Raw genomic sequence first — 54,473 nt, forward strand, 5'->3', positions numbered from 1 at the left:
AGCCAGGGAGCGGCGGTCTTCGACCAGTCCGGCGCAGGAACCGTCGAGGGGCTTGCGGACATCGAATGGTTCGTCCCCGACGCTGCCCAGGCAGCCGAGGACGTCCCCGCGGCGTACCCGAACGGCTGCCAGCAGACCGAACTCGACTCAACCCCGATCACATGTGAATACGGCGACCTCGACTCCGAGACCGTCATCGTCGTCGTCGGTGATTCGAAGGTCCTGCAGTACGAGAGCCCGTTGACCCGGATCGCCGAGGACGAGGGCTGGCACGTCATCTCGTTCACCATGTCCGCCTGCGCCTTCAGCACGGGAATGCAGGCACGCAGCGGTGCGCCGTACACCAACTGTGCCGACTGGAACGACCAGGTGCTCGATGAGGTACTCGACCTCAAGCCCGACCTGCTGCTCAACTCGCAGCGGAGCAATGCCGCGCTGACGGACCCGACCGACCCCGACAGTGGCGACAGCGACGCCATGGTGGACGCAGTCGCCGAGCGCTGGCAACAGCTCGCCGACGTCGGCATCCCCGTGGCCACGATCGTTGACAACCCCACCCCCGACCTCACCGTCTATGAGTGCGTTGCTGACAACCCGGACGACCTGGCCAAGTGCACCTTCGACCGCGACGAAGGCACACGGACCAGCGCCGCCCCGGTGCAACGTGCCGCCGCCGAACGGGTCGACAACGTCACCCTGATCGACCTCAACGACTACATCTGCCCCGACGAACAGTGCGTGCCCGTGATCGGCAACGTGCTCGTCTACCGCCAGACCTCCCACCTGACCGACACCTACGCCCGCACCCTGGAGCCCGAGCTCCGCAAGCAACTGGTTCCCCTGCTCGAGGCGGCTGGCTGACCGGACGGCCGAGTCAGCCCTCAGCCGCGCCGTACTTCCAGCACCCGGAACCCCTTGGCGCTGGCCAGCCGCTCGGTGGGCCACCCCTGCTCGACCAGCCAGCGCTGCAGTGAGTCGGCGCCGAGGTTCTTCCCCACCACCATCACCATCCGCCCTCCGGGGGCAAGCCGGGGCAGCCAGGTGAGCAGCAGCTCGTGCAGCGCCTCCTTGCCGATCCTGATCGGTGGGTTGGACCAGATCTCGTCGAAGACCATGTCGGTGGGCACCTGCTCCGGCCGGCATGCCACGAAGCGCCCGGAGACCCCGAGCGCGCGGGCATTCTCGTTGGCCAGCATGATCGCCCGGTCGTTGACCTCGACCCCGGTGACCGACGAGAGCGGCACCGCCACCGCGATGGCCAGCCCGATCGGACCATAGCCACAACCAAGGTCCAGGAACCGCCCCTGGACCGGCGGTTCCAGTTCGCGGAGCAGCACCGCGGTGGCGTGGTCCAGGTGCCCCCTGCTGAAGACGCCGGCGCCGCTGGCCAACGTCAACTCGTGGTGCCACACGCGGCAGGTGAACTCCTCACGCTCGAACGGCGCCGTCGGGTCGGCAGAGAAGTAGTGGTCGGTCATGGTGCCTCCCTCTTGTTCCGGGCCCGCTCGGCCTGGCGGATCAGTTCGATGCCGTCGGGGTAGCCGACCTCCTCCAGGGTCAGCCCGTGGGCCGGGACCACGCCGACGCGGGGGTCGCGCTCGAGCGCAGCGAGGATCTCGCCGGCCCACGCCGCTGGCTGGCGCCCGTCGCCGATCGCCAGCAGGCACCCGGTCAGGGCGCGGACCATGTTGTGGCAGAACGCATCGGCCCGCACGGTGAGCTCGGCCAGGCCGTCGTCCGTACGCCGCCACTCCAGGTCCAGCAAGGTGCGGATCGTCGTCGCTCCGTCACGTGCCTTGCAGAAGGAGGCGAAGTCGTGGAAGCCCACCAGGTGCTGCGCGGCCAGGTTCATCGCGTCCACGTCGAGTTCACGTGGCCAGGCGAGCACGTGGCCGCGCGTGAGCGGATCCACCAGTTCGGCCCGGTCGGCGACCCGGTAGGCATAGCGGCGCCAGACGGCGGAGAAGCGGGCATCGAACCCTTCGGGCGCCGCGCTGGTACGACGTACCCGGATGTCGGCGGGCAGGATCCCGTTCAGGCGCCGGGCCAGCGCTTCGAGTGGCGGTCGTCCGGACCTGCCTGCGGCGGCTTCAAAGACGTCGTCGGCAAGGTCGAGATGGAGCACCTGGCCACGTGCATGGACCCCGGTGTCGGTCCTCCCCGCACAGGTGACCTGCACCTCGGGCACCCGCAGCACGGTCGCCAGCGCAGCCTCGAACTCGCCCTGCACGGTCCGCAGCGCGGGCTGGCGTGCCCAGCCCTTGAAGTCGGTGCCGTCGTAGGCAAGGTCGATCCGGATCCGCACGCCCTGCATCCTGTCACGCTTGCGCACCGCACGAGTAACGCCCCGTCCGCGGCGGTCTGCACCCCGCCAGCGAGGTGGAAACCAACCACAGCGGAGCACATGCGGCGCAGGTCAGTGGTGATCGTGGCTCTCGCTGTCGGGCATTTCGCCTGCTCGGTCTCCCGGCTCGACCACGACGAACTGGCCCATCATTCCCTGGTCCTCGTGCCGCAGCAGGTGGCAGTGGAACATGTAGGGCACGTCCGGATCGGCATGGTCGGTGAACCGGAGCAGGAGTTCGGCCTCAATCCCCTGCGGCAGCCAGATGGTGTCCTTCCAGCCGCGCAGGTGGGGAGGCGGTTCGCGGCCGTCGTACGACCTCACCTGGAACTGAACGTCGTGGACGTGGAAGTTGTGCGGGTTTCCGTCCCGGTTGCGGACCCGCCACAGCTCGGTGGTGTCCAACTCGACAGCGTGGTCGATCCGGGCCATGTCCATCTCGCGGCCGTTGATCCTGGTCCCGGAGAGGTCGAACTGCCGGGTCGTCGCGATGTCGTCGTCGGCCAGGTCGGGCGCCGCGGCCATGGTCTCGGGGAGCTCCGGGCTCTCCGCCAGTTCCTCGGCGGCTCGCAGCTCCATGATGTCGAGCCGGTCCTTCTCCCCGGCCAACCGCCCTGCCTTGCTGACCAGTTGCTCACTGCGCAGCACCACGTCATCGCCCGGTTGCATCTCGACCACGATCTCGGCGCGTTCTCCCGGCGAGACCTCGAGATTGGTCATCGTTGCCGACGTTGGCAGCAGTCCCCCGTCGGTGCCGACCAGGTGGAAGGGTCGACCATCGGAGAGGACGAAGTTGTAGATCCGCGCGTTCGAGCCGTTCAGCACCCGCAACCGGACCCGTTCGGTGGTCACCTCCAGATAGGGGCCGGGGGTGCCGTTGACCAGGACGTGGTCACCGAGGATCCCGGTGCTGCGGAAGATGCCGTGGGAGAGTTCCAGGTCGGACCCGTCGAACAACTTGTCCTGGACAATCACCGGGACGTCGTCCACGCCGTACTCGCTGGGCAGGTCCACCTCGTTCTCGTCGTCGATGATGAACATCCCGGCGACCCCGCGATAGACGTGCTCGGCGGTCCTGCCGTGCGGATGCGGGTGATACCAGAGGGTCGCGGCCGGTTGGTTGATCTCCCAGCTGGGCGACCAGGTCTCCCCGTCACCGACCATCTGGTGCGGGCCACCGTCCATGGCTGCCGGCAAGTGCATGCCGTGCCAGTGCAAGGTCGAGGACTCCCCCAGCCGGTTGGTCACGTTGATTCGGACCTGCTCGCCCCTGGTAGCGCGGACCGTGGGTCCCAGGTAGTCACCGTTCACGCCCCAGGTCGGAGTCGGTGCCTCGCGGCCCAGGTCGCTCGTTCCGCGTTGCATGGTCAGGTCGAAGGTGCGTACGCCGTCCGCGTCCACCGTCGAGTCGGCCAGCGGCGGGATCGCCAGCGGGCGGTCGAAGTCGACCTCGCCGACGGTGTCGATCGGAGCCGTGATCATCACCCAGCCGAACCATGCCGTGGCAGCCACGAGCAGGGCGACGGTGCCACCGACAACGAGGACGAGGATGCGCTTGGTCCGTTTCACGGGTCCTATCCCAGCGGGTCACGGCCATGGGCTCAACGGGTCCGCGCCGATCTCAGGGTCGGTTCAGGGTGATCCACCAGCCGTTCTCACGCGCGTCCCCGCCCGAAGCCTGTGGATGAGCGGCGCGTAGTGTCGGCAGTCGATGTCACCCTGTCTCCTCCACCCCGAGTCCACGGGGTACGACGACCGAAGGAGACGCCCATGAACACGCACCCGGTCGGCGCGGATGCGCCGATCCTGGCCAAGATCCGCAAACTGCTCGCCAAGGCCGAGGACCAGGCAGCCACCCGCCAAGAGGCAGAGACCTACACCGCCAAGGCCGCGCAACTGATTGCCGACTACGGCATCGATGCGGCCCTGCTCGCCGCGGCCGTGCCCGGTGCCGACGTCGTGGGTGACCGGATCGTCGTCCTGGAGCGGCCCTTCGGCAAGGACAAGGCAGAACTCCTGGCCGACGTGGCCACCCGGTTGCGGTGCCGCGCCGTGCTGCGCACCGAACGCACCAGCGAAGGCAAGGTGTACGCCGTCCACCTCTTCGGCCATGAGTCCGACCTGGTCCGCACCGACCTGCTCTTCACCAGCCTGCTCCTGCAGGCCACCGGCCTGCTGGCGCGCACCCCGGTGCCGCCCGGGGAGCACAAGGCGGCCTTCCGTCGTTCCTGGCTGGCCGGGTTCCGGGTCGCGATCGTACGCCGGTTGGCCGCCACCGAAGCAGACGCAACCCGTTCTGCCGACGCAGGCAGCGCGCCGGGGGCCCGCTCGGCGACCCTGGTGCTGGCGGACCGGTCGCGGGCCGTCACCGAGGCCATGCACGACGCCTATCCCCGCCTGGGCACCGCCAGGCAACGCTCGCTCTCCGGATCCGGCATGCCGGGTGGGTACGCCGCCGGGCAACGCGCCGACCTCGGCGAGACCCGCCTCTCCGGCCAACGCCGGGCACTGGGCCGGGCGAGAGCCCGGGCCTGAGGCCCCACGGCCGGCCCGGAGCAGCACGAGGGCCCGCCACCCCAACAGGGTGACGGGCCCTCGCATGGCCTGCAATCAGATCACTCGGACTTGGCGTCGCCTTCCTCGGCGGCCTCATCCGCAGCGGCCTCGACCTCGGTGGTCTCCTCCGCAGCAGCCTCGACCTCTTCGGCCGGGGCCTCGGTGGTCTCGGGGGCCTCCTCGGCCTCGGCCACCTCTGCCTCGACAGGCGCAGCGGCCTTCTCGGTCTTCTTGGTGGACGGCGCCTTCGGGCTGTAGGCCTCGGTCACCAGCTCGATGACCGCCATCGGGGCGTTGTCGCCCTTGCGGGGGTTCAGCTTGGTGATCCGCGTGTAGCCACCCGGACGCTCGGCGAAGCCCGGTGCGATCTCGGTGAAGAGGATGTGCACGACCGACTTGTCGGTGATGCTCTTGAGCACCTCGCGACGGTTGTGCAAGTCGCCCTTCTTCGCCTTGGTGATCAGCTTCTCCGCGAACGGGCGAAGCGTGCGGGCCTTGGCCTCCGTGGTGGTGATCGCACCGTGCTCGAAGAGCGCGGTGGCCAGGTTGCGCAGGATCAACCGCTGGTGCGCGGGGCTGCCGCCGAGGCGGGTGCCCTTCTTGGGAGTAGGCATTGTTCTCTCTCAGTTCTCCCCGGCCGTATCAGGTACCGGAGTAGATGGGTGGTTGTTGCCTGGGCAGGCGGGTCAGTACTGCTCGTCCTCGACGTAGGTGTCGTCGTCGTCCTCGGAGTAGTTCGCCACGGCGGTTGCCGGGTCGAAGCCGGGCGCGCTGTCCTTGAGGGACAGGCCCATCTCGACCAGCTTGGCCTTGACCTCGTCGATCGACTTCGAACCGAAGTTGCGGATGTCGAGCAGGTCCTGCTCCGAGCGACCGATGAGCTCACCCACGGTGTGGATGCCCTCGCGCTTGAGGCAGTTGTAGGACCGGACGGTCAGCTGCAGGTCCTCGACCGGGAGGGCGAGGTCGGCAGCAAGCTGCTCGTCGACCGGCGACGGGCCGATGTCGATGCCCTCGGCCTCGACGTTCAGCTCGCGGGCCAGGCCGAAGAGCTCGACCAGGGTGTGACCGGCCGAGGCGATGGCGTCGCGGGGACGGATCGACGGCTTGGTCTCCACGTCGATGACCAGCTTGTCGAAGTCCGTGCGCTGTTCGACACGGGTGGCCTCGACCTTGTAGGTCACCTTGAGGACGGGCGAGTAGATCGAGTCGACCGGCATCCGGCCGATCTCGTTGTCCGCACCCTTGTTCTGCACCGCGCTGACGTAGCCGCGACCGCGCTCGACGACGAGCTCCATGTCGATCTTGCCCTTCTCGGACAAGGTGGCGATCTTCAGCTCGGGGTTGTGCACCTCGACACCGGCCGGGGCCTGGATGTCGGCAGCCGTGACGTCACCGGCACCGGCCTTGTGCAGGTACATGGTGACCGGCTCGTCGTGCTCCGAGGAAACGACGAGGCCCTTGAGGTTCAGGATCACCTCGGTGACGTCCTCCTTGACGCCCTCGATGGTCGAGAACTCGTGGAGGACGCCGTCCACCTTGATGCTGGTCACCGATGCCCCCGGGATCGAGGAGAGCAGGGTGCGACGCAGCGAGTTGCCGAGCGTGTAGCCGAAGCCGGGCTCCAGCGGCTCGATCACGAAGCGCGAGCGGAACTCGTCGACAGTCTCTTCCGACAGGGACGGGCGCTGAGCGATAAGCACTGATTCTTTCCTTTCCGGGCCCGCCCACCATTTGACGGGCCCGAACTGCAGTGGCGAAAGGGAGGGATTACTTCTTCGAGTAGAACTCGACGATCAACTGCTCCTGGACCGGAACGTCGATCTGTGCCCGAACCGGAAGCTGGTGGACCAGAATCCGCATGCGGTTCGGCAGTGCCTCGAGCCACGCCGGGACGACGCGCTCGCCGTGGGTCTCGCGAGCCACGATGAAGGGGGTCATCTCGAGCGACTTCTCGCGCACGTCGATCACGTCGTGGGCGCTGACCTGGAAGGACGGGATGTTGACCTTCTTGCCATTCACCTTGAAGTGACCGTGCACCACGAGCTGGCGCGCGTGGCGACGCGTGCGGGCGAAGCCGGCGCGGTAGACCACGTTGTCGAGACGGCACTCGAGCAGCTGGAGCAGGTTGTCACCGGTCTTGCCGGCGCGGCGCGAGGCCTCCACGTAGTAGTTGTGGAACTGCTTCTCCAGGATGCCGTAGGAGATGCGCGCCTTCTGCTTCTCGCGCAGCTGGAGCAGGTACTCGCTCTCCTTGATGCGGCCGCGGCCGTGCTGGCCGGGCGGGTAGGGGCGACGCTCGAAAGCCTGGTCGCCACCAACGAGGTCGACACCGAGACGGCGCGACTTCTTGGTCATGGGGCCGGTGTAACGGGCCATTTCTCAAAGTCTCCTAGTTCTCGATGCTGGATTCAGACGCGGCGGCGCTTGGGCGGCCGGCAGCCGTTGTGCGGGGCGGGCGTGACGTCCTGGATGGTGCCGACCTCGAGGCCGATCGCACCCAGGGAACGGATCGCCGTCTCGCGGCCCGAGCCCGGGCCCTTGACGAAGACGTCGATCTTCTTCATGCCGTGCTCCATCGCGCGACGGCCAGCGGCCTCGGCAGCCATCTGGGCAGCGAACGGAGTGGACTTGCGGGAACCCTTGAAGCCGACGGTGCCGGCAGAGGCCCACGAGATCACCGCACCGGTCGGGTCGGTGATCGTGACGATGGTGTTGTTGAACGTGCTCTTGATGTGGGCCTCGCCCTGGGCGACGTTCTTCTTCTCCTTGCGGCGCACCTTCTTGGCGCCGGCCGCGCTGCGGCTCTTGGGAGGCATTCAGTTTCTCCTGATTTCCTGGAAGCTCTGTGTGTTCGAGATGGGAAGCATCAGTGCCGTGCCGATGGGCGACGGATCACTTCTTCTTCTTGCCGGCAACCGTGCGCTTCGGACCCTTGCGGGTGCGGGCGTTGGTCTTGGTGCGCTGGCCGCGGACCGGAAGGCCCATGCGGTGACGGCGACCCTGATAGCTGCCGATCTCGATCTTGCGGCGGATGTCTGCCTGGACCTCGCGACGGAGGTCACCCTCGATCTTGAAGTTGGCTTCGATCTCGTCGCGGAGCTTGACCAGCTCCTCGTCGCCCAGCTCGTGGACGCGAAGGTTGGGGTTGACCCCCGTTGCGGCCAGCAGCTGCTGGGCGCGGGTACGGCCGATGCCGTAGATGTAGGTGAGTGCGATCTCGATGCGCTTGTCGCGCGGGAGGTCCACACCAACGAGGCGTGCCATGGAAGGCCCTTTCTGTGAGGGATTGCCCCCTCGGTCGTTCACAGAGGTTTCGGTCGTGTCGCGCCCTGGCCCGTGGCCAGGCTCCAGCCTTCTGCTCCGGAGGTGATTCGGCCCTTGCGCCCCGAGGGACACTGCGGCCTAAGCGATCACGTTGTCGTTGTATTCAGTTGTGCTGTTCGTACGGCGGATGCTTGTTGCGCACCTGCCCGGCCTGCGGGCCCTGACTGTCTTGAACTTGTCAGGACCTGCGGGACTCGCCTACGCGGGGCCTCGTTCCTCGGCACCGCTTCGGCTCACTCCTCAGCCCTGACGTTGCTTGTGGCGGGGGTTCTCGCAGATGACCATGACGCGGCCGTGGCGACGAATCACCTTGCACTTGTCACACATCTTGCCCACGCTCGGCTTGACCTTCACGAGGATGGTCCTTTCGGTTCTGGTTTCGGCTGTTACTTGTAGCGGTAGACGATCCGACCCCGGGTGAGGTCGTACGGCGAGAGCTCCACCACGACCCGGTCCTCGGGGAGGATCCGGATGTAGTGCTGGCGCATCTTGCCGCTGATGTGCGCGAGCACCTTGTGTCCGTTGCTCAGCTCCACCCGGAACATCGCGTTGGGAAGGGCCTCCGTAATGGTGCCCTCGAGTTCGATCACGCCCTCTTTCTTCGGCATGTCCTCCACAATCTGTCGTCGCGTACACGTCTACCTTTGGTGCACCGGTCCCGCCTGGTTCCTGACCAGGTGGTGCCGGGTGGCCCGCGAACCTCCTCCCCGCAGGGAGGTGGACCTCGTGAGGTTGCCCGTGGTACCTCATTTCCCACAGCGCACGGCGACACCCCCGGAGAGGTGATCTGCCGCGTGCTTCGGGCAGCCGCGAGGCACCACGAAACGAACCCACGTTGGGCCGACACGTCAGTCTAGTCGCAACCCGGGGGAACCCCTAATCGCTCCACCAGGCCACCTGCCGGAGCCAGGCTCAGGAGAGCGCCCCGGCGAGCAACTCCAGCGTCTGCTCCCGGCCCGGGCTGCGGTCCGGAGCCGTGCCGTCGAAGGCACCGGCGACCGGGCTGATCATCACCTCGTCCACGTCGTACGTCGCAGCGAGGCGGCGTACCTCCTCGGCGGCGCTCGCCGGGTCCCCGATCACCCAGTTGCGCCGCAAGGAGGCGACCAGGGCAGGCGCCAGCATCGCGACCCGCTGCTCCGCCTCCTCAACGAGCAACTGGTGCCCCAGCGGCTGCCCGGTGCGCAGGGTGCTCATCATGTGCAGGTTGGGGGCGGCGAGCCGCTCCGCCTCCGCTGCATCCTCGGCGACCGCCGCGTTGAGGGTGAGGAAGGTGCGGGGCTCGGCCAGCAGCGCCGAGGGCCGGAAGTTCGTCCGGTACAACTCCAGCGCCTCGGCAAGCCCCTGGCCGGCGAAGTGGTGGGCAAAGACATAGGGCAGGCCCAGTTCGGCGGCAAGCCTGGCGGAGTAGTCCGAGGATCCGAGCAACCACACGTCCGCGGTCGAGGTGGCCCGTGGCGTGGCCCTCAGTTCGTGGGTCCGTCCGGCCACCGAGAGGCCGACGCCGCCCTTGTCCATCATCGCGACGATGTTCTCGACGTACTCCGGGAACCTCGCCACCGCGTCGTCACCCACCCCGCCGGCGCCGTGGCGCAGGGCATAACTGGTGACCGGGTCGGTGCCCGGTGCGCGACCGATGCCCAGGTCGATCCGGCCGGGGAAGGCGGCCTCGAGGAGGGCGAACTGCTCGGCCACCACCAGCGGCGCGTGGTTGGGCAGCATCACCCCACCGGAGCCGACCCGGATCCGCTCGGTGGCCGCGGCCAGCATCCCGATCAGGACCGGCGGATTGGTCGCCGCCACGGCCGGCATGTTGTGGTGCTCGGCGATCCAGTAGCGCCGGAAGCCGGAACGGTCCGCCAGGCGCGCCAGCCGGCGGGAGGCGGCGATCGCGTCACTGGTCGTCTGGTCGGTGCGCACCGGCACCAGGTCAAGCACGGAGAGGGCGGGAGTGTGGCTCACACCCGGACAACTCCGTGCATGCACCACCTATTCCTCAGTGGCGCGTGGTGGCACTGCGACGGACCAGCCAGAACGCAGCGGCGAGGAGCAGCGCGCAGAGCACCCACACCATGGTCATGTTCCCCATCCACTGCAGGACGCCCTGGTCGTAGAGGCCGTCGATGCCCTCGTCGGTCACCAGTCGCCGCGCCGCATGCAGGTCCACCGACGACGCCGTCGCCGAGAACGACCAGCGCGCCGGGGCCAGCCAGGCCAACTGCTCCAGGACCGCCCGACCCGCCACCGGGACCAGCGCTCCGCAGAGCACCAGTTGCACCATCACCAGTCCGACCAGTGCTGGCATCGTCTGCTCGTTGGAGGTGACCACGGCCGAGACGGCCAGGCCCATCACGGCCATCGTGAAGCACAGGGCGCCGACCGCCAGGGCAACCTCGAACCGGCCCATGCCCAGGGACCCGCCGTCGTCCGGACCCGGCAGGCCGACCGTGGCCAGCCAGGTGACCAGGAGCCCCTGGCCGAAGCAGGCGGTGCCCAGCACGGCCACCTTGGAGAGCAGGTACATGCCCGGCGAGAGGCCGACGGCGTACTCGCGCTGGAAGATGGGCCGCTCCCCCACCAGTTCGCGGATCGTCACCGCCGTGCCCATCAGGGACGCGGCCATCACCAGGATGGTGAGCCGGGTCAGCGCCTCCTGGGAGTCCAGGCCACCGTTCGCGTTGGCCGTCTCGGCCAGGCTCAGGCCGGCATCCCCCGGTACGACGCGACTCAGCCCGCCCAGCACCAGCGGCAGCATGACCAGCATCGCCAACAGGAGCTTGTCGGAGAAGGTGACCGCCAGGTTGCGGCGGACCAGGGTCCAGAACTGGCGGCTCATCGACTGCAGCGGCGGCTGGCTCACCGGCGCGTTCATCGCGGGCAACCGACCGGTCTCCACCGTCTGCGGCGGCGCCGGGATCCGCGACCACAGGTCGTGGTCGTCGAGCATGTCGAAGACCTCGGGATAGTTCCGGCAGCCGAAGTACTCCAGCACTCCGCTGGGCGGTCCGAAGTAGGCGCGGCGTCCACCCGGAGCGAGCACCAGCACGTTGTCGCACACGTCCAGGGCGAGCACGGAGTGGGTCACCACCATCACCACGCGACCCTCGTCGGCCAGCCCGCGGAGCAGGTGCATCACGTCGCGGTCGAGGCCGGGATCCAAGCCCGACGTGGGCTCGTCCAGGAAGAGCAGCGGCGGGGCGGTGAGCAGCTCGGTCGCGATGGAGACGCGCTTGCGCTGGCCTCCCGAGAGCTGGGTGCCGATCCGGTTGTCGATCTGGCGCTCGAGCTGCATCTGGCCGACCACCTGCTGCACGCGCTGGCCGCGCTCTGCGGGTTCGGTGTCGGGTGGCAGCCGCAACATGGCGGCGTACGAGAGGCCCTGGCGCACGGTGAGCTGGGGATGCTGGATGTCGGACTGGGGCACCAGGCCGATCTGGAAGCGCAACTGCTCGTAGTGGCTGTAGAGGTCGGTGCCCTGCCAGATCACCTGCCCGTGGGTGGCCGGGCTGCTCCCGGTGAGGGCGCCGAGCAGGGTCGACTTTCCTGCGCCCGAGGGGCCGATCACAGCCGTGAGCGAGGAGGGCCCGAGCTCGAAGGACATGTTCTCCAGCAGCCGCTTGCCGCCCTTGGCCACCGTGGTCAGGTTCTCGGCGAAGAGGGTCAGGTCGGTCCGCGTCGCCTTCGAGGCCAGGTTGGTGCCGGTCCAGGAGAAGGTCTGGTTGCCGAAGATGACCTCGTCGCCGGGCGAGAGCGGAATGCTGCCGGAGAGTCGGCGACCGTTGACGAAGGTGCCGTTGAACGAGTCGAGGTCGCGCAGGATCGGCAGCGCATTGCCCATGGTGATGGTGGCGTGCTGGCGCGAGACGAGCGGGTCGTCCAGGATCACCTCACACGTGCGCGAGCGGCCGATGGTGAGGATGCCGTTGCCGTCGAGGTCCTCGGGCATCACGGTGTGGCCGTGGGCCAGGTGTCCGGGTGGTGGTTGGGGCATCGAGCCCTGCCCGGCCGGGTACCACGCCTGGGGCGGTGGCATCTGGCTGAGGTACGCCGGATCCGGCATTCCGGTCCCCTGCGGGACGGGCGCCTGGCTGACTGGTCCGTGGTTCACCGGTCCCTGGGAAACCGGTCCCTGGCTGACCGGCCCGGTGGGCGCAGCAGGCCCGGTGGGCGCAGCCGCACCGGGCTGCGGTGGCGGCATCGACTGGTACGGCGCCGCCGGCTCGGCGACGGGAGCAGACGTCCCCGTCGCGGATGGAGCGACCACCAGGACATCGACGACCGGCCCCTCGACCCCGCCCAGCACGATGCGCACCGGAGCGCCGATGGGCAACAGTTCCTGGCCGATCCGGCGCTCGGAGACAAAGGTCCCGTTGGTCGAGTCGAGGTCGACCAGCATCCAGCCCTGCCGGGTCCGGCGGAACTCGGCATGGCGTCGCGAGACGTCGGGGTGCGGCAGCGAGATCGGCGCCTGCGCATCCCGGCCGACCATGACCACCGGATCCGCGAAGTCACGACTGCTCCCCGCCACGCTCACCCGCAGGATCAACTGGCTCGCATCGTCATGGCTTGGCTGGGACATCGGCTCCTCGCCGGGTCAGTGGGCGGTCGGGACCGGGACTGGCACCCGGGTCCAGGCCACCACGTTAGTGGAAGGTCAGGCGCCGCCGAACGGCACGCCCAGTTCCGTGAGGCGTGTCTCGCCGCCATCGAGCGCGGTCAACACCCAGGGGCCGTCGGGCGTCAGCGTGAAGGTGTGTTCGTAGTGCGCGGCCCAGCTGGTGTCGGTGGTGACGATGGTCCAGTCATCGTCGAGGACTGCAGTCCGCTTGGTGCCCAGCGTCACCATCGGCTCGACGGCGAGGGCCATCCCGCGCACCAATCGTGGTCCACGACCAGCGCGGCCGACGTTGGGCACGTTCGGCGGCTGGTGCATCTCCGTGCCGATGCCGTGGCCGGTGAAGTCCTCGAGGATCCCGTAGTCCCCCTGGCTGCGCACGTAGCTCTCCACCGCATGGGAGATGTCGCCGACGCGGCCGCCGAGCCGGGCTGCGGCGAATCCGCGCCACATCGACTCCTCGGTCACCCGCATCAGTTCCTGTACGTCGTCAGGTACGTCGCCCACGGCCACGGTGATCGCGGCGTCGCCGTGCCATCCGTCGACGATCGCGCCGCAGTCGATGGAGATGATGTCTCCCTCTGCCAGGACCCGCTCGCCGGGTACGCCGTGCACCACCTCGTCATTGACCGAGGCGCAGATCGATCCGGGGAACGGCGGGTCGCCGTACCCCTTAAACGACGGGATCCCGCCGCCGCTGCGGATGTTGTCCTCCGCGATGGCGTCGAGCTCTGCGGTGCTGATCCCGGCGCGGACCGACGTACGGAGCAACTCCAGGGTCTCGCCGACCAGCAGCCCGGCGACCCGCATCAGGCCGATCTGCTCGGGAGTCTTGACCTGGATCCCGCGGCTGCCGAACACTGCTCAGCCGGGCAGGTTCTCGAGCGCGTCGAAGATCCGGTGCGTGACGGCGTCGATCTCGCCCATGCCGTCGACGCTGATCACCAGGCCACGCTCTCCGTAGACCTCGATCAGCGGGGCGGTCTCCTTGGCGTAGACCTCCTGGCGGTGCCGGATCACGTCCTCGGTGTCGTCGGCGCGTCCCTCGGTCTCGGCGCGCGACAACAGGCGGGCGACGAGTTCGTCCTGGTCGGCGGTGAGGACGACCGCGGCGTCGAGCTGCTGCTCGGCGTCGGCGAGCATCGAGTCGAGCTCCTGGACCTGCGCCAGGGTGCGCGGATAGCCGTCGAGCAGGAAGCCTGGTTCGGCGTCCGGCTGGGCCAGGCGGTCGCGGACCATCGAGTTGGTGACCTCGTCGGGGACGTACTCCCCTGCGTCCATGTAGCGCTGTGCCTCCACGCCGAGCGGCGTCTTGCCAGCGACGTTGGCGCGGAAGATGTCACCGGTGGAGATGGCCGGGATGCCGAAGTGGTTGGCAATCACCTTTGCCTGGGTGCCCTTGCCGGCACCCGGGGGGCCCATCAGGACGATACGCATTCCTTTGGAGTTCGAGGTCATCAGCGGAGGAATCCTTCATAGTTGCGCTGCTGGAGCTGGCTCTCGATCTGCTTCACCGTGTCGAGGCCGACGCCCACCATGATCAGGATGGAGGTTCCGCCGAACGGGAAGTTCTGGCTGGCGTTGATCATTGCGAAGGCGACCAACGGGACCAGAGAGATCAGACCGAGGTAGATCGAGCCCGGGAAGGTGAGCCGGGACAGGACGTAGGACAGGTAGTCCTCGGTCGGCTTGCCCGCCCGGATCCCGGGGATGAAGCCGCCGTACTTCTTCATGTTGTCCGCCACTTCGTTGGTGTCGAAGGTGATCGAGACGTAGAAGTACGTGAAGAAGATGATGAGCATGAAGTAGAGGGCCATGTAGACCGGGTGCGACCCGTCCACGAAGTATTCGTTGACCCAGTTGATCCACGCCGGCTGCGGGTCCCGGTTCTGGTTGAACTGGACCGCCATCGCCGGCAGGTACATCAACGAGCTGGCGAAGATGACCGGGATGATGCCAGCCTGGTTGACCTTCAACGGAATGTACGTCGAGGAGCCACCGAACATCTTGCGCCCGACCATCCGGCGCGCGTACTGCACCGGGACCCGGCGCTGGGCCTGCTCGATGAAGACGACACCGGCGACCAGCGCCAGCCCGACGATCATCACGATGATGAAGGTGAGCCAGCCCTCGGTGCGCTGCACCGCCCAGAGCTGGCCGGGGAAGGTGGCGATGACCTGGACGAAGATCAGGATCGACATGCCGTTGCCGACGCCGCGGTCGGTGATCAGCTCGCCGAGCCACATGATGACCACGGTGCCCGCGGTCATGGTCAGCACCATCACCATGAAGGTGCTCAGCGCCTGCTCGTCGTGGAGCAGCGGGAGGTCACAGCCCTGGAGCAGCTGGCGGGAACGGGCCAGGGCGACGATGCCGGTGGCCTGCAGGATGGCCAGCGCCAGGGTGAGGTAGCGGGTGTACTGGGTGATCTTGGTCTGTCCGGCCTGGCCCTCCTTCTTCAGCGCTTCGAGTCGCGGGATGACCACGACGAGCAGCTGCAGGATGATGGCGGCCGTGATGTAGGGCATGATCCCCAGCGCGAACACGGTCAGCTGGAGCAGCGCACCACCCGAGAACAGGTTGATCAGGTTGTAGACGCTGTTGTCCTCGACCTGGGCGATGCAGGTCTGGACGTTGGCGGTGTGGACCCCGGGGGCCGGGAACTGGGACCCGAGCCTGAAGATGACGATGATCCCCAGGACGAAGAGCAACTTCTTCCGCAGGTCCGGTGTCCGGAAAGCGTTGGCGAACGCGCCTAGCACGTGATCCTCTTTCTCAAGCTGTGGAATCCCGCGGGCACGACGGGCCGGGCGAGAACTCGGGGAAGCCTAACAGGACGATCCTTGCGGTCGACGTCCACAGACAGCATGAGGGGCCCCGGAACGAATCCGGGCCCCTCATGCTGGTACGTCGTCAAGCCAGGTGATCTGGTCAGAGCACCGTGACGGTGCCGCCGGCGGCCTCGATCTTCTGCTGCGCGGAGGCAGAGAAGGCGTCGGCGCTGACCTGGACGGCCACGCTGATCTCGCCCTGGCCGAGGACCTTGACGGGCTTGCCGTCGCGGACCGCACCCTTGGCCACGAGGTCCTCGACGGTGATGGTGCCACCGTCAGGGAAGAGGCCATTGATCCGGTCCAGGTTCACGACCTGGAACTCGACCTTGAACGGGTTCTTGAAGCCCTTGAGCTTCGGCAGCCGCATGTGCAGCGGCATCTGGCCACCCTCGAAGGCGACGGGCACCTGGTAGCGGGCCTTGGTGCCCTTGGTGCCGCGACCAGCGGTCTTGCCCTTGGAGCCCTCACCACGACCGACACGGGTCTTGGCGGTCTTGGAGCCGGGCGCAGGACGCAGGTGATGGAGCTTGAGCGTCATGTCAGTTCACTTCCTCAACCGTCACCAGGTGACGGACGGTGTGGACCATTCCCCGGATCTCGGGGCGGTCCTCCTTGACGACCACGTCGCCGATCCGCTTGAGGCCCAGCGAGCGCAGGGTCTCGCGCTGGTTGGCCTTGCAGCCGATCGTGGACTTCTTCTGCTCGACCTTGAGCTGTGCCATTACTGGGCCACCTCCGCCCGGGCCTTCAGCAGGGCGGCCGGGGCCACCTGCTCGACGGTCAGGCCGCGACGGGCAGCAACTGCCTCCGGCTCCTCCAGCATCTGCAGCGCCTCGACGGTCGCGTGCACGATGTTGATCTGGTTGGAGGAACCGAGCGACTTGCTGAGCACGTCCTGGATGCCGGCGCACTCGAGCACCGCGCGCACCGGACCACCGGCGATGACACCGGTACCGGGAGCGGCGGGACGGAGCATCACGACTCCGGCAGCCTTCTCGCCCTGGACCGGGTGCGGGATGGTGCCCTGGACGCGAGGCACGCGGAAGAAGTGCTTCTTCGCCTCCTCGACGCCCTTGGCGATCGCAGCCGGGACTTCCTTGGCCTTGCCGTAGCCGACGCCGACCATGCCGTCGCCGTCGCCGACGATGACCAGGGCGGTGAAGCTGAAGCGCCGACCACCCTTGACCACCTTGGCGACACGGTTGATCGCAACGACGCGCTCGACGTACGCGGTCTTGTCAGCCTGCTGGCCGCCACGACCGTCGCGTCCACGGCGGTCTCCGCCGCCCTGGCGCTCACCACCGGCGCGCTGGCCGCGCTGGGGTCCGCTCATGAGAACTACCTCTTCTCTTTCTTGCTTGTCTTTGCGATCAGAACGTCAGGCCGCCCTCGCGGGCGCCATCGGCAAGGGCCGCGATCCGGCCGTGGTACTTGTTGCCGGCGCGGTCGAAGACCACGCCCTCGACGCCAGCTGCCTTGGCGCGCTCGGCGACGAGCTCGCCGACCTTCTTCGCCTTGGCAGTCTTGTCGCCATCGAAACCGCGCAGGTCGCCCTCCATGGTGGAGGCCGAGGCCAGCGTCTTGCCGACCAGGTCGTCGACGACCTGGACGCTGATGTGCTTGGCAGACCGGGTGACGACGAGGCGCGGACGCTCCGCCGTACCGTTGATCTTCTTGCGGCCACGGACCTGGCGGCGCAGGCGCGACGCGGTCCGGGCACTGGTGTGCTTGTGGTTCTTGAGTGAGATGGCCATGGTCACTTACCAGCCTTTCCGACCTTGCGGCGGATGTGCTCACCCGCGTAGCGAACGCCCTTGCCCTTGTAGGGCTCCGGCTTGCGCAGCTTGCGGATGTTGGCCGCGACCTCACCGACGAGCTGCTTGTCGATGCCCAGGACGCCGAGCTTGGTCGGGCCCTCGACGTTGAACGTGATGCCCTCGGGGGCGTCCACGGTGATCGGGTGCGAGTAACCGAGCTGGAACTCCAGCTGGGTCGGGCCCTTGGACAGGACGCGGTAACCGACGCCGACGATCTCGAGCTTCTTCTCGTAGCCGTCGGTGACGCCGACGACCATGTTGTTGATCAGCGTCCGGGTCAGGCCGTGCAGCGAGCGGCTCTCGCGCTCGTCGTCGGGACGCTTGACCTCGAGCGTGCCGTCCTCGGCGCGCTCGACGACGATCGGCGCCGCGACCGTGTGGTTCAGGGTGCCCTTGGGCCCCTTGACCGTCACGACGTTCGCGTCGATCTTGACGTCAACACCCGAGGGAACCGTGATGGGGAGCTTGCCAATGCGAGACATGGAAGTTTCCTCTACCTTTCTTCTCGGGTCCGACTACCAGACGTAGGCGAGGACTTCCCCACCCACGCCCTTCTGGTTTGCCTGGCGGTCAGTGAGCAGGCCCTGGCTGGTCGAGATGATCGCGACGCCAAGTCCACCGAGCACGCGGGGCAGCCCGGTGTGCTTGGCGTAGACCCGCAGGCCGGGCTTGCTGATCCGGCGGACACCGGCGATCGAGCGCTCCCGGTTGCGGCCGTACTTCAGGGTCACGGTGAGCGTCTTGCCGACAGCCGGCTGGCCGTCGTCGTCGACGTTCTCCTTGACCTCGTAGGAGGTGATGTAACCCTCCTGCTGGAGGATCTCCGCGACGCCAGCCTTCAGCTTGCTGTAGGGCATGGCAACCGCGTCGTGGTACGCCTGGTTGGCGTTGCGCAGACGAGTCAGCATGTCTGCGATCGGGTCAGTCATCGTCATGGCCGAACGGCCCTTTCTCCACCGTGGTTTCGCACCCGCATCTCGGGGCGACCTTCAGCGATCGTTATGTGGTCAGGTCAGGACTCGGGTCACCAGGAGGACTTGGTGACGCCAGGAAGCTCGCCCCGGTGGGCCATCTCCCGCAGGCAGATCCGGCACAGGCCGAACTTGCGGTAGACGGACTTCGGGCGACCGCAGCGCTGGCAGCGGGTGTAGCCGCGCACCGCGAACTTCGGCTTCTTGGCAGCCTTGACCTTCAGTGCGGTCTTCGCCATGTCAGTTGCCTTCCTTGAAGGGGAACCCGAGGTGCTTGAGCAGCGCCCGGCCCTCGTCGTCGGTGTTGGCGGTGGTCACCAGGGTGATGTCCATGCCACGCGACCGGTCGATCTTGTCCTGGTTGATCTCGTGGAACATGACCTGCTCGGTCAGGCCGAAGGTGTAGTTGCCACGGCCGTCGAACTGGTTGCCGTTGAGTCCGCGGAAGTCGCGGATCCGGGGCAGGGCCAGGGAGAGCAGGCGGTCCAGGAACTCCCACATCCGGTCGCCGCGCAGCGTCACGTGGGCGCCGATCGGCATGCCCTCGCGCAGCTTGAACTGGGCGATGGACTTGCGGGCCTTGGTGACCTGGGGCTTCTGGCCGGTGATCTGGGTGAGGTCGCGGATGGCGCCCTCGATCAGCTTCGAGTCGCGAGCCGCCTCGCCGACACCCATGTTGACCACGATCTTGGTCAGGCCGGGCACCTGCATGACGTTCTTGATGTCGAACTCGGACTTGAGCGCGGGGATGATCTCCTCGCGGTAGCGCGCCTTGAGGCGCGGGATCTCAGTGGTCTGGGTCATCTCAGATTTCCTTGCCGGTCTTGCGCGAGACGCGAACGCTGCGCTGCACGGTGTAGGTCGAGCCGTCCGCGCGGGTCTTGGTGGCCTCGTCCTTGCGGAAGCCGACGCGGGTGACGCCGTCGCCCTCGACCAGCATCACGTTGGAGACGTGGATCGGGGCCTCGGTGGTCACGATGCCGCCGGTGTTGCCACTGCCGGAGTTGACGACCTTCTCGTGCTTCTTCACACGGTTGACGCCCTCGACGATGACGCGCTGCTCGGCCGCGTTCACCGAGATGATCTTGCCCTCGGCGCCCTTGTCCTTGCCCGCGATCACCTTGACGGTGTCGCCCTTCTTGATGTTGAGCCTGCTCATCACAGCACCTCCGGGGCGAGCGAGATGATCTTCATGAACTTCTTCTCGCGCAGCTCGCGGCCCACCGGGCCGAAGATGCGGGTCCCACGCGGCTCCCCGTCGTTCTTGAGGATGACGGCCGCGTTCTCGTCGAACTTGATGTAGGAGCCGTCCTGGCGACGACGCTCCTTCACCGTGCGTACGACGACCGCCTTGACGACGTCACCCTTCTTGACGTTGCCGCCGGGGATCGCGTCCTTGACGGTGGCGACGACGACGTCGCCGATACCGGCGTAGCGCCGACCCGAACCGCCGAGAACACGGATGCAAAGGATCTCCTTCGCACCGGTGTTGTCGGCGACCTTGAGTCGCGACTCCTGCTGGATCATCGGTTATCTCCTGGTTGTCGAGCCGGTTCTCCCCGCATCTCGTGCGGAGAGCCTTGCCGAACTGATAAGTGAATTCTTCTGTGCTGGCCTGTGCTGCTCGCGCGGAGCGTCACTTGGCCTTTTCGAGGACCTGGACGAGGCGCCACCGCTTGGTCGCGGAGAGCGGACGGGTCTCCATGATCAGGACCCGGTCGCCGATGCCGCATTCGTTCTGCTCGTCGTGCACCTTGAGCTTGCTGTTGCGGCGCATGACCTTGCCGTAGAGGGCGTGCTTGACACGGTCCTCGACGGAGACCACGACGGTCTTGTCCATCTTGTCGCTGACGACCAGGCCCTCACGGACCTTGCGTGCTGCGCGCTCGTTCACGGCTGCGGGCTGCTCGCTCATGCGTCGCCACCATCCTTCTCGGCTTCGTTGTCGCCGTCCGGGGCCACGCGGATGCCGAGCTCGCGCTCACGCACCACGGTGTAGACCCGGGCGATGTCCTTCTTGACCAGGCGCAGGCGCCCGTGGCTCTCCAGCTGGCCGGTGGCCGCCTGGAACCGGAGGTTGAACAGCTCTTCCTTGGCCTCGCGCACCTTCTCGGCGAGCTCGGCGTTGGTCAGCTGGTCGAGTTCGTGTGCAGCACTGGTAGTGGTGCTCATCAGAATTCACCTGCCTCACGCGTGATGAAGCGGCACTTCATGGGGAGCTTGTGCATCGCGCGGCGCATGGCCTCACGAGCAATGTCCTCATCCACGCCGGAGAGTTCGAACATGACGCGGCCGGGCTTGACGTTGGCAACCCACCACTCCGGGGAACCCTTACCGGAACCCATCCGGGTCTCGGCAGGCTTCTTGGTCAGCGGACGGTCGGGGTAGATGTTGATCCACACCTTTCCGCCACGCTTGATGTGACGGGTCATCGCGATACGAGCCGACTCGATCTGTCGGTTCGTCACGTAGTGACCCTCGATGGCCTGGATCCCGAAGTCGCCGAAGACGAGACGGGTGCCACCCTTGGCCGCACCGGTCCGCTTGGGGTGGTGCTGCTTGCGGTGCTTGACACGACGGGGCATCAACATGGCTCAGGCCTCTCCGTTGGCAGGCGCTGCAGGAGCCGCAGATCCACTCGCCTCCCCGGCAGCTGCCGGGGCGGACGAACGGTCCTGGCGGTCCGAGCGGTTCGGACGGTCGCCGCGGGAACCACGGCCGGGGCGGTCGCCGCCGCGGCCACGGCCGCCGCGACCGGGGGCGCCGGCACGGGCCGCAGCCTGTGCCTCGCGCTCGGCACGGGTGCCGGCGACCTCGCCCTTGTAGATCCACACCTTGACGCCGATGCGGCCGAAGGTGGTGCGGGCCTCGTAGAAGCCGTAGTCGATGTCGGCGCGCAGGGTGTGCAGCGGCACGCGGCCCTCGCGGTAGAACTCGGTGCGCGACATCTCCGCGCCGTTGAGTCGACCGGAGCACTGGATCCGGATGCCCTTGGCGCCCGAGCGCATCGAGGTCTGGATCGCCTTGCGCATGGCACGGCGGAACTGGACCCGGCCCGAAAGCTGCTCGGCAACGCCCTGGGCGACCAGCTGCGCGTCGATCTCGGGGTTCTTGACCTCGAGGATGTTCAGCTGCACCTGCTTGCCGGTGAGCTTCTCCAGCTCGCCGCGGATGCGGTCGGCCTCGGCGCCGCGGCGGCCGATCACGATGCCCGGGCGCGCCGTGTGGATGTCCACCCGGACGCGGTCGCGGGTGCGCTCGATCTCGACCTTGGCGATGCCGGCCCGCTCCATGCCCTTGGACAGGAGCTTGCGGATGGCGACGTCTTCACCGACGTACGACTTGTACAGCTTGTCGGCGTACCAACGGCTCTTGTGGTCCGTCGAGATGCCGAGGCGGAAGCCGTTCGGATTGATCTTCTGCCCCATCAGGCAGTCCGTCCCTTCTTCACGTTCTGCTGTGCAACGACCTCGGCCGGCTGCACGACAAGAGTGATGTGGCTCGTGCGCTTGTTGATCCGGGTGGCCCGGCCCTGCGCACGGGGGCGCCAGCGCTTCATGGTGGGACCCTCGTCCACGGTCGCAGCCGCGACGACCAGGGTGCCCGCGTCGAGGCCCTCGGTGGTCTCCGCGTTCGCCACGGCGCTCTCGAGGACCTTCAGCACGGTCTCCGAGGCAGCCTGCGGGGCGAACTGCAGCAGTGCCCGCGCGTCCTCGATGCCCAGGCCACGCACCATGTCGACGACACGACGGGCCTTCATCGGGGTGATCCGCACGAAGCGCGCGCTCGCAAAGGCACCCGGCTGGTCGCCGAGCAGCGACTCGCGACGGGCGCTGGTGCGCCTACGCTCTGTAACGCTCATAGCTCGTTCTCTCCAGTAATCTCTCGAGTCACCACCGCACTCAGCGGCGGCGGCCCTTCCGGTCTTCCTTCACGTGCCCGCGGTAGGTGCGGGTGGGGGCAAATTCGCCGAGCTTGTGGCCGACCATCGAGTCGGTCACGAAGACGGGAACGTGCTTGCGGCCGTCGTGCACGGCAATCGTGTGGCCGATCATGGCCGGCACGATCATCGAACGACGCGACCAGGTCTTGATGACGTTGTGCGTGCCCTTCTCGTTCTCGGCGTCCACCTTCTTCTGCAGGTGGTCGTCGACGAAGGGACCCTTCTTCAGACTGCGTGGCATGTCGGTTACTTCCTACCCTTGCCGGACTTGCGGCGACGAATGATCTGGGAGTCAGAGGCCTTGCGCTTGCGCGTGCGGCCCTCGGGCTTGCCCCAGGGGGAGACGGGGTGGCGACCACCGGACGTCTTGCCCTCACCACCACCGTGCGGGTGGTCGACCGGGTTCATCACGACACCGCGGACGGTCGGGCGCTTGCCCTTCCAGCGCATCCGGCCGGCCTTGCCCCAGTTGATGTTCGACTGCTCGGCGTTGCCGACCTCGCCGATGGTGGCGCGGCAGCGGACGTCGACGAAGCGCATCTCGCCGGACGGCAGGCGCAGCGTGGCGCGCGAGCCCTCCTTGGCGACGAGCTGGGCGGAGTTGCCGGCCGAGCGGGCCATCTTGGCGCCACCGCCGGGACGGAGCTCGATGCAGTGGATCGTCGTACCGACCGGGATGTTGCGCAGCGGCAGGTTGTTGCCGGTCTTGATGTCGGCGCCGACACCCGCCTCGACCACGGTGCCCTGCTCCAGGCCCTTCGGCGCGACGATGTAGCGCTTCTCGCCGTCGGCGTAGTGCAGCAGCGCGATGCGCGCGGTGCGGTTGGGGTCGTACTCGATGTGGGCGACCTGGGCCGGCACGCCGTCCTTGTCGTAGCGACGGAAGTCGATGATCCGGTAGGCGCGCTTGTGACCGCCACCCTGGTGCCGGGTGGTGATCCGGCCCTGGTTGTTGCGGCCACCCTTCTTGGGCAGCGGGCGGGTCAGCGACTTCTCCGGCGTGGTGCGGGTGACCTCGACGAAGTCGGCGACCGACGAGCCACGACGGCCCGGCGTGGTCGGCTTGTACTTGCGGATAGCCATTATCTCTGTCCTCTACTCAGCAGGCGCCGGTCAGGAGACCGGCCCTCCGAAGATGTCGATGCGGTGACCCTCGGCGAGGCTGACGATGGCGCGCTTGGTGTTGGCCCGCTTGCCGATGCCGAAGCGGGTGCGGCGCGTCTTGCCCTGGCGGTTGATCGTGTTGACCGAGGTGACCTTGACGTCGAAGACCTTCTCGACCGCGATCTTGATCTCGGTCTTGTTGGCGTCCGGGCGGACGATGAAGGTGTACTTGTTGGCGTCGAGGAGGCCATAGCTCTTCTCCGACACGACCGGCGCGATCAGGATGTCGCGGGGGTCCTTGTGCAGGTTGCTCACTTGGTCTCCTCCTCGGTGGCCTCGGACGAGACTGCCTTGGCGGGGCCGGCAACGAGGGCGTCGAAGGCACCCTTGGTGAAGACCACGTCGTCGCTGAGCAGCACGTCGTAGGTGTTGAGCTGGTCGACGGCGATGATGTGCACGTCGGCGGCGTTGCGCAGCGAGAGCCAGGTGACGTTGTCACCGCGCTCGAGCACGACCAGGAACCGGCGGCGGTCCGAGAGCGCGGCGAGCGAGGCGAGCGCAGCCTTGGTGGAGGGCTTCTCACCGGTGACCAGCGAGTCGACCACGTGGATGCGGTCGTTGCGCGCCCGGTCGGTCAGCGCGCCCTTGAGGGCTGCTGCCTTCATCTTCTTGGGCGTGCGCTGGTCGTAGTCGCGCGGCTGCGGGCCGTGGACGGTGCCACCGCCGGCGAACTGCGGCGCCCGGGTCGAGCCCTGGCGGGCGCGGCCGGTGCCCTTCTGCTTGTAGGGCTTGCGGCCACCACCGCGCACGTCGGCGCGGGTCTTGGTGGCGTGCGTGCCCTGGCGCGCGGCGGCCTGCTGGGCCACGACGACCTGGTGCATGACGGCGACGCTGACGTCGGCGTCGAAGATCTCGGCGGGGAGATCGACCTTGACGGTGGTGGTCACTTGACGACCTCCTTCTTCACTGCCGTGCGGAGGACCACGACGCCACCCTTGGGGCCGGGGACGGCACCCTTGAGCAGGACCAGGCCCTTCTCGGTGTCGACGGCGTGGACCGTGACGTTCTGCGTGGTGATGGTGTCGCCACCCATGCGACCGGCCATGCGCATGCCCTTGAAGACACGGCCCGGGGTCGCGCAGGCGCCGATCGAACCGGGCTTGCGGTGGTTGCGGTGGGCACCGTGGGACGCCGAGACGCCGGCGAAGCCGTGGCGCTTCATGACACCCGCGTAGCCCTTGCCCTTGCTGGTGCCGGTCACGTCGACCTCGTCGCCAGCGGCGAAGGTGTCGACCGGGAGCTCCTGGCCCACGGTGTACGACGCGGCGTCAGCGGTGCGGATCTCGACCAGGTGGCGGCGCGGGGTCACGCCGGCCTTCTCGAAGTGTCCGGCACGCGGCTTGGTGACCTTGCGGCCCTCGATCTCGCCGAAGCCGATCTGGATGGCGTTGTAGCCATCGGTCTCGGGGGCGCGGACCTGGGTGATCACGTTGGTGCCAGCGGCAATCACGGTGACCGGGACGATGCGGTTGTTCTCGTCCCACGTCTGGGTCATGCCGACCTTGGTGCCGACGATGCCCTTGATGTTGTGTTCGTAAGTCATCTCTTCGCGTCTCCCTCGTCGACTAGAGCTTGATCTCGATGTCGACACCGGCAGGCAGGTCGAGGCGCATCAGCGAGTCGACCGTCTTCGGCGTGGGGTCAATGATGTCGATGAGGCGCTTGTGCGTGCGCATCTCGAAGTGCTCGCGGGAGTCCTTGTACTTGTGCGGCGAGCGAATCACGCAGTACACGTTCTTCTCGGTCGGCAACGGCACCGGGCCGGCAACCTTCGCGCCCGTGCTCGTCACGGTGTCAACGATCTTCCGCGCCGAGGTGTCAATGACCTCGTGGTCGTAGGCCTTGAGCCTGATGCGGATCTTCTGTCCCGCCATAGGTCTCTCTCGTCCTTGTCTCTAGTACCTGGGTGAGGCACCGCGTGCAGTCTGTCCCGACACGACTCCGGGTGAAGTCGCACCGCCCGTTACCCCCACTCCGCCGACCCCCGCGGTCGGGCGTGTCGCGCTGTTCAGCACGGCACAGGACCGGGATCTTGCGGTGTCCTGCTGTGGGTCCCGCCGGGCTTGGCGGGCCGATCGGGTCTCCATGAGCGGTGCGGACACAGGCCAACCACCGATACTCGATCCGGAGACGCGATTCAGTAGTCAAGTTTTCCGCACCCCGGCGACCCGCCGGAGCAACCGGACCATCTTGGCAGAGATCCGCACCAGTTTCCAAATCGGGCCACCCGGGGCTCAGATCCGGGTGTAGGCGAAGTCCACCGGAGCACGGCCCTCGGCGATCCCACGCCGCTCGAAGCGGGTCACCGGGCGCTCCTCCCACCGCTGGACGACTCCCCCGTCGAGCCCGGGCTCGGCGTCGAGTACCTCGGCCATCTGCTCGGCGTACTCGGCCCAGTCGGTGGCCAGGCGCCACACGCCACCGGGCCGCAACCGGGCGCTCACCAGCGCCGCGAACTCCGGCGTCACCAAGCGGCGCTTGTGGTGGCGCTTCTTCGGCCACGGGTCGGGGAAGAAGGTCCACAACTCAGCGAGTTCGCCGGGCGCGACCAGGTGCTCCATCGCCCAGACCGCATCCACGCTGCAGATCCGGGCATTGGTCACCCCGAGGTCACCGAGGCGTCCGATCGTGTCGGCCACGCCCGGGTGCCACACCTCGAAGCCGACCACGTTGTACGCCGTACGGGCGGCGGCGAGCGGGGCGGTGGCCTCCCCCACCCCGCAGCCGATCTCGATGACCAGGGGCCGCGGTTCGTCGAAGCAGCCCTGCAGCGTGAAGCCGGGTGCGTCCACGGCCTCCTCGCCGATCACCAGGCGCTCGGCCCAGGTGTCCCACGCCTGCTGCTGCTTGATCCCCAGCCGGCTGCCCCGGCGTGAATAGGTGAGCACCTCACGCATCCGGCGGCCATCCTCGGTGAAGCGGAGGTGCGGGCGTGCGGGCGGCAACTGATCAGACACGAGGAGCAAGCCTACGCCGGAGCGACGCGGCCGATGCCAGCGCCTGCTGCTGCGCCGGAAATGCGAAGGACCCCCGGTGGCCCGATGGGCCTCCGGGGGTCCTTGCGTTGCAGTCGAACTAGATCACTTGGTGATCTTGGTGACGCGGCCGGCACCAACGGTGCGGCCACCCTCGCGGATGGCGAAGCGCAGGCCCTCGTCCATGGCGATGGGCTGGATCAGCTCAACGGCCATCTCGGTGTTGTCGCCGGGCATGACCATCTCGGTGCCCTCGGGCAGCGTGACGACGCCGGTGACGTCCGTGGTCCGGAAGTAGAACTGCGGACGGTAGTTGTTGAAGAACGGCGTGTGACGGCCACCCTCCTCCTTCGAGAGGATGTAGACGCTCGCCTCGAAGTTGGTGTGCGGGGTGGTGGTGCCGGGCTTGATGACAACCATGCCGCGCTCGACGTCCTCGCGCTTGGTGCCGCGGAGCAGCAGGCCGACGTTCTCACCGGCCTGGCCCTCGTCGAGCAGCTTGCGGAACATCTCGACACCGGTGACGGTGGTCTTCTGCGAGGTGTCGCGGATGCCGACGATCTCGACCTCTTCGTTGACCTTGACGATGCCGCGCTCGATGCGACCGGTGATGACGGTGCCACGACCGGTGATCGTGAAGACGTCCTCGACGGGCATCAGGAACGGCTTGTCGGTCTCGCGCTCGGGGGTCGGGATGTAGTCATCCACGGCCTGCATGAGCTCGGCAACCGAGTCGCCCCACTTGGCGTCGCCCTCGAGCGCCGGGAAGGCGGCAACGCGGACCACGGGGATGTCGTCGCCCGGGAACTCGTACTCGCTGAGGAGCTCGCGCACCTCCATCTCGACGAGCTCGATGAGCTCCTCGTCGTCGACCATGTCGCACTTGTTGAGCGCCACGACCAGGGCGGGAACGCCGACCTGGCGGGCGAGCAGCACGTGCTCGCGGGTCTGCGGCATCGGGCCGTCGGTGGCGGCAACCACGAGGATCGCGCCGTCCATCTGGGCCGCACCGGTGATCATGTTCTTGATGTAGTCCGCGTGACCGGGGCAGTCGACGTGCGCGTAGTGGCGGTTCTCGGTCTGGTACTCGACGTGCGAGATCGAGATCGTGATGCCGCGCTGGCGCTCTTCCGGAGCCTTGTCGATCATGTCGAAGGCCGAGGCCTCGTTCAGGTCCGGGAACTTGTCGTGCATCACCTTGGTGATCGCCGCGGTCAAGGTGGTCTTGCCGTGGTCGATGTGACCGATGGTGCCGATGTTGATGTGCGGCTTGGTCCGCTCGAACTTCGCCTTAGCCACTGTGGGCTCCTCCTGGGTTGTGTGTTTCTTGACTCGTGCTCTGGATTTGTTACTGCGCCGAGGGTCTAGACGGGTAACCGAAGGTTACTCGCCACGGACCTTCTTGACGATCTCGTCGGCGATGTTCGAAGGAACCTCGGCGTACGAGTCGAACTCCATCGAGTACGACGCCTGGCCAGAGGTCTTGGACCTCAGGTCGCCAACGTACCCGAACATCTCTGAGAGGGGCACCAGCGCGCTGACGATCATGTCACCGAAGCGCTCCTCCTGGTTCTGGACCTGTCCCCGACGGGAGTTGAGGTCACCGATCACCGTGCCCAGGAAGGACTCCGGCGTGGTCACCTCGACCGCGAACATCGGCTCCAGCAGGACCGGCTTGGCCATCCGCGCGGCCTCCTTGAACGCCTGGTTCCCGGCGATCTTGAAGGCGAGCTCGGACGAGTCGACGTCGTGGTAGGCACCGTCCTCGAGGGTGAACTTCACGTCCACCATCGGGAAGCCCGCCAGGACACCGAACTCCATGGCCTCCTGGCCACCCTGGTCGACCGAGGGGATGTATTCCTTCGGCACCCGACCACCGGTCACGTTGTTCACGAACTCGTAGCCAGCACCGGTCCCGGTCTCGGGGTCGATGTTGGGGCCGAGCGAGACGACGACCTTGGCGAACTGGCCCGAACCACCGGTCTGCTTCTTGTGGGTGTAGCTGTGGTTCGAGACGTCCTTGCGGATGGTCTCGCGGTAGGCGACCTGCGGCTTGCCGACGGTGGCCTCGACGCGGAACTCGCGCTTCATCCGGTCAACCAGGATGTCGAGGTGGAGCTCGCCCATGCCGGCGATGATGGTCTGGCCGGTCTCCTCGTCGGTGTTGACGGTGAAGGTCGGGTCCTCGTCGGAGAGCCGCTGGATCGCGGTGCCCAGCTTCTCCTGGTCGCCCTTGGTCTTCGGCTCGATGGCGACCTCGATCACCGGGGCCGGGAAGGTCATCGACTCCAGGACGACCTGGTTGGCCGGGTCACTCAGGGTGTGACCGGTCTTGGTGTCCTTCAGGCCCATCACGGCGACGATCTGGCCGGCACCGACCGAGGCGATCTCCTCACGCTTGTTGGCGTGCATCTGGTAGACCTTGCCGATCCGCTCCTTGCGGCCGTTGACCGAGTTGACCACGGTCGAGCCCGCCTCCAGCTTGCCGGAGTAGACGCGGACATAGATCAGCTTGCCCAGGTGCGGGTCGGAGGCGATCTTGTAGGCCAGCCCGGAGAACGGCTCGTCGTCGGAGGGACGACGCAGGATCTTCTCGTCCTCGTTGCCCGGCTTGTGGCCCTCGATCGCCTCGATGTCGAGCGGGGAGGGCAGGTACTTGACGACCGCGTCGAGCAGGGGCTGGACGCCCTTGTTCTTGAACGCGGTGCCGAGCAGCACCGGGTTGAGCTTGTCGGCCAGGGTGGCGCGACGGATCGCGGCCTCGATCTCCTCCACGGAGAGGTCCTCGCCCTCGAGGTACTTCTCCATGATCGCGTCGTCGGCCTCGGCCAGGGTCTCGAGCAGCTTCTCGCGCCACTCCTCGGCCTGGTCGGCCAGCTCGGCGGGGATCTCCTCGATGTCGTAGTCCTCGCCGATCTTGGTCTCGCCGCGCCAGGTCAGGGCACGCATGCCGACCAGGTCGACGACACCGAGGAAGTCGGACTCCGCGCCGATCGGGATCTGCAGCACCAGCGGGGTGGTGTTCAGGCGGTCGACGATGCTGTCGACGACCTTGAAGAAGTTCGCACCCGTGCGGTCCATCTTGTTGACGAAGCACATCCGGGGGACGGCGTACTTGTTGGCCTGGCGCCACACGGTCATCGACTGCGGCTCGACGCCGGCGACACCGTCGAAGACGGCGACCGCGCCGTCGAGGACGCGCAGCGAGCGCTCGACCTCGGCGGTGAAGTCCACGTGGCCGGGGGTGTCGATGATGTTGATCTGGTGGTCCTTCCACCAGCAGGTGGTCGCAGCAGAGGTGATCGTGATGCCACGCTCCTGCTCCTGCTCCATCCAGTCCATCGTCGCCGAGCCCTCGTGGGTGTCGCCGATCTTGTAGTTGATGCCTGTGTAGAACAGGATCCGCTCGGTGGTGGTGGTCTTGCCGGCGTCGATGTGCGCCATGATGCCGATGTTGCGGACGACGTTCAGGTCCGTCGTGATGTCGACAGCCACTTGAGTGATGTCCCCTCGGGGTGTGAGTCGGAGATGATTGCAGGCCGGTGGGCCCGGATCACCAGCGGTAGTGGGCGAAGGCCTTGTTGGATTCGGCCATCTTGTGCGTGTCCTCACGCTTCTTCACAGCGGCACCGAGGCCGTTGCTGGCGTCGAGGATCTCGTTCATCAGCCGCTCGGCCATCGTCTTCTCGCGACGGTCCTGGGCGTAGCCGACCAGCCAGCGCAGCGCGAGCGTGGTGCCGCGGGTGCCCTTGACCTCGATCGGGACCTGGTAGGTCGCACCGCCGACGCGGCGGGACTTGACCTCGAGCGCAGGCTTGACGTTGTCGAGCGCACGCTTCAGCGTGACGACCGGGTCGGTGCCGGTCTTCTCGCGGCAACCCTCGAGGGCGGTGTAGACGATCCGCTGGGCGACGGCCTTCTTGCCGTCCTGCAGAACCTTGCTGACGAGCTGCGAGACGACGGTCGAGCCGTAGACCGGGTCGACGTCGATCGGGCGCTTCGGAGCGGGACCCTTGCGTGGCATGTCAGCTCTTCTCCTTCTTCGCGCCGTAACGGCTGCGCGCCTGCTTGCGGTTCTTCACGCCCTGCGTGTCGAGCGAACCGCGGATGATCTTGTAGCGGACACCGGGGAGGTCCTTCACCCGGCCGCCGCGGACGAGCACGATCGAGTGCTCCTGGAGGTTGTGGCCAACGCCCGGGATGTACGCCGTGACCTCGACGCCGCTGGACAGGCGCACACGGGCGACCTTGCGCAGGGCGGAGTTCGGCTTCTTCGGGGTGGTGGTGTAGACGCGGGTGCAGACACCGCGTCGCTGGGGCGAACCCTTGAGGGCAGGCGTTGCGTTCTTCGACGCCTTGTCCTGGCGGCCCTTGCGGACCAACTGCTGAATTGTGGGCACCTTGGTGGTTCCCCTTCTTTTCTACTCTCAGTATCCGGCGATCTGCCGGGCACGATGTTTTCTGCTCACGGATGAGCCATGCTGGGTGGTGCTTCGCAACCGCGATTCCCGTTGCCCCCGCGGTCGGGCGTGTCGCCTCGGTCAACGACACTGTTCCGCGAATGATTCACTTTTGAGCACGCGCAACGGCCGGGTTGTCCCAGACACGAGGGTTCACGGTACTCGGCGCACCCAGCAGGGTCAAAATCGAACCCCGTACGCCGCGGCCCCGCCCTTCCATGCGCTGGTGCACCGTGACGGCCAGCGCCGTTCCGAGCAGGACCAGCAGGCCGCCGATGACCAGGGTCCAGCGGGCACCGGCCACCTCGCCGATCCAGCCGATCACCGGTGCGCCCAGCGGCGTACCGCCCATCACGATGGTCATGTAGAGCGCCATCACCCGCCCCCGCATCTCGGGGTCGGACTCGAGTTGCATCACCGCATTCGCCGAGTTGAGCAGGGTGATCGTGGAGAAGCCGATCAGCGGGGTGAACGCCACGAAGAGGACGTACGTCGGCAGCACGCCGGCCACGATCTCGGCCAGGCCGAAGCCGGCCGCCGCGATGACCAGCAGGCGCAGCCGGATCCGGACCCGGCGCGCGGCCATCAGGGCCCCGGTCAGCGACCCGAGCGCCATCGTCGAGCCGAGCAGGCCGAACTCTCCGGCACCCTTGCCGTAGACCTCGGTGGCCATCAGCGCGGAGGTGATCTGGAAGTTCATCCCGAAGGTGCCGGCGAAGAAGACCAGGATCAGGACGAGCACCATCTTGGGCTGCCCGGCCACGTAACGGATGCCGTCGCGCAGCATTCCCGGCGTACGTCGTGCCGGCTTCGAGGGGTTCAGCAGCGCGGCATCCATCGCCTGCAGCTGCCAGATCACCGCGCCGTAGGAGACTGCGTTGATCAGGATCACCCAGCCCGTTGCCCACGCTCCCCCGCCCAGTGCGCCGATCATCAGGCCGGCCAGGCCCGGGCCGAGGATGCGGGCCATGTTGAAGGTCGCCGAGTTGAGCCCGACCGCGTTGGTGAGGTCGTCGGCGTCGACCAGTTCGGAGACGAACGACTGGCGGGCCGGTGCGTCGAAGGCGGCACCGATCCCGAAGACCAGGGCGATCAGGTAGACGTGCCACACCTGGACCACGCCCAGCACGGTGACCAGCCCCAGCGCGAGCGAGGCGAGCCCCATCGCGGCCTGGGTGATCTGGAGCAGGCGACGCTTGGGGAAGCGGTCGGCGATCACCCCGGCGTACGGCGAGAGCAGCAGCACCGGCAGGAACTGCAGGCCCGTGGTGATGCCCAGCGCGGTTCCGCTGCCGGTGAGCACCAGGACCAGCCAGTCCTGGGCGATGCGCTGCATCCAGGTGCCGGTGTTGGAGACCAGGCTGCCGGCGGCATAGCGCCGGTAGTTGGGGTTGGCGAGGGAGCGGAACGTGGGGCTCAACGTGGGGGTCAGTCCTCCTGGGCAAGTCGCTGGAGCAGGGGCGCGGCGGCGCGCAGCGTGGCGCGCTCGTCGGCAGTGAGGTCGGCCATCCGGCGCGCCAGCCAGGCGTCGCGGCGGGCCCGGTCGGCGGCCAGGGTCTGGCGGCCCTGGTCGGTGAGTTCGACGACGACCTGGCGACCATCGCTCTCGTGCGGACGGCGTACGACGTAGCCGCCCTCCTCGAGGCAGTTGACGGTGCGCGTCATCGACGGCGGCTGGACCCGTTCGAAGCGGGCCAGTTCCCCGATCGACATCGGGCCGTGGCGGCGCAGGCATCCCAGCACCGTGGTCGCCCCGAGGCTGAGTTCGTTCTCCGGGGAGCGCTCGATCGCGAGGCGGCGGCGCAACCGCATCACTGCCATGCGGAGCTCGGCGACGAGGCCGGCGTCGGTCCGGACGGCGTTCTCGGGAGTGGGCATGGTCTTTAGTCTAGGTCATTACCTTTGCTAAAGAAAGCTGCCGAGGAACGCCGAGGCGGCACGTGTTGACGCAGAAATGCGTCGAGGCGGCGTCAATTGACGCCGCCTCGACGGTCCTGGGTGTCGACTCGTGCCGACTCGGCGTGGGAGTCAGTTCACCCAGTTGCTGATCGGGGAGATCGCGAAGTAGACCACGAACATCGCCGCGATGATCCACATCAGGGCGTGGACCTCGCTGACCTTGCCCCGCACCACCTTGATCAGCACGAAGGCGAGGAAGCCCGCGCCGATCCCGGCCGAGATGGAGTAGGCGAACGGCATCAGCACGATGGTCAGGAAGGCCGGGATGGCAATCTCCATGTCATCCCAGTCGATGTCCTTGACCTGCTGCATCATCAGGAAGCCGACCAGCACCAGCGCCGGGACCGCGGCCTCGGACGGCACCACCGCCACGACCGGGGCGAAGAAGGTCGCGACCAGGAACAGTACGCCGGTGACCACCGCGGACAGGCCCGTCCGGGCACCCTCGGCGACACCCGAGGTCGATTCGATGTACGACGTGTTCGACGAGACCGAGGCGGCGCCACCGGCGATCGCGGCGACCGAGTCGACGACCAGGATCTTGCGCGTGTTGGGCGGGACGCCCTCCTCGTCGTTCAGGCCGGCCTCGCTGCCGACCGCGGTCATCGTGCCCAGGGTGTCGAAGAAGTCGGTCAGCAGCAGCGTGAAGATCAGCAGGAAGACCGTGACGATGCCGGCGTTCTCCCACGAGCCGAGCAGGCTGAACTTGCCAAGCAGCCCGAAGTCCGGCGTGGAGACGACGCTGTCCGGCAGTGCCGGCACGTTCAGGTTCCACGCGGTCGGGTTGGCGGTGCCGTCCTCGTTGAAGGAGGCCGGGATGGTGGCCACCTTCTCCACGATGATGGCGATGACCGTGGTCACCACGATCGAGATCAGGATCGCGCCGCGCACGCGCAGCACGAAGAGTGCGATCACCAGCATCAGGCCCAGGCAGAAGACCAGGACCGGCCAGCCCTGCAGGGTGCCGCCCAGGCCCAGCGTCAACGGCGTACCGGAGCCGGAGCCGACGAAGCCGGAGTCGACGAGGCCGACCAGGGTGATGAAGAGGCCGATCCCCACCGAGATGGCGACCTTCAGCGGCACCGGGACGGCGTTGAAGACCGCCTCGCGGAACCCGGTCAGCACCAGCACCAGGATCACGATGCCCTCGATCACCACCAGGCCCATCGCGTCGGCCCAGGTCATCTGGTTCGCGATCGAATAGGTGACGAAGGCGTTCAGCCCCAGGCCCGCCGCCAGCGCCAGCGGGAAGTTGGCCACCATGCCCATCAGGATCGTCAGCACGCCCGCGACCAGCGCCGTGCCCGCGGCAACCATCGCGAAGTCGAGCTTGTCGCCGTTCATGTCCGCGCCACCGGAGAGGATGATCGGGTTGAGGACCAGGATGTAGGCCATCGTCAGGAACGTGACGATGCCGCCGCGGACCTCGCGTCCGACGGTCGAGCCACGCTCGGAGATCTTGAAGAACCTGTCCAGACCGTTGTTCGCGGTCGCAGTCGATTGATTGTTCACGAGCGCATGGTTGCAGATGCCGGGCCCGGCGGTCACCCGGGCCGCTCACTGGACGGTCACCGGGTGGACTAGATTCGGTCCCGTGGAGTCCCAGGAGCAGCCCGTCAAGCACGAGATCGGCAAGAGGACCTATCTCGTGGCACCGGTCGCACCCCTGGACGTGGACGGCGTACGGACCCTGGAGGTCGGCACCGGCCTGTGGCTGCTCGGCTTCATCGCCCTGCTGCCGTTCTATGGCCGTCTCGAGGAGACCGGCAACCTGTGGTGGCTGTGGACCTGCCTGGCCGGCTTCGGGCTCGGCCTCTTCGGCATCGAGTTCTGCCGGCGGCGGCGCCAGCGCCGGGTGGACTGACCCCCGGGCCCTTCCTCAGAAGGACTCGAGGTCGTCCGTGGTGACCGTGTCGAAGACGTGGTCAGGCAGCGGCAGCGGCTTCTGCTTCTTGCTCAACTGGGCCTCGGAGTGCGCCCCGCAGCCGTGGTTGAAGGTGACCACCCGGCCGTCGTCGTTGGCGTTGCCGTTGGCGCAGACACCGAACGTGTGCGCCAGGCGGCCGGAGAGGCGGACCAGGAAGGCGCAGCTGTAGCAGTGGTCGGGAGCCGACTGGGCGATCGGCGCGGCGGGGCCGCCATCGCCGGCGTACCACCGCTCGGCGGCCTCGTCGATGCCTTCGCGCGACAGGGTGCGCACCCGGCCCAGGCCGAGTTCGTCGGCGACCTGGCGGATCTGGGCGATGTCCTGGCGGCCCAGCGGGTCGATCGCGTCGTCGCCGATCAGGTACGTCGGCGCGATCCGCGGGTCGTCCTCCTCGACGGGGAGCAGGTCCCCCGGGGAGAGGTCACCGGGCTTGATCCGGTCCTTGTAGGGCACCCAGGCCGGCGCGGTGATCGCATCCGGCCCCGGGATCAGCACCATCTCGTCGACGGTGATGTCCTTCTGGCGCGACGCGCGCGCGATCGTGACCGACCAGCGCCACCCGGCGTACCCGGGCCGCAGGCATTCGAAGAGGTGGCTGACCACCCGCTCGCCCTCGTCGCGGGCCTCCAGGTGGGCGCCGATGTCGGCAGCCGCGACCTCGGTCTCAAGGGCGCGCCTGGCCTCGGCATCGGCACCAAGGAGGACGGTGTCCGGCTTCGGGCGGGTTGAGGTGGTCACGGGCGTGATTGTGTCCCATCGATACGGCCATTGTCTTGTCGGGTTGGCATAATCCCCCACAGCGGACAGCCCAGGAGGGACCACGAGTGCTGGCAGGGGGACAAGGCAGGATGGCGCCATGAGCCAGCAGCCGCCCGGCGCGGGGAATCACGGTTCCCCCGACGACGAGACCACCCGGCTCTCCGACCAGTCCGCCGGCGACCAGCCGCACACCGCAGGCGAGAACGCGCTGCGGTTCGCCAAGGCGAGTGCCCACGGCGTCGGCGCGATGGCCCGCGGCACCGCCAAGGCCAGCCGGGCCACGCTGCGCGCCGCCCGCCGCGCCTCGCACGCCGACGGCGCCGGCGACTCGGGGCTCTCCCGGCTGATCGAACTCCACGCCTTCAACGCCGCCGGCGACGCGGCCGTGGCGATCTCGCTCGCCGGCACCCTCTTCTTCCAGGTGCCGACCGGCGAGGCGCGCGGCCAGGTCGCCCTCTTCCTGGCCATGACGATGCTCCCGTTCGCGATCGTCGCTCCGCTGATCGGCCCCTTCCTGGACCGGTTCAGCCACGGGCGTCGCTGGGCGATCGGGTCGACCATGGCGATCCGCGGCTTCCTGTGCTGGATCCTGGCCGGGGCGGTGGTCACCAACTCCACCTGGCTCTTCCCCGCCGCGCTGGGCATCCTCGTTTCCTCGAAGGCCTACGGGATCACCAAGGCGTCGGCAGCACCACGCCTGGTGCCGCCGGGCGTCACACTGGTCAAGGCCAACGCCCGGCTCGGCCTGGCCGGCGTGGTCGGGGCCAGCGTCTCCGCGCCGATCGCCGGCCTGGCCGCCACCTTCGGGGCGGAGTGGTCGCTGCGCTATGCCTTCGTCGTCTTCATCGGCGCCACCATCCTGGCGATCCTGCTGCCCAAGAAGGTCGACTCCTCGCACGGCGAGGTCAAGCTCGAACTGATGCCCGGTCCGTCGGCACGACGGGCTCAGCCGCAACGGCAGGGCAGCCGTTACATCCCCAGCCAGGTCGCCTTCGCCCTGCGCGCCAACTGTGGGCCCCGGTTCCTCTCCGGCTTCCTGACCATGTTCATGGCCTTCCTGCTGCGCGAGCACCCGATCCCCGGCTGGGAGGACAAGCCCGAGTTGCTCGCCGGCGTGGTGATCGGCGCAGCCGGCCTGGGCAACACCCTGGGCATCGCCCTCGCGTCCTTCCTGAAACGGGTCAACCCTGCGATCACGGTGGTGCTGGTGCTGATCGCCGATGCCGCGATGTGCCTGGTCGCAGCGCTCTTCTACGGGCTGATCCCCCTGGCCCTGCTCGGCCTCACCGCCGGCCTGTGCCAGTCCCTGGGCAAGCTCTCCCTCGACTCCACCATCCAGAAGCACGTCCCCGAACGCGTCCAGACCAGCGCCTTCGCCCGCTCCGACACGATGATCCAGCTCGCCTGGGTGGTCGGCGGGTTCGTCGGCATCGTGATGCCGCTCAACCCCCAGCTCGGCCTCGGCATCGGGTTCGCGATCCTGGCCGCCTGGACCGTCTACGTGCTGGGCTCGCGGGTACGCCGCGTGCGCGCGCAGGCGCCCCCGCCGAGCGAGGAGCCCCCAACCGTGCAGGGCGAGGCGTACTGACCCCCGGGGTCCCACGAACGCTCACTCGTTGCGCCTCGAACGCTCAATGGTTGCGCCGCGAACGCTCACTCGTTGCGCCGCGAACGCTCAACCGTTGCGCCTCGAAAGCTCAATCGTTGCGCTGCGGTGCCCGTACGGCGTACGGCGGTGCGTTCAGGGCGCCGCGATGCCGGTACGTCGTACGGCGTACGGCGGCGCGATGGGACCAGGGCGCGGTCACCCGCTCAGCGCGATGACCCGCGGAGCCACATCAAGGAGTGAGCTTTCGGGCATCAACGATTAAGCGTTCGTGTCAGGCGTCGAGCTCGTCGGCCAGGGCGCGGAGCAGCTTGGCGGTGGGGCGTGCGGTCTTCGCCTCCGGGTGGCGACCGCGGCGGTAGGCCTCCCCGGTGCTGTCCAGGAGCCGGATCAGGTCCTCGACGATCGTGACCATCTCTTCCGGCTTCTTGCGCTGCGCCTTGGTCTGGTTCCGCGACACCGAGGCGGGGGCGTCGAGCACCCGCACCTGCAGTGCCTGGTCGCCCTTGCGGCCCTGCGCGATGCCGAACTCGACCCGGGTGCCTGCCTTCAGGGTGGTGACGCCCTCGGGGAGGGCCTCGGAGCGCACGTACACGTCGGGACCGTCAGGCTGGGAGAGGAACCCGAAACCCTTCTCCGCGTCGTACCACTTCACCTTGCCAACCGGCATCGGCTTGACCTCTTCCATCTTTCGCACTGGGTCGCCGGTGACTCCGGCATGCGGTGGGCCCGCGGCTGCACATAGTAGGGCTCGCAGCCGCGGTTGGGCCAATGGATTGGGAACGGGCCGGACCAATCGGAACAATCCGCTCTCCACAAGGGGTGGAACCGGGAATTGAAACCCACTCCGATGCCTGCCACCATGGTTCCTTCGCAGGAAACGAATGGGGACTGTGGGGCTCATGTTCAAGCGAGCGTTGATCGGATGTGCGCTGGCTGGCGCACTCCTGGCCCCTGCCCTGACGGCCCCGGCGCAGGCGGATCCCGGCTCCGCCGACGGCGCACGCGACAACCTCCATGTGCTGGTCTTCGACGAGCCCGGCACCGCCGGTTACCACGGGCGGCTGCGCCCCTCGCAATACCGTGCCGAACTGATCGCGGACCAGGATGCCCTCCTGGCCCGCCTCGGCATCAGCGAGCCGGTCTACCGCTGGACCACCGCGGTGAGCGGGGTCGCGGTGGAACTCGATGCGCTAACCCTGCTCCGGGCCCGCCTCACCCCCGGCGTACGGGTCGAGCGCAACACCATCCGCAGCGTCGCCGGGACCTCCGTGCCGGCCAGTTCCGCCCCGGCATCGCGCGTCACCGCCAGCACCACCCCCGACGAGGACGAGCCCGGCTCCACCACGCCGGCCCCAGACGCCGCGCCCACCGGCGCTGGCACCGTGATCGGCTTCGTGGACACCGGGATCACTCCCGAACTCCCCGTCTTCGCGGACTCCCCCACCCTCGGCGAGGCACCGGCCGGGTTCAGCGGCACCTGCGAGGCCGCAGACGGGTGGAGCACGGACAGCTGCAACGACAAGATCATCGCGGCGACCTCGTTCGTCGCCGGCTTCGGCGCGGACAACCTGCGGGCCGAAGCAGGGGTCTCGCCCCGCGATGACCACGGCCACGGCACCCAGGTCGCCTCCATCGCTGCCGGCGACGCGAACGTCTCGGCACTGGAGGACGGGGTCGACCACGGCACCTTCTCCGGCATCGCCTCGGACGCCCGGATCGCTGTATACAAGGCATGCTGGACCGCTCCGGACCCGGCCAATGACGGGTGTTCCACGGCCGACGTGATCAGTGCCATCGACCAGGCCGTCGTCGACGGCGTCGACGTGCTGAACGTCTCGGTGGAGGGCACGCCCGGGCTCGACGCCGTCGACCGGGCACTGCTCGGCGCCACCGAGGCCGGCGTCCTGGTCTCGACTGCTGCCGGCAACGACCTGGACGCCACCACCGGGAACGAACAGCCCTGGGTGCTCACCGTGGGCGCCACCACCGAGAACGACCTCGGCGGCGAACTGGTCCTTGGCGACGGCACCCGGATCGAGGGCGTGCTGACCTCCCCCACGGTTCCCGACCAGGCGCCGATCGTGCTCGCCTCGGCCATCCCTGCTCCCGGTCGGAGCGTTGATCAGGCGCGCCTGTGCCTCCCTGGCTCCCTCGACGCTGCTGCTGCCGCAGGCAAGGTCGTGGTCTGCGAACGCGGCACCAACGCCCGGGTCAGCAAGTCCTCCGCGGTCGACCTCGCTGACGGTGTCGCCATGGTGCTCGTCAACGGACCCGACGAGGAACTCGGCGCCGACTTCCATGCCGTGCCGACCCTGCACACCTCGGCCGAGCAGGGACAGGTCCTGCTCGATGCCCTTGCTGCCTCCGACGACGTCCGCGGCACGCTGGCCCACGTCGATGGCGACGGCTCCTCCCGGGTGCTGCTCGACTCCGCCCGCGGTGACGCCACCGGCACCGCGCTGAAGCCGGACCTGGCGGCCGAGGGATTCGGCGTACTCTCCGCGTCCGCACCGCGCAGTGGTCACACCTGGCAACTGCTGAGCGGCACCTCCGCCGCGTCGGCCCGGGTCAGCGCGCTGGCTGCCCTGGTCCTCTCCGAGCACCCGGACTGGACCGCTGACCGGGTCCGGTCGGCGCTGATGACCTCCGCCCAGCCCGCCGACGACGCACCGGCCGTGCTGCAGCAGGGGTCCGGCATCGCGAGCGATGACGCCATCCGTCCGGGGCTGGTCCTCGACCTCGATCCGACCGGCTATCGCGAAGCGCTCGACGCCGCCACCGGCGACCAGGCACCCGACTACAGCCGGTTGAACCTTGCCTCGGTGCAGGTGGCCAGTCCGGCAGCGGACCGCATCGAGATCGTCCGCACCCTGACCAATGTCGGGCCCACCGCCCTCTACTACTCGGCCACCGCCTCCGGCTTCGAGCACCACCGGGTGACCGTCGCGCCTGCCGCGATCAAGATCGCGCCCGGGGAGAGCCGTGAGGTCCGGATCCGGATCGATGCCCCGGCCGACGGCGCCCAGGCGGACAGTGGCGTCATCACCTGGCTGGGCGCCGATGACACCACCGTGCGGATCCCGGTCTCCCTGACCGACTGATCCCGGGCATCCGGGCAGCCGGCGCTCGTTGGACCCGGTCACGCCTGGCCTGTTAGTCACTGGCCTGTTGCTCGGCCGCGCCGATCCGGCACGCCCCTACTGGGTCGCAGACGCAACAGTGGCCCGGACGCCCCCCTTCAGGACGACCGGGCCACTGTCAGGCGAGTCAGGCGTCGCGCTTGTTGAAGACGGCCAGGCTGGCACCGACGAGCACGCCCACGACCAGCCCGAAGACGAGGAAGCCGCCCAGCGCGCTCAGCGGCTCGCCGAAGAGGTCAAGGTTCTCGTCGAACTCCCCGTTCCAGTTCTGCATGATCCGCCCACCGGCGTTGAAGGGCAGGAACCGGCTCAGGTCATAGAGGTCGTCGCTGCCGGTCAGTCCGGAGAAGACCGCGAGCAGTCCGCGCAGCAGCGTCTCCACACCCAGCGGCCACAGGTAGAGCAGGACCAGCGAGAAGGTCTGGTGGCGGATCAGCACGGTCACTGCCATCACCAACCAGGTGACCAGGATCGTGTAGACGACCCGCTTGAAGATCGCCAGCAGCAGCGCCAGCCAGTCGTACTGGAAGTCCAGCCCACCGAACCAGAGCAGCGTCAGGACCAAGGAGATCAGGCAGCTCACGATCGCGACCACGGCGACGAACCCGGCCACGGTGATGAACTTGGCGCTCCACACCGCGGTCCGGTTGGGCACCGCGGTCAGCGTGGCCCGGATCATGCCGTGGCGGTATTCGTGGCCCCACGACAGGATCCCCAGCACCGCGACGGCATAGGCGAGCAGGTAGGGGAACGGGTCGACGTTGGAGAACTGGGTCATCCCGGCCTCGAGGAAGAACCGTGACCAGTCCTCGTCGACGGTGCCGGAGACCTCCGTCGGGCTGCTCAGCCGGATCGACATCGCGGCGATGAAGGTGAACCCCGCTCCGACGAGCACCGCCAGGCCGCTGATCCACCAGGTGGAGCGCAGCGTGGTCAGGCGCATCCACTCATACTTCAGCGCGGCGGTCATGCCTGTCCTCCCGGGGTGTTGCCGTGGCCCTGCGGTCCTTGCTGGTGGGGCGGTTGTGGCGGCGCGCCCCATCCGCCGGGGGGCTGGTTCGGCGGCGGTCCGCCGTACGACGGGGCGCCGTAGCCACCGGGGCCCGCAGGCGGAGGCTGCTGCGGTCCGCCGTACGCCGGTCCAGGCGGCTGGTTCATGGCGCGGGGCGCCTGCGGCTGGGCCTGGTATTCCTCGCTGCCGCCGGTAATCTCCAGGAAGGCGTCCTCCAGCGACGCCTGGATCGTGGCCAGCTCGTGGATCCGGATCTGGTTCTCGAAGGCCATGTCGCCCAGGTCCTGGCTGGTCAGGCCGACCACGGAGAGCTCCCCGTCGGCCACCAGCTTCACCGACCCGGTCCCGGCGAGCTTCTGCCCGATCAGGGAGGCGAGCTCGGAGGCCTGCGGACTCCGCACCCGGACGTGGTTGGCGCTGGACTGCTTGGTGAACTGCTCCACCGGCCCGTTGGCGATCATCCGGCCGCGGCCGATCACGACCAGTTCGTCGGCCATCAGTGCCATTTCGCTGAGCAGGTGGCTGGAGACGAAGACCGAGCGACCCTCGGCAGCCAGCGACTTGAGCAGGTCGCGCATCCAGCGGATGCCCTGCGGGTCCAGGCCGTTGGCGGGTTCGTCGAGGATCAGCGTGTGCGGGTCGCCGAGCAGCGCGGCGGCGAGCCCGAGCCGCTGGCCCATGCCGAGCGAGAAGGTCGAGGGGTGCTTGCCGGCCACGTCGGCGAGGCCGACGATGCCGAGGACCTCGTCGACCCGGGCGTCGGGGACGCGGTTGGGGGCGGCCAGCATCCGCAGGTGGTTGCGCGCCGTCCGGGTCGGGTGGAACGGCTTCGCCTCCAGCAGGGCGCCGACGTGGCGCATCGGGTCCTGGATGGTGATGAAGGGCTGGCCGTCGAAGAGGCACTGCCCCTCACCGCGGTCGAGCCCGAGCATCAGGCGCATCGTGGTCGACTTGCCCGATCCGTTCGGCCCCAGGAACCCGGTCACGGTGCCCGGTCGGACGTCGAACGACAGGTTCGACACCGCCGTCTTGCCCTTGTAGGTCTTGCCCAGCCCGCGGGCCTGGATCACTGCCATCGGCGATCTCCTTCGGCTGTCAGCCTTCTCTGGTCACGTGCATGATGCGGTCCCCGAAGGCCACCCGGTCATCGTGGACAAGTGTCGTCGCACGACCCGCCGGAAGTTCTCGGGACACGCCCTTGCGGATCAGGAACGATCCGTTGGTCGATCCGCGGTCCGTGACCACCAGTGCCCCGTCGGAGGCAAGGTGAAACTGGGCGTGGGTCTTCGAGATCGACATGTCCTGGCTCGCCAGCGGTACGACGTGACGCACTGGCTCGCCTTCCCGGGCGCTCGGTGCCCGGCCGACGAGCGCGAGGCCTTCGACCACGAACGTCTCACCGGAGTCGAAGGTGACCCGCCAGTCCACGCTGATCCTGGGGCGCTGCGCCACGGGCTGGGATGCGGTGGCATCACCGGACCTGGCCTGCTGGTCCGGCTCCGGGCGGGCCGGAGGGGGTGCTGCAGGCGTGGTCCGTGCATGCGGAGCCGTTCCGTGCGCGGGGTGGACTGGTGCCTGTCCGGTCGATGTCGGGTCGTGGGGGATGCCGGTGCCGTGGGGGCCGGGGGCCGGGGTCACGGTGGGCGCGCCGCCCGGGCCCTGGTGGGGTGCCGGCTGCGAGGGTGGCACCGCAGGATCGGCGGGCCGGGGCGCGGGACCGGGGGGTGGCACCGCAGCACCGGCAGGTCGGGGCCTCTGGCCGGTCGAGGTTCCGGTCGACATGCCCGCGGACGGGGCGGCGGGAGGAGGCGTTCCGACAGCGCGGGCGGGTGGAGTCGACCGAAGCGGCGCATGTGGCTGCGCGCCCTGCTGGGGCGCGACGGCCTGGCGCACCGGGACCAGCTTCATCGCGGTCAGGTTCACCACGTGCCTGGGCTGGGCCACCACCTCGGCCTCGACGACCGGCCGGGGACGGACATCGATCACCACTGACCCAGTGACGTGGTCGTGCCAGCCCCGGCGTTCCCCGGTCTGGTCCTCCATGGCTGTCCAGGCCAGGGTTGCCGTTCCCAACCCGAAGAGCGGGACCAGGCCGGATGTCGTCAGGATCGAGCGGAGCAGCGAACGCCCGACGCCGATCGGCAGGCCGGTTTGCGCGTCGACCATCCGGAGGCCGCGCCACGCCTTGCCCGGCGTACGTCCGGTGACACCAGCCACGATGGCCATGACGAGACCCGCCACGAATCCGGCCGCCGTCGTGACGCCCGCCCACGCCCACGGGCCGCCGCCGAGCAGCCATGCTGCGAGGCCAGCGACACCGGCGACCGACACGACCAGCGCGCGGTCGATCACGAACGCCTGGAACCGGCGGTCAGGTTCGGCAATGATCGCGGTTTCGGCCATGGACGGTCGCGGAGGGATCAGGCGTTGGTGACCTGGATGGTCACCCCGTCGCCCAGGTCGATCACGGCACCGGGCAGGAGCTGGACCGCGATGCCGGGCTGGAGGTCCTCCGGGGCGAAGCCGGGCTGGGTGAGCACGGTTCCGTTGGTGGACCCCATGTCGGTCACGATGGCCGAACCGTGGTCGGCACCCGAGCCGGGACGCACCTCGAGGTGGGTGGAGGAGATCTCCGAGTTCGGGCTCGGCACGGTGACCAGCCGGGGCTGGTCGGTGGAGGTGAAGCGGCGCGCCTCGGGGGCTCGCCCGATCAGCACCGCCCGGTCCACCTCGATGTCCTCGCCGTGGGAGAAGACCAGCCGGGCGACCGGCTGTGCCGTGACGCTGGGCGCCTGCGGCTGGCCGGGGATGCCGGGGTGCTGGCGGGCGAACTGGTCCTGGTCCACGGCGCCGGTGACGGTGTTGCCGTCGTGGTCGTGGTCCTCGACGTCGCTGCCGCCCTCCGGGGCCGCTCCCCAACTGGGCGCTGCCGGGGTGGACGCAGCCAGCGGGTCATCCCCCCAGGACGGGGCTGCGGGCGGGGCCGGGGGCGCACCCCATGCGGGCGCCGGAGGTACGTCGTCACCGCTCGGCGCCTGCCAGGCCGGCGGGTCACCCGCGTCGGGCGCGAAGGGGTTGGACGGCTGGTCCGGAGCACTCGCCCCGAACGGGTTCGACGGGGGCTCTGCTGCGGGCGTCGGCTCGACGGGCGCCTCGCCGGTGGGCTGGCCCCAGACCGGTTCCGCCGGGGGCGCGGGCGGTGCCTGGTCCGCAGGCTCGTCCGTGTGGTCGCCGGCCTGCGCAGGCGCGGGCTCGCCCCACGCCGGCACGGCCGGGGTGTCCGATGCTTCCGGGGCTTCCGGGGTTGCATCGGGTGCGCCGCCCCATGCGGGCACCGCCGCCAGGTGCTGGCCGCCGGTGGGCGCCTCGTCCTCGATCACGGGGAGGTCCAGCACGGTGGCCTCGGGGTCGTCCTCGGCCGACTCCGCAAGCACCGGGTCGGTTGCAGCCGGTGCGTCACTCGCCTCGTCCCCGGTGCCCTCGGCAACAGCCTCGTCGACTGGCTCGTCGTCGACCAGCTCATCGTCGGCCGGTTCGCCCGCGCCGGCATCGGCGTGGCCTGCGTCGTCGGCACCGACAGGGAAGGGCATCGGCGGCACGGGTGCCGGAATCGGGGGCACAGGCGCCGGCATCGCCGCCGCATCCTCCGACTGCTGGCCCAGCGGGTCGCCCGGGGCCGGTTCGGAGCCGGTGGTGGACGCCGGGGCCTCCCAGCCGCCAGCGTTCCCGGACTCCTCGACGCCACCGTCAGCAGGCTCAACGCCACCTTCGGCGGGCTCGACGCCACCGATGACTGCGCCGGCCGCTGCATCCGCGTCCGCGACGCCCGCAGCCTGGGTGCGGGCCGGGCGGTCGACCCGGGAGACCCGGACCAGTCCGTTGATGATCGGGAAGTCTGCGACGTCTCCCTCGGCGTCCTCGAGCACCAGGGTGATCGACTCGACCTCCTCGAAGGAGCGCTCCACCCAGGTCGCCGCGGCGCCGCCGTCGACCTCGACCTCCTCGCCTCCTGGGAGGACGACCGTGGCGCGGGCGCTGCCGCGCAGCACGATGCGGGTCGGGTCAGCGGCCGTGATCAACACGAATCCCGGCAACGCCCGGAGACCGCTGGCGATCAGCGCATCGAGCAGTTCGTCGAAGCCTGCCCCTGCGTCGGCCTGCTCCCACAGGGCCGCCACCCGGGCCTTCTCGCTCTCGGGCAGCAGGACACTGGCTTCCGCACCGAAGACGGCGTACCACCCACCGGGGCGGTAGGAACGGTCGGCGCTGATGGATTCGGTCACGGGAGGGCTCCCAACTTGTCTTCCAGACTCACTGGTTCGGTTCGTGCTCCGGCGTCGGAGACGTCTTCTGGCAATCCCACCACATCGATCACGATGGCAGTGGCGTTGTCCTCTCCCCCGGCCTCCAGCGATGCCTTGACCAGGGCGTCGGCGGCATCGCGTGGATCGGTGGTGGAGGTGAGGATGCGGTGGATGGTGGTGTCGTCGATCATCCCGCTCACCCCGTCGGAGCAGAGCAGCACGCGCTCGGCGGAGCTCAGCGGGAGGACGAAGAAATCAGGGGCACGGAGCACCGGACCGCCCAGCGCCCGGGTGATCACGTGGCGCTCGGGGTGTACGGCGGCCTCCTCGGCGTCGATCTCGCCGGAGTCGAGGAGTTCCTGGACCAGCGAATGGTCGACCGAGACCTGGTCGAGGCGACCCTCGTGGACCTTGTAGATGCGCGAGTCACCGAGGTTGGCCAGGAGCCACTTGGGGGTTGCTTCGTCCTCGCACAGCAGGGCCGCGGCGACCGTGGTGCCGGCGTACCACTCGATCTCGCCGTCGCTGTGGTGCTGGCGCCCGTATTCCTGGATCCGCCTCTGGCTCGCCACCAGTGCGTCGACCACCACGTCGGTGGTGTGGGCCGGGTCATAGCCCTCGTGGGCCAGCCGCCCGAACTCCTCGGTGGCGATCGCGCTCGCCACCTCGCCGCCGTGGTGCCCGCCCATGCCGTCGGCGACGACGAAGACCGGTGCTGCGGCGAAGTAGGAGTCCTCGTTGTGGGTGCGCACGCGGCCGGTGTCCGTGGCGGCTCCGCAGTCGAGATGGACCATGCCGGTTGCCCCCCTCATCCCGCGCTCGCTTCTGGTGCCCGACCCCGACAGGGTAAGGGGTTGGACCAGCAGGCGTGGTCGCGGAGGGCGTCCGAGGTGGCCGCTAGTAGCGTGGGAGGGATGGCTGGCCACTTCCGATCCTTGGCAGACCAACTGCGCGCATGGCCCGAGGACCGCGTCGCGCGGCTGCTGCGCGCCCGACCGGACCTGGCCACTCCTGCTCCTCAAGACTCGTCGCAACTGGCGTCCCGCGCCGCCACCCGGGCCTCGGTGCTGCGCGCCCTGGACCGGCTGACTCGTGCGGAACTCTTCCTCCTTCATGCCCTCGTCAGGGACGGTGAAACACCGGAGTCCGGATCCGGTGCGCTGGCACGCCTGGCCGACCTGGCCCTGGTCTGGGACTCGGCCTCGGGTCCGCGGGCGCTGAGCGTGGTCGCCGACCTGCTCCCCCGCGAGGCGGATCCGGCCTGGGCCGAGCCGATCCCCGAACTGGTCACCTCCGCGCGCGAGGGCGCGATGGTCGCCCGGGCTGCGGCTGGGGCCGCCTTCGACGCCGTACGCCGGGTCGAACTCCTCCTGGACGCATGGGGCACGCGCCCACCGGCCACGCTGCGCACCGGCGGCCTGGGGGTGCGTGACCTGAAGGCCGTCGCTGGCCTGCTCCAGGTGGACGAACGGGTTGCCGGATTCCTGGTCGAGCTCGCCGCCTCGGCCCGCCTGCTGGCCGTCGGCTCTCCCGGCGACCTGATCGACTCGTGGCTGCCCACCGATGCGTACGACGGGTGGCTGCGCGAGGAGGCCGCGCAACGCTGGACCCGGCTCGCCCGGGCCTGGCTCACCAGCCCCCGCACCAGCGCCATGATCGGCTCCCGCGACGCATCCGGGAAGGCGCTGAACGCGCTCGCGCCCGGCCTGGTCGACCCGCACGCGATCGAGGTCCGCCACCTCACCCTGGCCCAGCTCGGCACCATCCCGGACGGCCAGGTGCTGGCCGCCGGGACCGGCGTACCGTCGCTGGCCGCGCGGGTGGACTGGTTGCGTCCGCGGCGCCCGGCAGGGCAGGTCCGACTGGTCGCCGCGGCTATCGAGGAGGCCTCCCTGCTCGGTGTCGTCGGCCTCGGCGGGCTGGCCGACCACGGACGGGCACTGGTCACCGGCCAGGACCCTGCGCCCGTGCTGGCCCCGCTGCTGCCCGAGCCGGTGGACCACATCCTCGTCCAGGGCGACCTCACCGCGATCGCGCCGGGGCCCCTGGAGTCGACGCTGGCCGCCCGGTTGCAGCAGGTGGCAGACGTCGAGTCGCGCGGGGGCGCCACCGTCTACCGCTTCTCCCAGTCCTCGGTACGCCGCTCGCTCGACATCGGCTGGTCGGCCGCGGAGATCCACCACTTCCTCGAGGAAGCGTCGCGGACCCCGATCCCGCAGCCGCTGTCCTACCTGGTCGACGACACGGCACGGACCTTCGGCTCGCTGCGGGTGGGCTATGCCGAGGCGTTCCTGCGCAGTGACGACGAGGCCGAGCTGACCGCGCTTCTCACCACGCGCGGGGCCGCGGCCCTGGGGCTGCGCCGGATCGCGCCGACGGTCCTGGTCAGCACCACCCCGATCGACGTACTGCTGCCGCGGTTGCGCGACCTCGGCGCGGCCCCGGTCGTGGAGGCCGACGACGGCACCGTCCACATCGCACGAGTGGAGGCGCTGCGCTCCCGCACGCCCCGCGAGCGGCCGGCCGGCCGGGACGCGGCCCGCGAGGCTGCCCAGGTCACCCATGCGGTCTCGGCGCTGCGCGCCGGCGACCGGGCCCGCGACGTACGCCCCGAGGAGCGGACCGCGACCACCCCGGCTGACTCCCTGGCGCTGCTGCGGATGGCGATCGAGAACGGCTCCAGCGTCTGGATCAACTACCTCGACAACCACGGCACCGCCACCGAGCGGATCCTGGACCCGGTCCGGGTCGAGGGCGGCCAGTTGACGGCGTACGACCACCGCAGCGAGGAGACCCGCGACTTCTCGATCCACCGGCTCAATGCGGTCCGACTGGTGGCCGCCGGCGACTCCGTAGAATCGTAGCCATGGACGTCGTTGGTTATGCCGAGGCAGCAGCACGCCTGCTCAATGCCGACCTGGTCGACATCGATGCGGTCGTCGACTTCCTCCAGGACCGCGACTGGCTGCACCACCAGGTGGTCGAGCGGGACGTCACCGCGCTGCGCAGGTTCCAGGCCTCGCTGCGCCCGGTCTTCGAGGCCTCGGACGCCGGGGATGTCGACGGCACGGTCGGCGTGCTCAACGACCTGATGGGCAAGCACCCGATCACGCCGCGGATCTTCGAACACGCGCCGGGTCGGCTGCAGTTGCACGTCGCGAACAAGGCCTCGAGCGTCGCTGACCTGGTCATCGCCGAATCCCTGCTCGGGCTGGCCAACCTGGTCTGCGACATGGGTGCCTCGCGCCTGGGCACCTGCAGTGCCGCGCCGTGCACCCGGGTCTATGTCGACACCTCCCCCAACCAGTCCCGCCGCTACTGCTCGGACCGGTGCTCCTCTCGGGCGAACGTGGCCGCATTCCGGGCCCGGCAGCGTGCCGCGGCGTCGAACTGACCCCGCCTCTTCCCGCGCCCCTTTCTCTCTCCCCCTTTTTCGCGTGTAACGCGGAGTTATCGTCACTTGAGTAGGGCTGTGCGCCCCGTTTCCGTCAACACCACCGCACAAGTCGCGTGGATCGTGACCGTACGCTGGGGGCCGTGAATGGCCCGTTGATCGTCCAGAGCGACAAGACCCTGCTGCTCGAGGTCGACCACGAGGACGCCGCCGCCTGCCGGATCGCGATCGCGCCGTTCGCGGAACTGGAGCGCTCCCCCGAGCACGTGCACACCTATCGCCTCACCCCGCTGGGGCTGTGGAACGCTCGCGCTGCCGGCCATGACGCGGAGCAGGTGGTCGACACCCTGCTGGCCTACTCGCGCTATCCGGTGCCGCACTCACTTCTGGTCGACGTCGCCGAGACCATGTCGCGCTATGGCCGGCTGCGGCTGGAGAAGCACCCCGTGCACGGCCTGGTCCTCGCCTCGACCGACCGGCCGGTGCTGGAGGAAGTGCTCCGCGCCAAGAAGATCAAGGGCATGCTCGGCGAGCGCATCGATGCCGACACCGTGGTGGTGCACGGCTCGGAGCGCGGCAGCCTGAAGCAGGCGCTGCTCAAGCTGGGCTGGCCGGCCGAGGACTTCGCCGGGTACGTCGACGGCGAGGCGCACCCGATCGAGCTCGCCGAGGACGGCTGGTCACTGCGTCCCTACCAGGCCGAGGCCGCGGAGTCGTTCTGGCACGGCGGCTCGGGGGTCGTCGTACTCCCCTGCGGCGCGGGCAAGACGATCGTCGGCGCCGCCGCGATGGGGCATGCCCGGGCGACCACGTTGATCCTGGTCACCAACACCGTCTCGGCGCGGCAGTGGAAGGACGAACTGCTGCGGCGTACGTCGTTGACCGAGGACGAGATCGGGGAGTATTCCGGCGCGGTCAAGGAGGTCCGCCCGGTGACGATCGCGACGTACCAGGTGCTCACCCTGAAGCGGAAGGGCACCTATCCGCACCTGGAGTTGCTGGATGCGCGGGACTGGGGGCTGATCGTCTATGACGAGGTGCACCTGCTGCCGGCGCCGATCTTCCGGATGACCGCGGACCTGCAGGCGCGCCGCCGGCTCGGGCTGACCGCGACGCTGGTCCGCGAGGACGGGCGTGAGGGCGACGTCTTCTCGCTGATCGGCCCGAAGCGGTACGACGCGCCGTGGAAGGACATCGAGGCGCAGGGTTACATTGCGCCGGCTGATTGTGTCGAGGTGCGGGTGACGCTGCCGTCCGCGGAGCGGCTGGCCTATGCCACCGCGGAGCCCGAGGAACGCTACCGGCTGGCGGCGTGCACCCACCACAAGATCGACGTGGTACGCCGCCTGGTCGCCGAGCACGAGGGCCAGCCGACGCTGGTGATCGGGCAATACATCGACCAACTCGACGAGATCGCCGAGGCACTCGATGCGCCGGTGATCAAGGGCGAGACGCCGGTCAAGGAGCGCCAGCGCCTCTTCGATGCGTTCCGCTCAGGGGAACTCGGCCTCCTGGTGGTCTCCAAGGTCGCCAATTTCTCCATCGACCTGCCCTCGGCGGAGGTGGCGATCCAGGTCTCCGGCTCCTTCGGCTCACGCCAGGAAGAGGCCCAGCGGCTGGGCCGGTTGCTGCGGCCCAAGGCGGCGGGGAAGAGTGCGCACTTCTACACGATCGTCTCCCGCGACACCGTGGATGCGGAGTTCGCGCAGAACCGGCAGCGGTTCCTGGCCGAGCAGGGATACGCCTACCGGATCACCGACGCCGAAGCGTGAGGCTGCGAGGCGTCCCCCAGCACCGACGCCGAAGCGTGAGGTCCTGCGTCAGGCGGAGGCCGCATCCTTGAGGGACTTGGCGGTGGCCAGTCCACCACCGAGCACGAGCACCACGCCGATGCCGAAGACGATGGTCCAGGGCATCTCCAGGGAGAGCTTCCGCTCGCGCGACCAGTAGCGCTCGCCGTCGCGGTCCTGCAGGCCGATCAGGTCGCCGTCGACGTACAGTCCGTCGGCCTGGCTGCGGAGCTCACGGCTCTGGTTGGGGCTGAGCGAGACCTTGATCTTCTCCCGGCGCTCGCCCTCGCGGGCGAAGTAGCGCGACGTCTCCTCCTGGCCGGTGGTGCTGTAGACACCCGGGGCGACCTCGATGCAGTCGGCCGTCACGGTCTCCCTGCACTCGGGCAACGTACGACGTTCGTTGGCGGCGCTGGCGTTGGAGGCAATGGAGGCGATCGCGACCATGATGATCCCGACCAGGGTGATGGCGCCGAAGACCCGCTGCATCGGGGTCTTGAGCTGACGGGGGTCAATGCTCTTGAACGCGTCAAGTCCCTTGGCAGCCATGGTTTCCTCCTGGATATTCGATTGTGCGGGCAGGCCTGACTGTTCCCGGTTCAAGCCGGGTCAAACGCGGGTACTCTCACCCGCGTGAACACCACTCCCACCTGGCAAGCCCCGCCCCCGCCGATACCGCCGCCATCCGACAACGGCCCCCGTGCCGGCGTGGTCGCGCTGGTGCTCGGGCTGGTGGTGCTGTTGGTCGCGGCCGTGGCGGTGGCAATCGTCGTGGTCTCCCAGCGTGACTCGGGGCCTGAGTTCCCCGAGGAGTGGGATGCCCGGGTGGCCGACCTGATCCCGATCGTGGAGGAGCACCGGGGGCTAGAGTTCAAGCACCCGGTGTACGTCGACTTCCTGCCCGAGGATGAGTTCCGGGCCGAGATGACGACCGACGAGGGCGAACTGACCGAGGAAGACCGCGACGAACTCGACCAGTTCACCGCGATGCTGCGGGCGCTTGGCCTGATCGAGGCCGACGTCGACCTCTTCGAGCAGATGAATGCGTTGAGCAGTGAGGGGACGCTGGGGTTCTTCTCGTTCGGGGACAAGCGGATCCGGGTCCGGGGCTCGGAGCTGACGCCGGCCGTCACCCTGACCATGGTGCACGAGCTGACCCACGCCCTCCAGGACCAGCACTTCGACCTGGCCGCGCGCTTCGACGAGTTCGACGAGTCCGAGGACGGCACCGCTTCGTCGGTCTTCCGCGGCGTGGTCGAGGGCGACGCCTCCCGGGTGGAGACGGCGTACTTCGACTCGCTCACGGCCGACGAGCAGACGGCGATCGAGGAGTCCGAAGAGGACGAGCAGGGCGACATCGGGGAGAAGCTCGAGGAGATCCCCAAGGTGCTGCTGGTGATGATGGGTTCGTCGTACGCGCTGGGCGAACCGCTGGTGACGCTGGCCTTCGAGGACGGCGGCAACGAGGCGGTCGACGAACTCTTCCGCAACCCGCCCTCCACCGAGGAGCACCTGATGGACCCGTGGACCTGGCTGATCGACGAGGACCCGGCCGCCGAGGTCGCCAAGCCGGAGTTGCAGGACGGTGACGAGGAGTTCGACTCCGGTGAGTTCGGCGCGCTCTTCCTCTACCTCGTGCTGGCCGAGCGAATCGGCCTGAACGATGCGCTCGACGCCGCCGATGGATGGGGTGGCGACCACTACGTCGCCGTGACCCGGGGCGACCAGACCTGCATCACCGCGGACTTCGTCGCGGACACGGACCGCGACCTGACCGAGATGGACGAGGCGCTGGCTGCGTGGAGCAAGGAGCAACCCGCGGGCGCCGCCTCCGTGACCCGGACCGGCGACCAGATCCGCCTCGAGTCCTGCGACACCGGGGAGGCCCGGCTGGGCTCGGACTCGGCCCAGGACGCCCTGCAACTGGTCGCGATCCGCTCGCAGATGGCTTCCATCTGGGTCCAGCAGGGCGCCACGCCCGAGCAGGCCCGTTGCTTCTCGGACGGGATCATCCGCGAGTTCACGGTCGAGCAACTGGTCGACCCCGAGTTCGGCGAGGACGACCCCACCGTGACCCAACGGGTCCAGCAACTCGCGATGGGCTGCGCCTGACCCACGAACGCTCAACGGTTGATGCTCGAAAGCTCAATCGTTGATCCCAGAAACGCAACGATTGAGCTTTCGGACATCAACGACTGAGCGTTCGCGACACAACCATTGAGCGTTCGCGACACAACGACTGAGCGTTCGTGGTCAGGAATCCAGCAGCATCCGCCACGACCGGACATGGCCGGCGTCCACGTAGGCCTTGGGCGAGCCACCGGGGCGTGCCTGGGAGCCGACGTGGAACTGGGTGACCCCGGCCCGGGCGAGCCACGGCACCTGTTCGGGGACGAGTCCGTGACCGGGCAGCATCAGTGCGGCGCTCTCCGGCGAGGCCTGCGCCTGGGCGAGGAGGTCCTCGTAGCCGTGGCCCAGCCCCAGCGGCGAGCCCGAGGAGAAGACCGCATCCAGGCCGGGCAGGCCGATCACCCGTCGCCAGGAGCGGCGCGGGTCGAGGCAGGCGTCGATCGCTTCGTGGAAGGTCCACGGGATGCCGCTCAGTTCCTCGGCCAGGGTGATGCAGGTGTGCACGTCCACCTCCAGGTCGGCGTCCAGGAAACCGAACGCGACCCCCTCGGCACCCAGCGCGACGTATTCCTCGGCCAGGCCGACCAGTCGACGGAACTCACCGCCGGTGGTGGTCCAAGACTCGTTGAGCCGCAGCATCACCCGGACTGGTACGTCGGCCTCGCGGAGCACCGCCGAGGCCTCGGTGAGGTCGGGCGCCAGCGCGGCGGGGGTGCGGAGCAGCAGGCGGTCCGCGCCACCCTCCTGGGCGCCGGGTACGTCGCGCGGTGCGTGCACCGCGATCTCGAGCAACAGGCTCATGGTAAGCAGCCTATGGCCTCGCGCGGTGCACCACCGGGACGATCTCCTCGACTGCCGTGTCGTCTGCAGTCACCGGGTGACTGCGAACGACACCGCAACGGGGCACCGACCGGCAACTGCTCGCGCAACAACGGCCGCAACGTGCCCAGGTCGTGGCCGCGTCAGTCGGTCGCGATCGCCTGGAGCACGTCGAGCTTCGCGGCGCGGCGTGCCGGGAAGACCGCCGCAAGTACGCCGAGCAGCGCGGAGGCAATCACGAACCCGACCAGCAGCCCCCACGGGATGGCCAGGTCGGTCAGCCCCTGGTCGCGCAGGGCGATCACCAGCGACGACCCGAAGATCACGCCCATCACCAGGCCCAGGATGGCACCGAAGACGGTCACCACCACGGACTCGAGGCGGATCATCGTGCGCAACTGGCGGCGGCCGAGGCCGACCGCCCGGAGCAGGCCGACCTCGCGGGTCCGCTCGATCACCGAGAGGCTGAGCGTGTTGACCACGCCCAGGATGGCGATCACCACGGAGAGGCCGAGCAGGCCATAGATCATGTAGAGGAACTGGTTGATCTGGGCCTTCTGGGCGTCCGCGAACTCCTGCGGATCGTTGACGGTCACCGTCGGGATCTCGTCGGTGATCGCCTCG

The 54,473-nt window shown here is 68.6% G+C and carries 63 protein-coding genes (1 of these 63 running past the window's edge); 9 read left to right on the top strand and 54 right to left on the bottom strand.

The features are described from left to right. The coding region (locus Q9R27_RS17005) for an SGNH hydrolase domain-containing protein (protein WP_311253600.1) at nt 1-861 on the top strand (861 nt) is incomplete at its 5' end. A gap of 20 nt (nt 862-881) precedes the next feature. Here Q9R27_RS17005 and Q9R27_RS17010 read toward each other — a convergent pair. The 3 genes from Q9R27_RS17010 to Q9R27_RS17020 form a co-directional block, all read right to left on the bottom strand. After that, nucleotides 882-1,478: a methyltransferase gene (locus tag Q9R27_RS17010; protein ID WP_311253601.1), complete on the bottom strand. Its 597-nt coding sequence runs from the start codon at nt 1,476-1,478 to the stop codon at nt 882-884. Continuing rightward, nucleotides 1,475-2,305, bottom strand: a complete 831-nt coding sequence (gene truA / locus Q9R27_RS17015) for a tRNA pseudouridine(38-40) synthase TruA (RefSeq protein ID WP_311253602.1) — start codon at nt 2,303-2,305, stop codon at nt 1,475-1,477. Before truA ends, Q9R27_RS17010 begins: the two co-directional genes overlap by 4 nt. A gap of 111 nt (nt 2,306-2,416) precedes the next feature. Then, entirely contained in the window at nt 2,417-3,913 is a 1,497-nt protein-coding gene (locus tag Q9R27_RS17020) for a multicopper oxidase domain-containing protein (RefSeq protein WP_311253603.1), read from the bottom strand. A 201-nt stretch (nt 3,914-4,114) separates the two neighbouring features. Here Q9R27_RS17020 and Q9R27_RS17025 point away from each other — a divergent pair, with 201 nt between their 5' ends. Next, a complete protein-coding gene (locus Q9R27_RS17025; protein WP_311253604.1) occupies nt 4,115-4,879 on the top strand; it encodes a DUF2786 domain-containing protein in 765 nt (254 codons plus the stop codon). Nucleotides 4,880-4,959: 80 nt separating this feature from the next. Here Q9R27_RS17025 and rplQ read toward each other — a convergent pair whose 3' ends face one another. The 41 genes from rplQ to Q9R27_RS17230 all read right to left on the bottom strand — a co-directional run bounded on the left by rplQ (nt 4,960) and on the right by Q9R27_RS17230 (nt 34,477). Continuing rightward, nucleotides 4,960-5,514 (bottom strand): 50S ribosomal protein L17, encoded by a 555-nt coding sequence (gene rplQ / locus Q9R27_RS17030; RefSeq protein WP_311253605.1) that lies wholly within the window; start codon nt 5,512-5,514, stop codon nt 4,960-4,962. 72 nt (nt 5,515-5,586) lie between these two features. After that, nucleotides 5,587-6,603, bottom strand: a complete 1,017-nt coding sequence (locus Q9R27_RS17035; RefSeq protein ID WP_311253606.1) for a DNA-directed RNA polymerase subunit alpha — start codon at nt 6,601-6,603, stop codon at nt 5,587-5,589. 67 nt (nt 6,604-6,670) lie between these two features. Further along, a complete protein-coding gene (rpsD, locus tag Q9R27_RS17040) occupies nt 6,671-7,279 on the bottom strand; it encodes a 30S ribosomal protein S4 (protein ID WP_311253607.1) in 609 nt (202 codons plus the stop codon). Between the two features lie 32 nt (nt 7,280-7,311). Next, nucleotides 7,312-7,719: a 30S ribosomal protein S11 gene (rpsK, locus tag Q9R27_RS17045; protein ID WP_311253608.1), complete on the bottom strand. Its 408-nt coding sequence runs from the start codon at nt 7,717-7,719 to the stop codon at nt 7,312-7,314. 76 nt (nt 7,720-7,795) lie between these two features. Beyond that, nucleotides 7,796-8,167: a 30S ribosomal protein S13 gene (rpsM, locus tag Q9R27_RS17050; protein ID WP_120060197.1), complete on the bottom strand. Its 372-nt coding sequence runs from the start codon at nt 8,165-8,167 to the stop codon at nt 7,796-7,798. Between the two features lie 300 nt (nt 8,168-8,467). Beyond that, entirely contained in the window at nt 8,468-8,581 is a 114-nt protein-coding gene (gene rpmJ / locus Q9R27_RS17055; RefSeq protein ID WP_056681713.1) for a 50S ribosomal protein L36, read from the bottom strand. Nucleotides 8,582-8,613: 32 nt separating this feature from the next. Beyond that, a complete protein-coding gene (gene infA, locus Q9R27_RS17060; RefSeq protein ID WP_026145687.1) occupies nt 8,614-8,835 on the bottom strand; it encodes a translation initiation factor IF-1 in 222 nt (73 codons plus the stop codon). A gap of 304 nt (nt 8,836-9,139) precedes the next feature. Beyond that, nucleotides 9,140-10,189: an LLM class flavin-dependent oxidoreductase gene (locus tag Q9R27_RS17065; protein WP_311253609.1), complete on the bottom strand. Its 1,050-nt coding sequence runs from the start codon at nt 10,187-10,189 to the stop codon at nt 9,140-9,142. A 34-nt stretch (nt 10,190-10,223) separates the two neighbouring features. Continuing rightward, on the bottom strand, nt 10,224-12,806 hold the full coding sequence (locus Q9R27_RS17070) for an FHA domain-containing protein (protein WP_311253610.1): 2,583 nt from the start codon (nt 12,804-12,806) through the stop codon (nt 10,224-10,226). A 75-nt stretch (nt 12,807-12,881) separates the two neighbouring features. Next, a complete protein-coding gene (gene map, locus Q9R27_RS17075) occupies nt 12,882-13,703 on the bottom strand; it encodes a type I methionyl aminopeptidase (RefSeq protein WP_311253611.1) in 822 nt (273 codons plus the stop codon). Between the two features lie 3 nt (nt 13,704-13,706). After that, nucleotides 13,707-14,279, bottom strand: coding sequence for an adenylate kinase (locus Q9R27_RS17080; RefSeq protein WP_311253709.1), 573 nt, complete (start codon nt 14,277-14,279; stop codon nt 13,707-13,709). Between the two features lie 20 nt (nt 14,280-14,299). Next, a complete protein-coding gene (gene secY / locus Q9R27_RS17085; RefSeq protein WP_311253612.1) occupies nt 14,300-15,604 on the bottom strand; it encodes a preprotein translocase subunit SecY in 1,305 nt (434 codons plus the stop codon). Nucleotides 15,605-15,773: 169 nt separating this feature from the next. Continuing rightward, on the bottom strand, nt 15,774-16,214 hold the full coding sequence (gene rplO / locus Q9R27_RS17090) for a 50S ribosomal protein L15 (protein WP_311253613.1): 441 nt from the start codon (nt 16,212-16,214) through the stop codon (nt 15,774-15,776). A 1-nt stretch (nt 16,215) separates the two neighbouring features. Further along, on the bottom strand, nt 16,216-16,398 hold the full coding sequence (gene rpmD / locus Q9R27_RS17095; protein WP_067441137.1) for a 50S ribosomal protein L30: 183 nt from the start codon (nt 16,396-16,398) through the stop codon (nt 16,216-16,218). Then, nucleotides 16,398-17,009 carry a 30S ribosomal protein S5 gene (rpsE, locus tag Q9R27_RS17100; protein ID WP_311253614.1) on the bottom strand — a complete coding sequence of 204 codons (612 nt, stop codon included), beginning with the start codon at nt 17,007-17,009 and terminating at the stop codon, nt 16,398-16,400. The genes rpmD and rpsE overlap by 1 nt, the downstream gene beginning before the upstream one ends. 37 nt (nt 17,010-17,046) lie before the next feature. Further along, nucleotides 17,047-17,430: a 50S ribosomal protein L18 gene (gene rplR, locus Q9R27_RS17105; protein ID WP_311253615.1), complete on the bottom strand. Its 384-nt coding sequence runs from the start codon at nt 17,428-17,430 to the stop codon at nt 17,047-17,049. 2 nt (nt 17,431-17,432) lie between these two features. Next, complete coding sequence (rplF, locus tag Q9R27_RS17110) at nt 17,433-17,975, bottom strand: 50S ribosomal protein L6 (RefSeq protein WP_311253616.1); 543 nt, start codon at nt 17,973-17,975, stop codon at nt 17,433-17,435. A 33-nt stretch (nt 17,976-18,008) separates the two neighbouring features. After that, nucleotides 18,009-18,428 carry a 30S ribosomal protein S8 gene (gene rpsH / locus Q9R27_RS17115; RefSeq protein WP_311253617.1) on the bottom strand — a complete coding sequence of 140 codons (420 nt, stop codon included), beginning with the start codon at nt 18,426-18,428 and terminating at the stop codon, nt 18,009-18,011. Nucleotides 18,429-18,517: 89 nt separating this feature from the next. Further along, complete coding sequence (locus Q9R27_RS17120) at nt 18,518-18,703, bottom strand: type Z 30S ribosomal protein S14 (RefSeq protein ID WP_311253618.1); 186 nt, start codon at nt 18,701-18,703, stop codon at nt 18,518-18,520. A 1-nt stretch (nt 18,704) separates the two neighbouring features. Beyond that, nucleotides 18,705-19,268, bottom strand: a complete 564-nt coding sequence (gene rplE / locus Q9R27_RS17125) for a 50S ribosomal protein L5 (protein WP_311253619.1) — start codon at nt 19,266-19,268, stop codon at nt 18,705-18,707. A gap of 1 nt (nt 19,269) precedes the next feature. Then, nucleotides 19,270-19,623, bottom strand: a complete 354-nt coding sequence (rplX, locus tag Q9R27_RS17130) for a 50S ribosomal protein L24 (protein ID WP_311253620.1) — start codon at nt 19,621-19,623, stop codon at nt 19,270-19,272. Next, entirely contained in the window at nt 19,623-19,991 is a 369-nt protein-coding gene (rplN, locus tag Q9R27_RS17135) for a 50S ribosomal protein L14 (RefSeq protein WP_311253621.1), read from the bottom strand. Before rplN ends, rplX begins: the two co-directional genes overlap by 1 nt. A 109-nt stretch (nt 19,992-20,100) precedes the next feature. Then, complete coding sequence (rpsQ, locus tag Q9R27_RS17140; protein WP_311253622.1) at nt 20,101-20,379, bottom strand: 30S ribosomal protein S17; 279 nt, start codon at nt 20,377-20,379, stop codon at nt 20,101-20,103. Next, nucleotides 20,376-20,636, bottom strand: coding sequence for a 50S ribosomal protein L29 (rpmC, locus tag Q9R27_RS17145; RefSeq protein ID WP_311253623.1), 261 nt, complete (start codon nt 20,634-20,636; stop codon nt 20,376-20,378). The genes rpsQ and rpmC overlap by 4 nt, the downstream gene beginning before the upstream one ends. Continuing rightward, nucleotides 20,636-21,055, bottom strand: a complete 420-nt coding sequence (gene rplP / locus Q9R27_RS17150; RefSeq protein WP_311253624.1) for a 50S ribosomal protein L16 — start codon at nt 21,053-21,055, stop codon at nt 20,636-20,638. The genes rpmC and rplP overlap by 1 nt, the downstream gene beginning before the upstream one ends. Nucleotides 21,056-21,058: 3 nt before the next feature. Next, nucleotides 21,059-21,892: a 30S ribosomal protein S3 gene (gene rpsC, locus Q9R27_RS17155; protein WP_311253625.1), complete on the bottom strand. Its 834-nt coding sequence runs from the start codon at nt 21,890-21,892 to the stop codon at nt 21,059-21,061. Then, complete coding sequence (gene rplV / locus Q9R27_RS17160; RefSeq protein ID WP_311253626.1) at nt 21,892-22,326, bottom strand: 50S ribosomal protein L22; 435 nt, start codon at nt 22,324-22,326, stop codon at nt 21,892-21,894. Before rplV ends, rpsC begins: the two co-directional genes overlap by 1 nt. 40 nt (nt 22,327-22,366) lie before the next feature. Next, on the bottom strand, nt 22,367-22,648 hold the full coding sequence (gene rpsS, locus Q9R27_RS17165) for a 30S ribosomal protein S19 (RefSeq protein WP_311253627.1): 282 nt from the start codon (nt 22,646-22,648) through the stop codon (nt 22,367-22,369). A 5-nt stretch (nt 22,649-22,653) separates the two neighbouring features. Continuing rightward, nucleotides 22,654-23,490 carry a 50S ribosomal protein L2 gene (gene rplB, locus Q9R27_RS17170; protein WP_311253628.1) on the bottom strand — a complete coding sequence of 279 codons (837 nt, stop codon included), beginning with the start codon at nt 23,488-23,490 and terminating at the stop codon, nt 22,654-22,656. 30 nt (nt 23,491-23,520) lie between these two features. Then, nucleotides 23,521-23,826 (bottom strand): 50S ribosomal protein L23, encoded by a 306-nt coding sequence (gene rplW, locus Q9R27_RS17175; RefSeq protein WP_311253629.1) that lies wholly within the window; start codon nt 23,824-23,826, stop codon nt 23,521-23,523. Beyond that, on the bottom strand, nt 23,823-24,458 hold the full coding sequence (rplD, locus tag Q9R27_RS17180; RefSeq protein ID WP_311253630.1) for a 50S ribosomal protein L4: 636 nt from the start codon (nt 24,456-24,458) through the stop codon (nt 23,823-23,825). The genes rplW and rplD overlap by 4 nt, the downstream gene beginning before the upstream one ends. After that, on the bottom strand, nt 24,455-25,114 hold the full coding sequence (gene rplC, locus Q9R27_RS17185; RefSeq protein WP_311253631.1) for a 50S ribosomal protein L3: 660 nt from the start codon (nt 25,112-25,114) through the stop codon (nt 24,455-24,457). The genes rplD and rplC overlap by 4 nt, the downstream gene beginning before the upstream one ends. A 22-nt stretch (nt 25,115-25,136) precedes the next feature. Continuing rightward, entirely contained in the window at nt 25,137-25,445 is a 309-nt protein-coding gene (rpsJ, locus tag Q9R27_RS17190) for a 30S ribosomal protein S10 (protein WP_179503049.1), read from the bottom strand. Between the two features lie 360 nt (nt 25,446-25,805). After that, nucleotides 25,806-26,528: a tRNA (guanosine(46)-N7)-methyltransferase TrmB gene (gene trmB, locus Q9R27_RS17195; RefSeq protein WP_311253632.1), complete on the bottom strand. Its 723-nt coding sequence runs from the start codon at nt 26,526-26,528 to the stop codon at nt 25,806-25,808. 123 nt (nt 26,529-26,651) lie between these two features. Continuing rightward, complete coding sequence (tuf, locus tag Q9R27_RS17200) at nt 26,652-27,845, bottom strand: elongation factor Tu (protein WP_311253633.1); 1,194 nt, start codon at nt 27,843-27,845, stop codon at nt 26,652-26,654. A gap of 84 nt (nt 27,846-27,929) precedes the next feature. Beyond that, nucleotides 27,930-30,041 carry an elongation factor G gene (gene fusA, locus Q9R27_RS17205; protein ID WP_311253634.1) on the bottom strand — a complete coding sequence of 704 codons (2,112 nt, stop codon included), beginning with the start codon at nt 30,039-30,041 and terminating at the stop codon, nt 27,930-27,932. A gap of 58 nt (nt 30,042-30,099) precedes the next feature. Further along, complete coding sequence (rpsG, locus tag Q9R27_RS17210; RefSeq protein WP_311253635.1) at nt 30,100-30,570, bottom strand: 30S ribosomal protein S7; 471 nt, start codon at nt 30,568-30,570, stop codon at nt 30,100-30,102. Between the two features lies 1 nt (nt 30,571). Further along, nucleotides 30,572-30,946, bottom strand: coding sequence for a 30S ribosomal protein S12 (gene rpsL / locus Q9R27_RS17215; RefSeq protein WP_311253636.1), 375 nt, complete (start codon nt 30,944-30,946; stop codon nt 30,572-30,574). A 166-nt stretch (nt 30,947-31,112) separates the two neighbouring features. Continuing rightward, nucleotides 31,113-32,426, bottom strand: coding sequence for an MFS transporter (locus tag Q9R27_RS17220; protein WP_311253637.1), 1,314 nt, complete (start codon nt 32,424-32,426; stop codon nt 31,113-31,115). An 8-nt stretch (nt 32,427-32,434) separates the two neighbouring features. After that, nucleotides 32,435-32,884, bottom strand: a complete 450-nt coding sequence (locus Q9R27_RS17225) for a MarR family transcriptional regulator (protein ID WP_311253638.1) — start codon at nt 32,882-32,884, stop codon at nt 32,435-32,437. 150 nt (nt 32,885-33,034) lie between these two features. Next, complete coding sequence (locus Q9R27_RS17230) at nt 33,035-34,477, bottom strand: NCS2 family permease (RefSeq protein ID WP_311253639.1); 1,443 nt, start codon at nt 34,475-34,477, stop codon at nt 33,035-33,037. Between the two features lie 82 nt (nt 34,478-34,559). Between Q9R27_RS17230 and Q9R27_RS17235 the strand changes: the two genes are divergently transcribed. Beyond that, the gene (locus tag Q9R27_RS17235; protein WP_311253640.1) at nt 34,560-34,829 is read left to right on the top strand and encodes a DUF2530 domain-containing protein; all 270 of its coding nucleotides are present in this window, start codon (nt 34,560-34,562) and stop codon (nt 34,827-34,829) included. Nucleotides 34,830-34,844: 15 nt separating this feature from the next. On the opposite strand, the gene Q9R27_RS17240 is transcribed toward Q9R27_RS17235, so the two are convergent. Further along, complete coding sequence (locus Q9R27_RS17240; RefSeq protein WP_311253641.1) at nt 34,845-35,630, bottom strand: DUF3027 domain-containing protein; 786 nt, start codon at nt 35,628-35,630, stop codon at nt 34,845-34,847. 118 nt (nt 35,631-35,748) lie between these two features. On the opposite strand from Q9R27_RS17240, the gene Q9R27_RS17245 reads away from it, so the two are divergent. Next, a complete protein-coding gene (locus Q9R27_RS17245) occupies nt 35,749-37,239 on the top strand; it encodes an MFS transporter (protein ID WP_311253642.1) in 1,491 nt (496 codons plus the stop codon). A 292-nt stretch (nt 37,240-37,531) separates the two neighbouring features. On the opposite strand, the gene Q9R27_RS17250 is transcribed toward Q9R27_RS17245, so the two are convergent. Further along, a complete protein-coding gene (locus Q9R27_RS17250; protein ID WP_311253710.1) occupies nt 37,532-37,927 on the bottom strand; it encodes a cold-shock protein in 396 nt (131 codons plus the stop codon). 232 nt (nt 37,928-38,159) lie between these two features. Between Q9R27_RS17250 and Q9R27_RS17255 the strand changes: the two genes are divergently transcribed. After that, the gene (locus tag Q9R27_RS17255) at nt 38,160-40,361 is read left to right on the top strand and encodes a S8 family serine peptidase (protein ID WP_311253643.1); all 2,202 of its coding nucleotides are present in this window, start codon (nt 38,160-38,162) and stop codon (nt 40,359-40,361) included. Nucleotides 40,362-40,527: 166 nt separating this feature from the next. Here the strand turns inward: Q9R27_RS17255 and Q9R27_RS17260 are convergent, their stop codons facing one another. The 5 genes from Q9R27_RS17260 to Q9R27_RS17280 are packed head-to-tail and all read right to left on the bottom strand — an operon-like array spanning nt 40,528 to nt 46,510. After that, on the bottom strand, nt 40,528-41,370 hold the full coding sequence (locus tag Q9R27_RS17260; RefSeq protein ID WP_311253644.1) for an ABC transporter permease: 843 nt from the start codon (nt 41,368-41,370) through the stop codon (nt 40,528-40,530). Further along, nucleotides 41,367-42,488, bottom strand: coding sequence for an ATP-binding cassette domain-containing protein (locus tag Q9R27_RS17265; protein ID WP_311253645.1), 1,122 nt, complete (start codon nt 42,486-42,488; stop codon nt 41,367-41,369). The genes Q9R27_RS17260 and Q9R27_RS17265 overlap by 4 nt, the downstream gene beginning before the upstream one ends. Nucleotides 42,489-42,507: 19 nt before the next feature. Continuing rightward, on the bottom strand, nt 42,508-43,815 hold the full coding sequence (locus Q9R27_RS17270; RefSeq protein WP_311253646.1) for an RDD family protein: 1,308 nt from the start codon (nt 43,813-43,815) through the stop codon (nt 42,508-42,510). Between the two features lie 17 nt (nt 43,816-43,832). After that, complete coding sequence (locus Q9R27_RS17275) at nt 43,833-45,695, bottom strand: FHA domain-containing protein (RefSeq protein WP_311253647.1); 1,863 nt, start codon at nt 45,693-45,695, stop codon at nt 43,833-43,835. Next, nucleotides 45,692-46,510, bottom strand: coding sequence for a protein phosphatase 2C domain-containing protein (locus Q9R27_RS17280; RefSeq protein WP_311253648.1), 819 nt, complete (start codon nt 46,508-46,510; stop codon nt 45,692-45,694). Before Q9R27_RS17280 ends, Q9R27_RS17275 begins: the two co-directional genes overlap by 4 nt. Nucleotides 46,511-46,630: 120 nt before the next feature. On the opposite strand from Q9R27_RS17280, the gene Q9R27_RS17285 reads away from it, so the two are divergent. From Q9R27_RS17285 to Q9R27_RS17295, 3 genes are all read left to right on the top strand, one after another. Continuing rightward, nucleotides 46,631-48,580 (top strand): helicase-associated domain-containing protein, encoded by a 1,950-nt coding sequence (locus Q9R27_RS17285; RefSeq protein WP_311253649.1) that lies wholly within the window; start codon nt 46,631-46,633, stop codon nt 48,578-48,580. Between the two features lie 2 nt (nt 48,581-48,582). Further along, a complete protein-coding gene (locus Q9R27_RS17290; protein ID WP_311253650.1) occupies nt 48,583-49,110 on the top strand; it encodes a CGNR zinc finger domain-containing protein in 528 nt (175 codons plus the stop codon). A gap of 143 nt (nt 49,111-49,253) precedes the next feature. Continuing rightward, complete coding sequence (locus tag Q9R27_RS17295; RefSeq protein WP_397220027.1) at nt 49,254-50,882, top strand: DNA repair helicase XPB; 1,629 nt, start codon at nt 49,254-49,256, stop codon at nt 50,880-50,882. Nucleotides 50,883-50,930: 48 nt separating this feature from the next. On the opposite strand, the gene Q9R27_RS17300 is transcribed toward Q9R27_RS17295, so the two are convergent. After that, a complete protein-coding gene (locus tag Q9R27_RS17300) occupies nt 50,931-51,449 on the bottom strand; it encodes a hypothetical protein (protein ID WP_311253651.1) in 519 nt (172 codons plus the stop codon). A gap of 84 nt (nt 51,450-51,533) precedes the next feature. On the opposite strand from Q9R27_RS17300, the gene Q9R27_RS17305 reads away from it, so the two are divergent. Further along, nucleotides 51,534-53,012, top strand: a complete 1,479-nt coding sequence (locus Q9R27_RS17305) for a hypothetical protein (protein WP_311253652.1) — start codon at nt 51,534-51,536, stop codon at nt 53,010-53,012. A gap of 141 nt (nt 53,013-53,153) precedes the next feature. Here the strand turns inward: Q9R27_RS17305 and Q9R27_RS17310 are convergent, their stop codons facing one another. Continuing rightward, nucleotides 53,154-53,831: a copper homeostasis protein CutC gene (locus Q9R27_RS17310; RefSeq protein ID WP_311253653.1), complete on the bottom strand. Its 678-nt coding sequence runs from the start codon at nt 53,829-53,831 to the stop codon at nt 53,154-53,156. 161 nt (nt 53,832-53,992) lie between these two features. After that, nucleotides 53,993-54,473, bottom strand: the final stretch of a protein-coding gene (locus Q9R27_RS17315; protein WP_311253654.1) for an FtsX-like permease family protein. The gene runs 2,060 nt beyond the window's last position; 481 of the gene's 2,541 nt are visible here — the last part of the coding sequence; its start codon lies beyond the right edge, outside the window; the stop codon is at nt 53,993-53,995.

The sequence above is a fragment of the Nocardioides sp. AE5 genome, from assembly GCF_031844485.1.
Taxonomy (GTDB): Bacteria; Actinomycetota; Actinomycetes; order Propionibacteriales; family Nocardioidaceae; genus Nocardioides.

What these genes read in the sequence shown, in the direction of transcription:
- Q9R27_RS17010 (WP_311253601.1), bottom strand. Translation starts at nt 1,478, where the DNA reads ATGACCGACCACTACTTCTCTGCCGACCCGACGGCGCCGTTCGAGCGT.
- Q9R27_RS17025 (WP_311253604.1), top strand. Translation starts at nt 4,115, where the DNA reads ATGAACACGCACCCGGTCGGCGCGGATGCGCCGATCCTGGCCAAGATC.
- rplQ (WP_311253605.1), bottom strand. Translation starts at nt 5,514, where the DNA reads ATGCCTACTCCCAAGAAGGGCACCCGCCTCGGCGGCAGCCCCGCGCAC.
- rpsD (WP_311253607.1), bottom strand. Translation starts at nt 7,279, where the DNA reads ATGGCCCGTTACACCGGCCCCATGACCAAGAAGTCGCGCCGTCTCGGT.
- rpsK (WP_311253608.1), bottom strand. Translation starts at nt 7,719, where the DNA reads ATGCCTCCCAAGAGCCGCAGCGCGGCCGGCGCCAAGAAGGTGCGCCGC.
- rpsM (WP_120060197.1), bottom strand. Translation starts at nt 8,167, where the DNA reads ATGGCACGCCTCGTTGGTGTGGACCTCCCGCGCGACAAGCGCATCGAG.
- infA (WP_026145687.1), bottom strand. Translation starts at nt 8,835, where the DNA reads ATGCCGAAGAAAGAGGGCGTGATCGAACTCGAGGGCACCATTACGGAG.
- Q9R27_RS17070 (WP_311253610.1), bottom strand. Translation starts at nt 12,806, where the DNA reads ATGTCCCAGCCAAGCCATGACGATGCGAGCCAGTTGATCCTGCGGGTG.
- Q9R27_RS17080 (WP_311253709.1), bottom strand. Translation starts at nt 14,279, where the DNA reads ATGCGTATCGTCCTGATGGGCCCCCCGGGTGCCGGCAAGGGCACCCAG.
- rplO (WP_311253613.1), bottom strand. Translation starts at nt 16,214, where the DNA reads ATGACGCTCAAGCTCCATCACCTGCGTCCTGCGCCCGGCTCCAAGACC.
- rpmD (WP_067441137.1), bottom strand. Translation starts at nt 16,398, where the DNA reads ATGGCACAGCTCAAGGTCGAGCAGAAGAAGTCCACGATCGGCTGCAAG.
- rpsE (WP_311253614.1), bottom strand. Translation starts at nt 17,009, where the DNA reads ATGAGCGGACCCCAGCGCGGCCAGCGCGCCGGTGGTGAGCGCCAGGGC.
- rplR (WP_311253615.1), bottom strand. Translation starts at nt 17,430, where the DNA reads ATGGCCATCTCACTCAAGAACCACAAGCACACCAGTGCCCGGACCGCG.
- rplF (WP_311253616.1), bottom strand. Translation starts at nt 17,975, where the DNA reads ATGTCTCGCATTGGCAAGCTCCCCATCACGGTTCCCTCGGGTGTTGAC.
- rpsH (WP_311253617.1), bottom strand. Translation starts at nt 18,428, where the DNA reads ATGACGATGACTGACCCGATCGCAGACATGCTGACTCGTCTGCGCAAC.
- Q9R27_RS17120 (WP_311253618.1), bottom strand. Translation starts at nt 18,703, where the DNA reads ATGGCGAAGACCGCACTGAAGGTCAAGGCTGCCAAGAAGCCGAAGTTC.
- rplE (WP_311253619.1), bottom strand. Translation starts at nt 19,268, where the DNA reads ATGACCCAGACCACTGAGATCCCGCGCCTCAAGGCGCGCTACCGCGAG.
- rplX (WP_311253620.1), bottom strand. Translation starts at nt 19,623, where the DNA reads ATGAGCAGGCTCAACATCAAGAAGGGCGACACCGTCAAGGTGATCGCG.
- rplN (WP_311253621.1), bottom strand. Translation starts at nt 19,991, where the DNA reads ATGATCCAGCAGGAGTCGCGACTCAAGGTCGCCGACAACACCGGTGCG.
- rpsQ (WP_311253622.1), bottom strand. Translation starts at nt 20,379, where the DNA reads ATGAGCGAGCAGCCCGCAGCCGTGAACGAGCGCGCAGCACGCAAGGTC.
- rpmC (WP_311253623.1), bottom strand. Translation starts at nt 20,636, where the DNA reads ATGAGCACCACTACCAGTGCTGCACACGAACTCGACCAGCTGACCAAC.
- rplP (WP_311253624.1), bottom strand. Translation starts at nt 21,055, where the DNA reads ATGTTGATGCCCCGTCGTGTCAAGCACCGCAAGCAGCACCACCCCAAG.
- rpsC (WP_311253625.1), bottom strand. Translation starts at nt 21,892, where the DNA reads ATGGGGCAGAAGATCAATCCGAACGGCTTCCGCCTCGGCATCTCGACG.
- rplV (WP_311253626.1), bottom strand. Translation starts at nt 22,326, where the DNA reads ATGAGCGTTACAGAGCGTAGGCGCACCAGCGCCCGTCGCGAGTCGCTG.
- rpsS (WP_311253627.1), bottom strand. Translation starts at nt 22,648, where the DNA reads ATGCCACGCAGTCTGAAGAAGGGTCCCTTCGTCGACGACCACCTGCAG.
- rplB (WP_311253628.1), bottom strand. Translation starts at nt 23,490, where the DNA reads ATGGCTATCCGCAAGTACAAGCCGACCACGCCGGGCCGTCGTGGCTCG.
- rplC (WP_311253631.1), bottom strand. Translation starts at nt 25,114, where the DNA reads ATGACTTACGAACACAACATCAAGGGCATCGTCGGCACCAAGGTCGGC.
- rpsJ (WP_179503049.1), bottom strand. Translation starts at nt 25,445, where the DNA reads ATGGCGGGACAGAAGATCCGCATCAGGCTCAAGGCCTACGACCACGAG.
- rpsG (WP_311253635.1), bottom strand. Translation starts at nt 30,570, where the DNA reads ATGCCACGCAAGGGTCCCGCTCCGAAGCGCCCGATCGACGTCGACCCG.
- Q9R27_RS17225 (WP_311253638.1), bottom strand. Translation starts at nt 32,884, where the DNA reads ATGCCCACTCCCGAGAACGCCGTCCGGACCGACGCCGGCCTCGTCGCC.
- Q9R27_RS17245 (WP_311253642.1), top strand. Translation starts at nt 35,749, where the DNA reads ATGAGCCAGCAGCCGCCCGGCGCGGGGAATCACGGTTCCCCCGACGAC.
- Q9R27_RS17250 (WP_311253710.1), bottom strand. Translation starts at nt 37,927, where the DNA reads ATGCCGGTTGGCAAGGTGAAGTGGTACGACGCGGAGAAGGGTTTCGGG.
- Q9R27_RS17255 (WP_311253643.1), top strand. Translation starts at nt 38,160, where the DNA reads ATGTTCAAGCGAGCGTTGATCGGATGTGCGCTGGCTGGCGCACTCCTG.
- Q9R27_RS17260 (WP_311253644.1), bottom strand. Translation starts at nt 41,370, where the DNA reads ATGACCGCCGCGCTGAAGTATGAGTGGATGCGCCTGACCACGCTGCGC.
- Q9R27_RS17265 (WP_311253645.1), bottom strand. Translation starts at nt 42,488, where the DNA reads ATGGCAGTGATCCAGGCCCGCGGGCTGGGCAAGACCTACAAGGGCAAG.
- Q9R27_RS17270 (WP_311253646.1), bottom strand. Translation starts at nt 43,815, where the DNA reads ATGGCCGAAACCGCGATCATTGCCGAACCTGACCGCCGGTTCCAGGCG.
- Q9R27_RS17280 (WP_311253648.1), bottom strand. Translation starts at nt 46,510, where the DNA reads ATGGTCCATCTCGACTGCGGAGCCGCCACGGACACCGGCCGCGTGCGC.
- Q9R27_RS17285 (WP_311253649.1), top strand. Translation starts at nt 46,631, where the DNA reads ATGGCTGGCCACTTCCGATCCTTGGCAGACCAACTGCGCGCATGGCCC.
- Q9R27_RS17290 (WP_311253650.1), top strand. Translation starts at nt 48,583, where the DNA reads ATGGACGTCGTTGGTTATGCCGAGGCAGCAGCACGCCTGCTCAATGCC.
- Q9R27_RS17300 (WP_311253651.1), bottom strand. Translation starts at nt 51,449, where the DNA reads ATGGCTGCCAAGGGACTTGACGCGTTCAAGAGCATTGACCCCCGTCAG.
- Q9R27_RS17310 (WP_311253653.1), bottom strand. Translation starts at nt 53,831, where the DNA reads ATGAGCCTGTTGCTCGAGATCGCGGTGCACGCACCGCGCGACGTACCC.